Below are 55,306 nucleotides of genomic sequence, written 5' to 3'. Positions count from 1 at the left end.
ACCGTCCAGATAATCGGCAACCAGTGGCACTTCACGGCCCAGGGCCTTGCTCAGGTAGTCAGCAACGGGTTTGAGGCTATTCTCGGCAGAGAACTCGCCCTCGGTTGGACGACCCAGATGAGAGCAGACCATCACGGCCGCGCCCTTTTCCAGCGCCAGCTTGATGGTAGGTAGCGACGCCAGGATACGTGCATCACTGCTGACTTTGCCGTCCTTGATAGGGACGTTGAGGTCTTCGCGGATCAATACACGCTTACCTTGCAGGTCGAGCTCGGTCATCTTCAACACGGTCATGAGTGAATCCCTGTTTTTACTGTTGTGGGTCTGCGACGTGCAAAAAGTGCTCAGCAACGTCAAGCATTCGATTGGCAAAACCCCATTCGTTATCGAACCAGGCCAGCAAGTTCACGAGCCGCGGGCCGGAAACCCGGGTCTGACTCGCATCAACGATGGCCGAATGAGGGTCATGGTTGAAATCACAACTGGCGTGCGGCAACTCGGTGTAAGCCAGCAGCCCTTTCAGCGGGCCGCTGGTAGCAGCCTCGCGAAGCAAGCGGTTGATCTCTGCTGCGTCGGTATCCCGCGCTGTTTGCAAGGTGATATCGAGGCAGGACACGTTTACCGTTGGCACGCGAACAGCTTTGGCCTGAATTCGGCCCGCAAGTTCCGGAAGCAGCCGCTCAATACCGCGCGCCAGACCAGTGGACACCGGAATGATCGACTGGAAAGCCGAGCGCGTACGGCGCAGATCTTCATGATGATAGGCGTCTATGACAGGCTGATCATTCATCGCCGAATGGATCGTGGTGATGGTGATGTACTCCAGCCCTACGGCCTGATCCAGCAAGCGCAGCAACGGTACGCTGCAGTTGGTGGTGCAGGACGCAGCAGAGACCAGCAGCTCAGTGCCGGTCAGCTTTTGTTGGTTAACGCCGAACACGATGGTGGCGTCGACGTCGGCTTCGCTTGCCATCGGCTGGGAAAACAGTACCCGCGGTGCGCCAGCGTCAACGAAGCGCTGACCATCTTCACGGGTGTTGTAGACACCTGAACATTCGAGCACCAGATCAACTTCCAGCGCCGCCCAGTCAACGCCTTCCGGCGTCTCGCTGCGCAGCACTTTGATCTTGTGATCATTGATGTGCAGGTATTGCCCTTCGACCCGCACTTCGCCGGGGAACCGACCGTGTGTGGAGTCAAAGCGCGTGAGGTATTCGAGACTGGCCATGTCGGCCAGATCGTTGATAGCAACCACTTCGAAACCGGCCTTGGCCCCTCGCTCGCAAAGTGCGCGCACGACGCAACGACCGATACGGCCGTAGCCGTTGAGTGCAACTTTGAAAGGGCGGTGCTGAGGCATGGGGTTCTCGTTGGGCAAACTGCCAAGCGAACTCTGTGGGAGCAGGGCTTGCCCGCGATAAGGTCAACACGGTGCTTGAGACCGAGCTGACCTTATCGCGGGCAAGCCCTGCTCCCACAAGGGTCCGCTTCAGCAGATAAATCGCTATCAGTCTTCCAGCAGCTCTTCAGCCTGACCCAGGATGTTTTCCAGGGTGAAGCCGAACTCTTCGAACAAGGCTGGCGCAGGGGCCGACTCGCCGAAAGTAGTCATGCCGATAACGCGACCTTCCAGGCCGACGTACTTGTACCAGAAGTCCGCATGAGCAGCTTCGATGGCGATACGAGCGCTGACCTGCAGTGGCAGAACGGCTTGCTTGTAGCCCGGATCCTGAGCATCGAAGACGCTGGTGCATGGCATGGAAACCACACGCACGTTGCGGCCTTGAGCGCTGAGTTTGTCGAATGCCTGAACGGCCAGACCCACTTCCGAACCGGTAGCGATCAGAATCAATTCTGGTTCGCCAACGCAGTCACGCAGCACGTAACCACCGCGAGCGATGTCCGCCAGCTGGGCTTCGTCGCGAGCCTGGTGAGTCAGGTTCTGACGGGAGAAGATCAGCGCCGAAGGACCGTCGTTGCGCTCGATGGAGTACTTCCAGGCCACCGCCGATTCCACAGCATCCGCAGGACGCCAGGTGTCCAGATTCGGCGTAGTGCGCAGGCTGGTCAGTTGCTCGATCGGCTGGTGCGTCGGGCCGTCTTCGCCCAGACCGATGGAGTCGTGGGTGAACACATACAGCACGCGCTTCTTCATCAAGGAGGACATACGCACTGCGTTGCGGGCGTATTCCATGAAGATCAGGAAGGTCGCGCCGTAAGGCACGAAGCCGCCGTGCAGGGCGATACCGTTCATCATTGCGCCCATGCCGAACTCACGCACGCCGTAATGCAGGTAGTTACCGTTGGCGTCTTCGCCGGTAATGCTCTTGCAACCTTTCCAGATGGTCAGGTTGGAGCCGGCCAGGTCAGCCGAACCGCCGAGGAACTCAGGCAGCAACGGACCGAAAGCGCCCAGTGCATTCTGGCTGGCCTTACGGCTGGCGATGGTCTCGCCCTTGGCGTTGACTTCAGCGACGTAGGCAGCGGACTTTTCAGCAAAGTCAGCTGGCAGCTCACCGCTCATGCGACGGATCAGTTCGTTGGCCAGCTCCGGGAATTCGGCAGAGTAGGCAGCGAAACGCTGATCCCATTCGGCTTCGCTCGCCAGGCCTTTCTCTTTGCAGCTCCACTCGGCATAGATATCAGCCGGGATATCGAACGGACCGTGGGTCCATTTCAGGGCGGCACGGGTCAAGGCGATTTCTTCAGCACCCAGCGGCGCACCGTGGGACTCTTCCTTGCCTTGCTTGTTTGGCGAGCCGAAACCAATGGTGGTCTTGCAGCAGATCAGTGTCGGCTTGTCGCTCTTGCGAGCGGTGTCGATGGCAGTTTTGATCTCTTCCGAGTCGTGGCCGTCAACGTTGCGGATGACCAGCCAGCCGTAAGATTCAAAGCGCTTTGGCGTGTCATCGGTGAACCAGCCTTCAACTTCGCCATCGATGGAGATGCCGTTGTCGTCGTAGAAAGCGATCAGCTTGTTCAGACCCAGCGTGCCGGCCAACGAGCCCACTTCGTGGGAAATGCCTTCCATCATGCAGCCATCACCCATGAACACGTAAGTGTGGTGATCAACGATGTTGTGGCCTGGACGGTTGAATTGGGCAGCCAGAGTCTTTTCAGCGACTGCGAAACCTACCGCGTTGGCGAAACCCTGGCCCAGCGGACCTGTTGTGGTTTCAACGCCCGGCGTGTAGCCGAACTCAGGGTGGCCCGGCGTGCGGCTGTGCAACTGACGGAAATTCTTCAGGTCGTCGATGGACAGGTCATAACCGGTCAGGTGCAGCAACGAGTAGACCAGCATCGAGCCGTGACCATTGGACATGATGAAACGGTCACGGTCGGCGAAATTCGGGTTGCTCGGGTTGTGCTTCAGATAGTCGCGCCAAAGTACTTCGGCGATATCCGCCATGCCCATAGGGGCACCGGGATGGCCGCTGTTGGCTTTTTGCACGGCATCCATGCTGAGTGCACGAATGGCGTTGGCACGCTCACGACGGCTGGGCATCGCTGATCTCCTGGGAACTGGGAAAAGAATGGATCTGAAAAAGGCGAGCATTTTCCCTCAGGCACTGCCTGGGAGCAATGAAAGATAGCGGCTTGTGGTTGTTTTTCCTGCTCGCGCTTCGTTATTTATTCATCCATGTCGCTCTGCCACCTCATAAAAGCGGCTCCAGACGGCTCTGAATCCACCGCCCATCAAGCAATATCAAAACTTTTTGATATTGCCCTTGCGGGGAGACGGGTCGCTAACTAGACTGCCAGCCCTATGAACCTGCGCGTACCTGCAATTCGCCACGACGACTGCGACGACCTCTCTGCCTTGTGCAAGGCTGGCGGCGATCCGTTGCGGCTGAATGTATTGCGTGCGCTGGCCAATGATTCATTCGGCGTGCTGGAACTGGCGCAGATCTTTGCGATTGGTCAGTCCGGCATGAGCCACCACCTCAAAGTGCTGGCCCAGGCCGATCTGGTTGCAACGCGACGCGAAGGCAATGCTATTTTTTACCGACGCGCCCTGCCCCATACCGGACAACCGGGCGGCAGATTGCACGCGGCCATGCTTGATGAAGTCGACATGCTGGCTCTGCCTCACGATGTGCAGTCCCGTATCGGACTGGTACATCGCCAGCGGGCCAATGCCAGTCAGGATTTTTTCGCCCGTACGGCAGAGAAATTTCGCGCCCAGCAGGACTTGATCGCCGGGCTTGCCCAGTACCGGGACAGCCTGCTGTCGCTGCTCGACAAATTGAACTTCGGTTCGCAAGCAACAGCATTGGAAGTCGGGCCGGGAGATGGCGGTTTTCTGCCGGATCTGGCACGTCGCTTCCAGCACGTAACGGCCTTGGACAATAGCCCGGCGATGCTGGAAATAGCCCGTCAGCTTTGCGCTGCACAGGCATTGACTAATGTTGAGCTAAAGCTCGCCGATGTACTGGATGCCGTCGATGTCAGCGCCGATTGCGTTGTACTGAACATGGTGCTGCACCATTTCGCCGCACCGGCAGAGGCACTCAAACAACTGGCAAGTCTGTTGCAACCGGGCGGTAGCCTGTTAGTGACAGACTTGTGTAGCCACGATCAGAGCTGGGCCAAGGAGGCCTGTGGCGATCTCTGGTTAGGGTTTGAACAGGAAGATCTGGCCCGTTGGGCCATCGCTGCGGGGCTAGTTCCCGGGGAAAGCCTCTATGTAGGCTTACGTAATGGTTTCCAGATACAGGTCCGCCATTTTCAGCGACCGGCTGGCAACACTCACCATCGGTAAAATTCAGGAAACCCGTAGAGATGAGCGAATACTCCCTTTTCACCTCCGAGTCCGTGTCCGAAGGGCACCCAGACAAAATCGCCGACCAGATTTCCGATGCGGTTCTGGATGCAATCATTGCTCAGGACAAACACGCTCGCGTAGCCGTTGAAACCCTGGTCAAGACCGGTGTTGCCATTGTTGCTGGCGAAGTGACCACCAGCGCCTGGGTTGACCTCGAACAAATCGTTCGTGACGTGATCAGCGACATCGGCTACACAAGCTCCGACGTCGGCTTCGACGGTGCTACCTGTGGCGTGATGAACATCATCGGCAAGCAGTCCCCTGACATCAACCAGGGTGTTGACCGTGCCAAGCCTGAAGATCAGGGCGCTGGCGACCAGGGCCTGATGTTCGGCTACGCCAGCAACGAAACTGCTGAACTGATGCCTGCGCCAATCGCGTTCTCGCACCAGTTGGTGAAGCGTCAGGCCGAAGCCCGCAAATCCGGCCTGCTGCCTTGGCTGCGCCCGGATGCCAAGTCGCAAGTGACTTGCAGCTATGAAAACGGCAAGGTTGTGGGCATCGACGCTGTCGTTCTGTCGACCCAGCACAACCCTGAAGTTTCCTACAACGATCTGCGCGAAGGCGTGATGGAACTGATCGTCAAGCACGTGCTGCCAGCTGAGCTGCTGCACAAGGACACTCAGTTCCACATCAACCCGACTGGCCAGTTCATCATTGGCGGCCCGGTGGGTGACTGCGGTCTGACCGGTCGCAAGATCATCGTCGACAGCTACGGCGGCATGGCTCGTCACGGCGGTGGCGCGTTCTCCGGCAAGGATCCATCCAAGGTTGACCGTTCGGCTGCTTACGCTGGCCGTTATGTTGCCAAGAACATCGTTGCTGCTGGCCTGGCCGAGCGCTGCGAGATTCAGGTTTCCTACGCTATCGGCGTCGCACAACCGACTTCGATCTCGTTGAACACCTTCGGCACCGGCAAGATCAGCGATGACAAGATCATCAAACTGGTCCGCGACATTTTCGACCTGCGTCCATACGCAATCACCACCATGCTGGACCTGCTGCACCCGATGTATCAGGAAACCGCAGCCTACGGCCACTTCGGTCGCACGCCGCAAACCAAGACCGTCGGTAACGACACGTTCACCACGTTCACCTGGGAAAAAACTGACCGTGCCGACGCCCTGCGCGCCGCTGCCGGTCTGTAATACGCCTTAAGTTTCAGGCGTAACAAAAAGCCCTTGGCGACCGTGGTCGTCAGGGGCTTTTTGGTTTTCGCCAGGCAAATCCGAGACCTGTAGGAGCTGCCGAAGGCTGCGATGGCGGTGTGTCAGAAGGAATGCATTCGCAGCCTTCGGCAGCTCCTACAGGAAATCCCTTTCCAGTTTCTAAGCCCTTCTTGCCACCAACAACACCGAAGCCGCACTGGCCAGCAATCCCGCACACACCCGATTGAACAATCGTTTGCCACTGGGGCGTGCAAACAATCGGCGAGCGTGAAGGCCCATCCAGGCGTAGATCGCAATCGCAAGGCATTCCAGCGCCAGGAAAAAAACCCCGAGTACTGCGAACTGCTCCGTCACAGACCCAGCCTGATCTACGAACTGCGGCAGAAAAGCGGTAAACAACAGAATCGCCTTCGGATTACCGATGGCCACCAGAAACTCCTGCCGCGCCAGGCTGAACATGCCTTTACCTGAGCCGATCACTTCGCCCTCTTCCTCAGGGCTGGCACGCCACAATTGCATCGCGAGATAAAACAGATAAGCCGCGCCAACGATCTTGATCACATGAAACAACCACTCTGAGGTGTGCAGCACCGCAGTCAGCCCCACTGCCGCCAGCGCAATCATGATCGCGAAGGCCAGCAAACGTCCCAGCCCACCGATGCAGGCCCTGGCAAAGCCGTAGCGGGTCGCGTTACTGATCGAAAGCAGGTTGTTGGGGCCGGGCGCCATGTTCAGCGCAAAGCAGGCCGGCACGAAAACCGCCAGAGTCGAGATATCCATGAGTCACCCATCAGCACTTGGACAAGGGAGTCGCAATATTGCAGGCAACGTTGCCAGCCTTGAAAGGCACAGTCATGGAGCAAAAGACCGGCATCTGTACTGGCTGAATGATTCAGTAACCAGCACAACCAGACACCCGGCGCGCCGGTCGCTAGCCTCTGTGGCATCTCACCAAGCAAGGATGCTTCGATGCGCTTACTGGCCGTAATCATGCTCTCACTCATCAGCCTGACCGCACAGGCTAATCAATGCCCAGACTGGACGCCCGCCAAGGCAAAAAATTCGATCACGGCCCTACAAGCACAAATCTCTGCCTGGGATGACAGCTACCACCGGCAGGGCGTGTCACTGATTGCCGATGAGCTGTACGACCAGTCCCGGCAACGACTTCAATTCTGGCGCGCATGCTTCACCTCACCACCTGGTGAAACCGTCCACCCACTGAGAACGGCCAAAGGCCCGATGCGTCATCCTGTACCGCACACCGGCGTCAACAAACTGAGTGATGAAACAGCCGTAAAAAAATGGCTTAAAGGTCGCAAAGACCTATGGGTTCAACCCAAGGTTGATGGTATCGCCGTGACGCTGGTGTATCAGCAGGGCAATCTGGTTCAGGCCATCAGCCGTGGCGATGGCATCGAGGGGCAAGACTGGACCGGGCACGCCAAAACCATCGCAGCCATACCCGCGCACCTGCCTTGGCAGGAAACGCTGATACTGCAAGGTGAGCTGTATCTGCGCCTGGAAAATCATATACAAGCCCAGGCCGGGAGCGTAAATGCACGCGGCAAAGTCGCCGGGATGCTTGCCCGCAACGAACTGAACGTTGCTGACGCAGAGCGGATCGGTCTTTTCGTCTGGGACTGGCCTGACGGACCGACCTCAATGCGCGAACGTATGGCGGGGTTGAGCGCTCTGGGTTTCGACGACAGCGCTCACTACAGTCAACCTCTGGAAGGCTTTACCCAGGCTCAACGCTGGCGTGAGCATTGGTATCGCCACCCGCTGCCTTTTGCCACTGACGGCATCATCATTCGCCAGGGCGAGCGTCCACCGGCACAGCGCTGGCAGGCGAAAGCGCCCTACTGGATCGCGGCCTGGAAGTACCCCTTTGCCCAGGCGCTGGCAGAAGTACGCAAGATCAACTTCAACATTGGCCGTAGCGGCAAGATCACACCGGTTCTCGAGCTTGAGCCTGTGCGCCTGGATGACAGAACGATCAGTCGCATCAGCGTCGGCTCACTGCAGCGATGGCAGGCGCTGGATATCAGACCGGGAGATCAAGTGGCCGTAAGCCTCGCGGGCCTGACCATTCCCCGACTGGACGGCGTCGTTTCACGTAACGTCGAGCGTGACGAACTGCAGATTCCCCAGGCAGAAAACTTTCACGCCCTCAGTTGCTGGCAGCACGCCCCTGAATGCGAAAGTCAGTTTCGCGCGCGGCTCGTCTGGCTCAGCAGCAAGAAAGGTCTGGCGCTGGCCGGAGTGGGCCCTGGGACTTGGGATAACCTGATCAATGCCGGGAAAATCAATGGATTGCTCGACTGGATGACCCTGGATAAAGACCAGCTTGCTAACATTTCCGGGCTAGGCGAGCGCAGCGGCGCTAAACTGATCGACAGTTTGCACGAGGCCCGCTCCAGACCGTTTGCTGTGTGGCTAAAGGCTATCGGCCTGCCGCCTACCGGGGAAGCTCAACTGGGTAAACAGTGGAGCGAACTGGAAAAGCGTACGACGCAACAGTGGCAAACGGAACCCGGCATAGGTCCTGGCCGTGCCGAACAGTTGGTTGCCTTCTTCCAGCATCCAGAGGTTCAGGCCTTGAGCGAGCAATTACGAGCCAAGGGTATTTCAGGTTTTTAAAGTGCCGGGCGTTTTATCATCAAGCCCGGACGTTATAGTTTTCAAAAGGAGTTCATATGAAGGTTTTTTCACCGCTGATCCTGCTGACGTGCTGCGCAATGCTCGCCACCCCGCTCCTGGCTGCCGAGTCAGCCCCTGAAGAAGGCGGATGCCTGGCAAAAAGTCAGGAAATCAGCAGAAAAATCGAAGATGCGAAAGCCAATGGCAACAAGCCCCAGCAAGCAGGCCTTGAAAAGGCCCTGAGCGAAACCAACGCCAACTGCACCGAGGCATCGCTGCTTAAAGAACATGAGCAGAAGGTGCTGGAAGCCAAGCGCGAGGTCAAAAAGCGTGAGTCCGATCTGAGCAAAGCCATGACCAAGGGCGATCCGGACAAAATCAACAAGCGCAAAGACAAGCTGGCTGAGTCTCGCAAGGAACTGCAGGACGCCCAGACAGAATTGGAAGACCTGCAGCCGCAGGATTAAACAGCGGATTGATGCAGAACCTGTGGGAGCAGGGCTTGCCCGCGATGGCTTTATGCGATGGATCAGATATCCGCGGTGTCCTTATCGCGGGCAAGCCCGGCTCCCACAGGATGAACTGACGTGGGACCGGCTTTAGCCAGGAAGGCGGTATTCCTGACAATACAAATGTGTCTGCTGTACTGACCTCTTCCCGAATTAATTCGGTCCCACCGAGTGCGTGGACACCCTGCGGGAGCGGTGCTTGGTCTGGGCGGCATTCCGACGATTCAGGCGCCGCGGTGCATCAGATACACCGGGTGGTCCAGACCAATCCCCACATGAAGGCGCAAGCCTCGTATCACCTTAATGATTACGAAACTCTTTATGACACGCCTCACACTCCGCCTGAACCTTGTTCATGGCGGGTGTCAGGGAGCTGGATTTAAAGGGGCGCTCATTGCTGACGATCACCAATTCAGCCGTCGCCGATTCCAATGACCGTGCTAGCTCCTGAAAGCGCGCCTGCTTTTGCCAGACGGCATCCGTGGCGCTGGTGTGATCCGCCTCTTTGACTTGCGGGAAATGTTTCCAGGGCTGATGAGACAGGCTGTCGAGCTTGACCGCACCTTCGCTGAAGCGCTGACCATCGAAAGCGATACGACCGCGCAACATGCCGCCCAGGTCTTCGCTGGTCTTGAGCATGTCCTTGAAGATCGCCTTGCGTTGCGCCACCGGCGAATTGGGGTCCAGCCCGCCACAGGCGCTCAGGCTCAGGCAGGCCAACAGCACAGCGCACAGTTTTTTCAACGTTGTATCCAGCAGGGTCGGCAGAAACGGCGGCCAGTATCCTCGGCCGCCCGATAAAGACAAAGCGCTGGATCACTGCAGTCAGGCTGGCAAAGGCGTGGCGGACGCAATGAACAGCCCCACGATCAGCCCCAGCCCGACCATCCAGGCCAGCGAACGCAAGATAGCAAGATCAGCCAGATAGAAAATGATGTAGAGCAAGCGGCTGGTAATGAACAACACAGCAACCACGTCGATGGTCACCAACTGCGCGTTACCGGCGATGTGGGCAATGATCACGGCGGCGGCAAAGCCCGGCAGGATCTCGAAGCTGTTGAGCTGCGCCGCATTGGCACGGGCTGGAAGGCCTTCGAGGTTATTCAGAAAATTACGCGGGTTGTGGTTGTGCTTACCGTTGAACTTGCCACTGGAATACTTGGCGATGCCTGCACAAACGATCGGCAGAATAATCGCGACCAACACGCACCAGAATGCAACCGTCATAACAGAATCCTTATAGTTTGATTTTCATTACCAGCATGCCGAGCAAGACCAGGCCACAAGCTAAGAGCCGGGGCCGACCAAAAGGTTCTTTCAGATACCGCATACCAAACAGCACCACCAGAATCACACTGACCTCGCGCAAGGCTGCAGCCTCCGCCACCGACCCCAACTGCATCGCCCACAACACCAGAGCGTAGCTGAGCAGGACACATAGGCCGACGCTTAAAGCCAAGCGCCATTGCTCCCGCCAGAAGAGGCTGAACGGTGCACGCTTGTAAGTGAGAGCCAGCATCGGAAAAGGCCATGCGCTGATCAGCGTCAGCCAGATCAGATAGTCCAGAGGGTGCACACCCATCTGCAGCGCTTGCCCGTCGATCCAGGTGTAGCAGCCGATACACACGCCAATCAATGCGACCACCGGAAGCAGCGACCACGGCAGCCGATCTCCACCACCGCCCTGCCAGAGCAGGCAGATCATGCCGCAAGGGATCAGCAGAATACCGAGGATTTGCTGAGTGCTGAGTTCTTCGCCGACAAATATTAAAGTCAGGGCCAGCACCACCAACGGCGACAGCCCACGCATCAACGGATAGACCAGTCCGAGGTCGCCGACTCTGTAGGCTTGAATCAGCAAATACCGGTATAGCAACTCGAACAACGCCGAGGCGATCATCCATGGCCAGATGGCAGCAGGCGGCGGCTCGACAAAACTCACTGCGAGCACCGCGAACAGCAACGCCACAAAATCCATGCTGGCGATGACCAACAAACGCTCACCGCTGAATTTGATCAGGGTATTCCACGTCGCGTGCAGTACTGCCGCGATCAACACCAACGCCGTAGCCAGCAAAAACACTCTCCCTGTTTCAGATTCAGATTGCCGTTCCCGCAGGCCCCTGTAGGAGCTGCCGAAGGCTGCGATGGCGGTGCGTCAGGATAAATGCTTCGCAGCCTTCGGCAGCTCCTACAGGGACGCATTTCAATTCAGCGGGTTGCACTTGTTCAATAGAAGCCACTCCAAACTCAACAGCCCCTGTCACACCTTGTCCAACCTTCGCCAATGAGAATCCTTACGATTAACGTTTAACCCGATTCGTAAGGAAGTTCCATGCATTCTGTTTTTCGTTTGCGGCCCACTGTCGCCATGACGAAGCTCGCGCTGGCGTGCCTCATCGCCCAAAGCGCCTGCGCTCAGGCTCAAGAAACCACAGCCGCTCCGGTGACCATTCTGGAAGACGTAACCGTCACCGCTGCCGGTTATGAGCAGAGCGTAGAGGATGCACCGGCTTCCGTGACAATCATCACCGGTGACGAACTGCGCAAGCGTTCGTTCCGCGATTTGACGGACGCGCTGCGCGACGTTGAAGGCGTGACGGTCAATGGCGGCGCGAACGAAACCGATATTTCGATTCGCGGCATGCCTGCTGATTACACCTTGATTCTGGTCGATGGCAAACGTCAGAGTGCTCGAGAATCAAGGGTCAACGGCAACTCGGGCTATGAGCAGAGCTTCATCCCGCCCGCCGAAGCCATTGAGCGTATTGAAGTGGTACGTGGCCCGATGTCCTCGCTGTATGGCTCCGACGCCATTGGCGGCGTGATCAACGTCATCACCCGTAAGGTTTCCACCGAATGGGGTGGCTCGGTCACCTACGACTATTCGGCGCGCCAGCACAGCGATCAAGGCAATGCACGACAAACCCAGTTCTACCTCAATGGCCCGCTGATTCAAGACACGCTGGGGCTGCAAGTCTGGGGGCGCTATCTGGATCGCCAGGCTGATGACAACGTCGAAGAAACCAATGGTTTCAGCAAGGCTGACCATAAGGACCTGACCGCACGCCTGGCTTTCACCCCGACCATCGACCACGACATCCTGCTGGAAGCTGGCGCAACCCGCCTGAAAAACGGCGACGGCCTGAGTCCTAACTGGGCAACTCGCGAGCAGGAAAATAACCGTGATCACTGGTCGATCTCTCACCAGGGTCGCTGGGACTGGGCCACTTCCGACATCTCGTTCGCACAGGAGGAATCCAGTCGCGAAGGTAAGGCTGACGCAGCACAGGCTGACGTACTGGGCCGCAAGCCTACGGTGAAAAACTCGGTGTTTGACGCCAAGCTGGTTATCCCGACCGAACACAACATCACCACCACCGGCCTGCAATGGAACGAAACCACGGTCACTGACTGGAACCAGGGTTTGGGCGACAAGGTGGACTACGAGTTCTCGGTTGTGCAAAAAGCACTTTTCGCCGAGAACGAGTGGGCAATGACTGATAGCTTCTCGTTAACCACCGGTCTGCGCATGGACCATCACGAAGAATACGGCGTGCATTTCAGCCCTCGTGTTTACGGCGTGTGGCATGCCACCGACGACTGGACCATCAAAGGCGGCGTTGCTCGCGGCTTCAAGGCTCCGGAACTGCGTGCAGTGATCGAGGACTATGCCTACCTGCGTCGTAACCGCTTCGTGATGTTCGGCAACCCTGACCTCAAGCCCGAATCGAGCACCAACTACGAGCTGTCAGCCATGTGGTCCAACCGCAATGACCTCTCGGCTGGCGCAACCGTGTTCTACAACGACTTCAAGGACAAACTGTCTACGGTCACTACCACCGAAAGGTGGAACGGTTTCATCATCATGGATCGCGTCAACGTCGACCAGGCTGTGATCAAAGGCGTGGAGCTGAACGGTCGCTGGGATATCAACACCGACCTGGCCTTGAAAGCCAACTACACCTATACCGACTCAGAGCAAAAAACCGGGCCCAACGCCGGTGCTCCTCTGGCGCTGACTCCCAAGCAGAAAGCCAACATCCGTACTGACTGGAAGCTGTCCGACAAGACCCAGCTCTGGGCAGCGATCAATTACTACGGCGAAGAGTACGGCAACACCATCACTGACGAGTCGGCGCCGGGCTATACCACAACAGACTTCGGCGGCTCGTACGAGCTGACCAAGAACGTCTCGTTCAACGCCGCACTGTACAACCTGACCGACAGACGCCTGGACGACGAAACCTACGGCACCGTCAATTACGGCCGCACACTGTGGGCGTCGACGACTGTGAGGTTTTAAGAACGCACCTCACTGCATGAAGTGAATGAGACTTCTTGTGGGAGCTGGGCTTGCCCGCGATAAGGCTGGACGCGATCTAAGGCGAACCGATTCCAGCCTTATCGCGGGCAAGCCCAGCTCCCACAAGACCTCATTCCAAGGCAAGAGCGTTGATACTGTCCAGAGCGCTCACCCCGCAGCAGGCAATCGCACCACCGCACACAAACCCGCAGGCGGGCGGTTTTCCAGGATGAGCTCTCCGCCGTGAGCCTGAATACAGGCGCGGGCGATCGCCAATCCCAGACCTAGCCCGCCACCCTGACTGATATCCGCGCCTCCACGGCCCAACTGCACAAACGGCTCGAACACCTGCGTCAACCACGCAGGTTCAATACCCGAACCATGATCAAGTATTTCCAGCCGGATCATCCCGTCATCTTCACGCCCCAGACTGATCTGCGCGTCACCCGCATGCCTCAGGGCGTTATCAATCAAATTGGTCAGCGCACGCTTCAGCGCCAACGGGCGGCAATGGCAACTAATCGGCTCGCCGTCCTGCCACGTCACCGGCTGCTCCATGGTCCGGTAACGTCGCGCCAGATCGTCGAGCATTTCGTTCAACGAGACCCTGACCGTTGGCTCCTGAACGGCATCGCCGCGCACGAAATCCAGCGTCTCGCGCACCATCGCGCGTAGCTCATCAAGGCTTTCCAGCATGTCATCGCGCAGCGGACCGTCTTCGATCAATTCAACTTGCAGACGCAGTTCAGTGATCGGCGTGTTCAGGTCATGGCTCACGGCTGCCAGCATTCGGGTGCGACCTTCCACATGACGGGCGATCCGTTCCTGCATCACATTAAATGCGATGGTCAGATCCCGAGCCTCTTGCGGACCGCACAGTGGCAACGGCGCGATCCACTCACCTCGGCTGACTCGCTCGGTCGCTTCAGCCAGCGTCTTGACCGGCTGAACCACTCTGCGCATGAAAAAGATCACGATCAGCAGCACAGGAATCGTCGTGACCGGCAAGGTGTAAGCCAGCAAACGACTCCACTCATAAGCACCCGCTGGATGCTGCAAGGCATTGAGCGTCTGCCCATCGGGCAAAACGATGCTGGTACGCAATCGCAAAGGCGCCCAGCCAGCTCGAAAAAACACCGCTTCCCGGGCAGGTCCGCCGGTGACGCGTTCCAACTGAATGTTCACCGCATCCTGCGGCGTCAATTCCAGCCGTGCACGTAACTCTTGCGCCAGGCGCCGCTCTTCTTTGTGCATATCAAAGGGGGTGACATCAGGCTGTTGCGCGATCCAGAAACGCGCATCTTGCGTTTCCATGGTTGCCAGAACTCGCGAAGCATCAGCGGCCGACAGCTCGTGGGCCACGTGATAAGCCGTCGTCAATCGTTCCAGCGTCAGAGTGCGGGACAGCGGGTGAATCAGTGCCCCAGTACGCTGCAGAAACAACATGGCAATCGCATTGGACGCCAGCAGAGCAAGCAGTAACAACAGACCCAGTTGATGAGTCATGCGTCGGGGCCAGCATCGGCTCAACCACGTCACAGGGAGTGCACGCAGACATCGGCCGCCAGCATGTAACCGCCGCCCCAGACGGTGCGAAGTAATTGCGGTTGTAACGGATCATCCACCAGCTTGCGACGCAAGCGGCTGATCTGGCGGTCAATGGCGCGGTCATAAACATCGCTGCCGGGACGCGCCGTCAAATCCAGTAGACGCTGGCGATCCAGGGTCTGATTGGGATGCTTCAGGAATACGGTCAGCAGTCTGCTTTCTGCGGTGCTTAGCTGGATCTGTGACCCATCAGCGCGCAACAACAATTCCGTCGCCGTGATGAAGCTCAAACCGGCGAATTCGTAACGCTGTGCCGACGAAGTACTTGATACCTGATGGCTAGCCCCTTGGGCACCACGGCGACGTAACACGCTGTTGATCCGCGCGACTAACTCGCGGGGTTCGAAAGGTTTGGTCAGGTAATCATCCGCGCCCAGATCCAGGCCTTTCACGCGGTCAGCCGATGCATCGCGAGCGGTCAACAGAATGACCGGAATATTTTCCCGACGATGCAACATGCCACACAGCTCAAAGCCATCGCCGTCCGGCAGCATCACATCCAGCACCACCACGTCGAAAGCCTGTTGCTTGAGCAACTGCCACATCCCGGCCGCGTCTTCAGCCGTACGCACATCAAACGCATGGCGACGTAGATACACCGCCAGCGGATCGCGGATCTTGCGGTGATCGTCCACCACAAGGATGCGCGGCGGCGAAGGATTGGCGTTTGGATCAGAGCTCATTTCGTTCCTGATACTGCTGGGGCACCGGGCTCTTGTAGGAGCTGCCGAAGGCTGCGATAGGGATAAATCTGACATACCGCTATCGCAGCCTTCGGCAGCTCCTACAAAAGCAAAATACAGCGCCGCATTTGCGGATGATTCCCATTAACGAGCAGCGATGATAGCCGATGCGCCACTATCCGGCACACCTTTGCAACGCTGTCGGCCTGCTGTGGTCAATGCCACTTCCCATGGATATGGAAAAATATGTGTCCGCTTGCCCCGGCGGCCCATCAAACCCTTGCCCGCTTAAACGTGAATCGCCGTCGGGCACGCTTTGAATCGCAATAACAGGAAGACCGATGCTTGAACTCGTTGCTGCTTTTATCTGCCTCACCTCGCTGCTCACTTATGTGAACTTTCGTTTCATCGGCCTGCCGCCCACCATCGGCGTCATGGTCACCGCATTGATGTTTTCGCTGATCCTGCAAGGCCTGAGTTTCCTCGGCTTTCCCGGTCTCGAAGAGCGCGTCCAGCAATTGATCGGCCAGATCGATTTCGGCGATTTGCTGATGAACTGGATGCTGTCGTTCCTGCTGTTTGCAGGCGCGCTGCACGTCAACCTGTCTGACCTGAGAAGCTACCGCTGGCCCATCGGCTTGCTGGCGACCTTCGGTGTTCTGATCGCCACCACCGTGATCGGCGCGCTGGCCTACTGGATCTTTGGCTTGTTCGGCTGGCACGTCAGCTTCCTGTACTGCCTGTTGTTTGGTGCACTTATTTCCCCGACGGACCCTATCGCGGTGCTGGGTGTATTGCGTACCGCCAATGCGTCCAAGCCGCTGAAAACCACCATCGTGGGTGAGTCGTTGTTCAACGACGGCACGGCCGTTGTGGTGTTCACCGTGTTGCTGGGTATCGCGCAATTGGGTGAAACCCCGACCGTCGGCGAGACCGCCATGCTGTTCGTGCATGAAGCCGTCGGCGGCGTTCTGTTCGGCGGGCTGATCGGCTATGCCGTGTACCTCATGATCAAGAGCATCGAGCAGTACCAGATCGAAGTGATGTTGACCCTCGCGCTGGTCATCGGCGGTTCGGCAATGTCCACCGAGCTGCACGTATCAGGCCCGATTGCGATGGTTGTCGCGGGTCTGATCATCGGTAACCTGGGCCGCAATCTGGCGATGAACGACATGACCCGTCGCTACATGGACGGTTTCTGGGTTTTCCCAAAGGGGCCAGAAAAGCAACCATTCTTGTCACATCGAGAGGGAGTGTACAACGCCACTTAAAGCTGGGAAGCCCCCCTCTATCCCTGCCAAGCTGCTGACTAAGCTAATCGCCGCGCCTGCAGCCAACTTCGACTCCCAAAATACCTAGGTCAGGGTTACAGCCCAAGCCAAGACGCCTGACGCACTCCAACTGGCCTTCCATCGGATAGGTAATCCTTATTGAAGCTAGGTGCTGGCAAATGCCCTCGGTGTATGTATATTCATACAGTAGTGTTTCATCGCAAAGGCTATGGAAGGCGCTAGGCATAATGCTAGAAAGGTGCTTATATCGATGATTGATATCACGTCGCCACTAGCAAGGATGAGGGATTACCTTGGCCACTCTTACCGATAAAGAAATAGACGCCCTGAAAATCGTGAATTTTATATTTCACGTGGTACATCACCGGGCCGACGACCCCATACTTTTTGACGACACTCCCCTTGGGACATTCGAGCCGTTCTTTATTGAACGAATCAAAGAAACTCTTAAAGGTAATAAGTTTTCTTTCGCTGAAATATCCCAAGTAAAAGCAAAACTGAAAGGGTGGGAAAAAGGCGAGTCTGATTTTGTGGACGTGTCTAAGAGTCTAGCCCGCCAATTTCACCGACTTGGTGATAGACGGATGAAATCAGGGGTATTGATTGTCATTGGTTTGATTACAGGGAACAAGAAATTTTACTCACTCATTAAATACGACTCTGAAAAAGTAGTAACATTTGAAACACAGGGTGCTAAAGCTATACTTCAGGCTGTGACCAACAACTTTACTGAATCACCAAAAGCGCTTCAAAAATCTGCCCTGATAGATTTGGATTCACATGATTCAGAAGTAGTAATCATCGACAAGATGAGCCGATCTGGGATCAGTGATTTCTTTAAAGAGTTTCTAGGTGTGGAGCGCCTGCGAAACTCCAAGGAAATGACAGCAGACTTTGTCAAGGCTATAAAAAAGACTGTCAGAACGCATCTAGGCGATCTGCCGCCTACCATTACTTCCAAAGTTTCTGAAAAAGTTATTGAAATAGCGAAGAAGCGCAAGGAATTTGAAGTCGAGGAATTTTTCACCGACTTCTTTGGCATTAATGGGGGAGATGAAATTCGAGAAACCTTCAACAAAGATTTAGAAGCTCTCAACCTGACAGGCGAGGTCTTTGCTTATGACAACGATGAACTACCAACCAATGAAGCAAAAAAATACGTAACAAGCGAAGGTATAACGATCAATATGCCCGCACGCGCAAAAGGTAGTTTAACTATTGACAATGGGGCAGATGAAACCGTCATTACCATCCGAACAAGTCGCCTACGTGAATCATGAAAAATTTAGCCCTAGAGCTTCATAATTTCTTTGAACGGCTTTCGTTGTCAGGTGGGTCTGCTCAGGTTGAAACCGCAGGCACGTTCCGAATCGACGAAGTAAGTAATGTTTCTATTGACTTTGTCCGCGAGCTAAAAGACTTTGCCTCTCGCATTAAAACTGCGGGACTGGGGCTGATAGAGCTATTTGGGGAAGTTTCGGACAGCATTGAGGTTAGTACCTTCCAGTATGCGGACATAGAAAACGATAGATTGACGATTATTCTCGAAAAACCGGTAGAACGTCACTGGTGCTACTTTCTAACGCTAAAGGGCTTTGAAAACTGGCTACGAGCAGGCCTATCCTCACCGCAGCAACTGCAAAAAAAAATGTGCATTTGGGTAGCGGGCGAGGTCATCGATTTTTCCACCTATAGCTTTTCAGTAACAGAGATGGGTGGCCATAAGGATCTACCAACCACTACCCATTGCCCTGAAAAGCCTTGGAAAACAGTCCGAGATCTTACCCAAGCTTACGCGCCCTCATCGCTCGAACCCTGGTTGCTGCTAACGGAGCCAGTAGCGGAAAGCGAAACCTTCAAGACTTGGAAAAATGTCGCAGTAGAAAAGCTCGCATTTTGCTTGCCTACCGAAATCCGAAGGGAAGATGGCGGAACGCATGTTGTTTTCCGAGGGGGTCGCTCTCTACCGATAACCGTAGAGGAGCCCATCAACTGGACAGACGTCGATTTCATAACGATGCATGAGACCTGCCAGTGGATTTACTCTACGCCTCGGGAATCTGAAACAAAATTCCAGCTATTTAACAATCACATCGCCATTAACTGGAACAACGATGCGACATGGCCCTCAGGTTTGAAACCTCTTCTGAGAAACAGCCTGTCTGGTGCAAAGGAAGCATTTGCCTTTCACCTTCAAGATCAGAGCAAGGAGGCGGTAAAGAGTTTGGGGGATCTGCGCAAGGGCTTGCAAGAGGAGGTAAACAAGACCCAGACTGCTACAAGAGATCTAATATCTGCGCTCTGGAGAGACTTTGCTGTGGCTGGTATTGTATTAGCCCTCAGAACTCCGATGGTAAAAACAGGTGTCGAGACTACAGCCATGACAGTTCTCTATTTAGGCGTTTCCGCGCTTCTGATATTTAGTATCCTGATAAACACTCTATCAAATTTGAGGTTCAACAGCCTTGGGGATAGCAGCCGCGAAGGATGGCGTAAAAAACTCTATAGCTTCATGTCTGCTGATGACTGGCATCGATTGGTTGAGAAGCCTATATCCGCTGGACGCACCGTTTACTGGTTTGCTTGGACTGTGTGCTTTTTCCTGTACGCATCCATTGTTCATTACTTCCTTTCACTTGCAGCGCCTGATGTTGTGGACAAATATTTTAACTCTTACCTTGTCTCGATGTGGAATTGCATAAAAAACCTTCTATCTATAATTTATGGTAGCTTCTAAATAAAGCAACAATATCATAATGCTGCATCAAAACTGGATGGTAATAGTTCAGCCCAACAGTTGTAATTTGGGCGCTTAACCTTTCACCTGAATGCGGACTTCATCGCTTTCGGCCCCTTGCTTGCATTTCGGAATCGCAACAATACGACCATATCTCCCTTGAAGGCCGTGCCCACCTTTAGGCATTGCGACCACTCGTCCATCGATCTTGCAAACCGTGGCCGCTTGGTTTGATTCGAACCATTCGCCCATCTCGCATCTGAAGACCGTGCCCCCTTAGGAATGGCGACCATCCCGCCGTCTCGGCCCTGCAAGCGCTACGCAGTGATCCCGAATCGGCACATTGAGCGTGAAAAATAGGCTTAATGTGCCAGATCGGGATCATTACGTGCTCCTACCATCGGAGGCCGACACTCCCCACCGGGTAAAAAGCGAAAAGACCGAGGTTTCTCTGAAGGCATTCATCCCTCTATGTACGTCCAAGCTCATGGGTAGATCCGGGCATACAGGCTGGGTATTTCCGCCATAACTGCGCTGAGGGAGGGCAGTAGCCTATCGCCATTCTCCAGCTACGCTGAGGCGCTATGCCAGTGTGGCCAGAAGTTTCCAGGATGCACGCCTTGAGCAAAATAGTGATCGGCCTTTTTTGGGGCGTCGTCAAACTACAGTCACCACCCACTTATCGCTCAGTCCGCCCATTCAAGCCTGATAAAATCTTCGATGCTTTTTGCTCGAGCTAAAGCCATGTCTTCTGTCCAAGAACCAGCTTCATGAATCTGTTGGCCGACATGGATCGTGGCAATCAGGCCGCAGCTTCGATAGACGTCTATTTTCTCAACGGGAGGCCTAGCTTTTAGCGAAGAGTTTGTTCCAGGTGGCAGCATCGTCAGATTCCCGAGATGGTGCATCCAGTCGACGCCACTGCTCTGCGGTGCGATATGTTCTATTGAGCTAGCGGCATCCTGCTCCCAGATCTTTCCCCATTGGCTCTCATTTAGCTTCTGCCCTGCGAGCTTGGCCAAGTGTTCGTCATAACGGTTCAGAACATAGCGCAGCTGATTTTGCCAGCCATCGTAGCTGCTCAGCCACTCAATATTCTCCAAAACTTGGTCAATCGAATAACCCTTGGAGATTTTTTCCAACCCACTGAGGATTAGATCCTTGCTCAGGTTGTTCCGGTAGATTTCATAGCCAAGACGAATATACTCCCCAACTTTGTGCCGGCTGTCCCGGCTCGCCAGCTCGTAGATCCTGAAAGTAGCTCGCTCCCATTTACCGAGTAGTTCCTGCTCTGTCTTCTTGTCGAACTTCCGCAGCAGTATCGCTGCCGCAACAAATCGAGCGTGTACAATGCGCGTAACAGCGCGAAGGCGCGGATCCCGGAAAAGGCGCAGGTTTGCTTGCACGACCCCTTCGAGCTCATGACCAACCTCTGCAATCGTTTTTAACTGCGTGCCCGCGTTCAAGGTTAGTAATGCGGTCGAGTCTGCTTCACTGGGAATCCGATTCGGTCGTGCGTCACACGCCCATGCTCCTGCGAAGCGGAGAGCTTCGTCTCCTATTCGTGTGCTGTTTTCCAGCGAGCGATAAATGCCCCTCCAGACGTCTTGCATTTCAGACACTGCCTCGTCGCGAGTGCCACCCTCAACGTGCTCGAAAATGAGTGCCATTAGCTGGCTTTTAAGCTTGTCGATCCATTTCACATCCAGCCCACGGCTGTTAAGAACCTCGAAGACTCGGTATACCGTAGCCTCGTCAGAAATCTCATGGTAAATGATCGTTAGCTTGTTCCTGATGGTCACCAACAGCTCAAAGATCGTATCTCCACGAGCCAACCATTTGCTCACAAAGAGTTCGCAGTCACGGGCAGCTTCAACCAGGTTCTGATCTGCAGCAGTTTTGGCTGAGCCTTCCTCCACCACTCCCTTGCGGACGTAGTTGGTGAAAACCTGACTCGCGTCATGGTTTGTCTGAAGCAGAATCAGAGAATGGTCGTCTCCCTTTACAAGGAGCTCACCCAACTCCCGTCGCACCTTGGCTTGCGTAGCATCGTCGTTGTCTAGAGCCTTCTCAATCGCCTTCATAAGGATGATGAGAGTCGTTACACGTTGTTGGCCATCAACCAGCTCGACAGTCTTGAACTCGTCAACGCCGAGAAGGCGGGTTTCTTTCTCCTTGGCCAAGGCGACCAAAGTAGCCATGAAATGCTCCCGACCAGATCGAAATGCCTCCTCGATGTCGCCGAATAAGTCTTTACGCTGGCGAGATGTCCAAGAGTAGGCGCGCTGGTACTCTGGGATTCGAAAAAGCCTGCCTTCAAGCAAACCAGCGATCTTGAGGTGGAGTGGATTAAGCTTCATGCGCGTTCCTTGCTGTAGAAATGATGAGAGAATAGCCATTAGCCAGCAAAAATAGCTAGCGACCCCCTGCCAGTTCTCCCTGACAAAAGGAACACGACATGAGTCTGCGCACCAATGTGCTGGTTGCTGTAATCGACGGTCATCTTGGCAAAGGTCTGATTGTCACGAGGCAAGCTGTTATCCAGCTTTTCAGCGACGTAGCTGAAACCTACACAGGCGTCTTCCTATCCAATTCGGAGATGACCACTGGCGTTAGCAGCCCAACCTATGACCACTTCACGCAGCGGGTTGGTGTAGGCACTTACCGCATTCATCCTCAAGCGCTTCTGGATCGCATGGCTGAAAGAGAATTGGCGTAGGATCCCTTGGTTTTTGGCCGACAACAGCAGCCACCAATCCAATGCCCAAAGTGTTGGCACCTCAACAGTATCCGGCCCAAGGAATGCTCATGACCATCAGTACCCTGGCTAAGCAGTTGAGGGACACTCAGCACGTCGTGGTCTTTACCGGGGCAGGTGCATCGGCGGAGAGTGGCATCCCGACATTCCGAGACGCACTCACAGGGCTGTGGGAGCGGTTTGATCCTGCACAGCTCGCCACCAGCGAAGCATTCAGAGCCGATCCATCATTGTGTTGGGGATGGTACGAATGGCGTCGGCACAAGGTTCTCCAGGCGCAGCCAAACGGTGCTCATCTCGCTATCGCTGAGCTTGCCAAGCATGTCCCTAGTCTGACCGTGGTCACCCAGAACGTTGATGACCTTCATGAGCGCGCTGGCAGCCGAGATGTGATTCACCTGCATGGCAGCCTGCATGCGCCCCGCTGCATTGACTGTGGGCAAGCGCATACCTTGCCTCTCACGTCTGACGCACTGCCTGAGGATGGACGTCGGATTGAGCCGCCGCGATGCACCGCATGTAACGGGTATGTTCGGCCAGGCGTTGTGTGGTTTGGTGAAATGCTGCCTGGGGATGCATGGAGCGCAGGGCTCGCAGCTGCTGAGGAATGTGATGTCTTCCTCTCGATTGGTACTTCCGGGATTGTTTACCCAGCTGCTGAGCTTCCGCTACGTGCTTTGGGCCACGGGGCGACTGTTGTCCACATTAATCCTGTGCGCTTCGATGTCAGCAGCCAAGAGCACTTTCTTGAAGGCCCTGCTTCGGTGGTGATGCAGAGCCTGCTTCGCGAGACGTTCGGCAACCATCCTGCATCGTAGTTGGCGGTGATCCATATCACTTCTGCTTTGAGCTTGCCCCCTTCGGGGTACGGCTGTCGTAAACCGAACCCGGCTATGCCTGGTTTCGGCCCTACGGGCTTCCATCCTCAAGCCTTTGGCCCGTCGTGGGCCTGCGCGCTCCGCTTACGCTTTGACCACAACGTACATCTTTATCTCAACGACTACCTTCTTGCCGCTCCAGATAACGCCTTGCACATGTAGCAAGCCGAGCCAGGGCAAAGCCCCATGAACTGCTCCGTCTGAGAAATAAGAGGTGGCGCAGAGCCTCGTTGATTTACTGCATAGCCCTGCTGCTCAAAAAAGCCTGGCGCAGTTGTTGTCAGCAAATGAAGTCGAGCGATTCCCTGCTCGGCGGCTTTCGCTTCAATGACCCGAAGCACCGTGACACCGACCCCCTTCGATCTGTGTGTCGAGACTACGACCAGGGAACGCAGCAACCCGTCCGCACCATGCGTTTCGAATCCTCCCCATGCGACCGTCTCACTGTCCTGTCTGAACTCAAAAAAGGTTCGGCCTGGAAGATCAATATCATCTGCTGGAAGGTCAGCGGACTTCAGCGCGTCGCGAAAACGCTGCCGTTGTCCTTCGGCTATTTCCGTTGCCTGGATCACCATCTCCTTACCCATCCCTTCGTCTCCTTCTGTGCCGGTTGGTATGGCCTGTCACGGCTCAAGCCGAAGCAGCAATCATCATATTCGCTTTACCGAATATTCGACAAAGCATATATTCGATTTTTCGTATGCATTAGCTAGCGACGATCCCGGCGCATTTCACCACACGCTCCACGACATCCACGAGCGCATCAAGCTCTTCGTTTTGGTCAAGACCAAACACCTGGAGGATCTATGACAGAACCCATGAACCCCACCACCTTATTCAAGTGCCTGGCGGATGACACCCGAGCAAAAATTTCGCTGCTTGTCGTGAGTGAAGGTGAGCTGTGTGTATGCGAGCTGACGGCAGCACTTGACCTGAGTCAGCCGAAGATTTCTCGTCATTTGGCGCTGCTGCGCTCCGCCGGTTTGCTGTTGGATCGTCGCCAAGGCCAATGGGTGTATTACCGACTGAATCCTGACTTGCCCGCGTGGGTGACGGCAGTTTTGAAGGAAGTGGTAGACGCCAATCAGCAATGGCTGGAAACCGAGGCTAAGCGCCTCTGCGGCATGAACGACCGTCCGATCAACCAAGCCGTGTGTAGCTGATTCACGCCCAACCGGATTAATGAAATGCTGATTGCCGTATTGATCTTTATCGCCACCATCGTCCTTGTCATCTGGCAACCCAAGGGGCTTGGGGTTGGATGGAGTGCGATGTTCGGTGCCATCGTGGCGTTGCTGGCAGGTGTCGTTACCCTTGCCGACATACCAGAGGTTTGGCGCATTGTCTGGAATGCCACTGGGACTTTCATCGCGGTCATCATCATTAGTCTGCTGCTTGATGAGGCAGGCTTTTTCAAGTGGGCTGCGCTGCATGTGGCCCGATGGGGAGGCGGGAGCACCCGCAAGCTGTTCGCATTTATCGTCCTGCTGGGCGCAGCGGTGTCGGCACTGTTCGCCAATGACGGAGCAGCATTGATCCTCACACCCATTGTGATCGCTATGTTGCTGGCGTTGCGTTTTTCTCCTGCGGCTACTTTGGCATTCGTCATGGCAGCCGGTTTTATCGCCGATACGGCGAGCTTACCGCTGGTGGTTTCCAACCTTGTCAACATCGTTTCTGCCGACTACTTCGATATCGGCTTCAACGAATATGCATCGATCATGGTGCCGGTAAACATCGTCAGCGTGGCGGCGACGTTAGCCATGCTGCTGTGGTTTTTCCGCAAAGAATTACCAAAGACCTATGACCTCAACCAACTGGACAATCCGGACGAAGCAATCCACGACCGGGCCACTTTTGTAGCCGGCTGGAGGGTGTTGGCACTACTCCTGATCGGCTTCTTCGTCATTGAGCCACTGGGGGTGCCAATCAGCGCCATTGCAGCGGTCTGTGCATTCATTCTTTACGTCATCGCGGCTCGTGGTCACGCCATCAATACAAGCAAGGTGCTCAAAGAGGCGCCATGGCAGGTAGTGATCTTTTCTTTGGGGATGTACCTGGTTGTTTATGGCCTGAAGAACGCCGGCCTGACCGACCACATTGCGCAGATCCTGAACGTGTTCGCCGGTTATGGCGTTTGGGGCGCGTCCCTTGGTACAGGGCTGCTAACAGCGTTGCTGTCTTCGATCATGAACAACATGCCCACCGTTCTGGTAGGCGCCTTATCCATTCATGCCGCTGAAGTCGATGGTGTAGTCCAGCAAGCGATGGTTTACGCCAACATCATCGGCTGCGATTTGGGCCCGAAGATCACTCCAATTGGGAGCTTGGCCACTCTGTTGTGGCTGCACGTGCTAGCCCGGAAAAACATAACGATCAGCTGGGGTTACTACTTCAAGACCGGGATCGTGCTGACCGTGCCCATCCTCGTCGCCACATTGTCCGCCCTGGCACTGCGCCTCAGTTTCTGAATCAAGGAATCGTCTGATGAAAGTCTTGTTCATGTGCACCCACAACAGCTGCCGCAGCATTCTGTCCGAGGCGCTTTTCAACCACTTGGCGCCCAAGGGTGTAGAAGCCGTCAGCTCAGGAAGCTTTCCCAGTGGCCGGGTGAATCAACGGGCATTGCAAACGCTGGAGGCGGCGGGTATCTCCACTGCGGGCTTGCGCAGCAAGGCTTCGGATGCTTTCGAGGGCTCGCCTCCCGACATCGTGATTACCGTCTGTGATCGGGCTGCAGGAGAAGCATGTCCCATCTTCTTCGGCCCAGCCTTAAAGGCGCATTGGGGGCTGGCTGATCCGTCCGAAGCCACCGGGTCGGAAGCAGACATTAGCGCAGCGTTCGAAACCACACTGGCCAAAATTCACGAACGCGTGAGTGCGTTTCTTGCGCTGCCGCTCAAGACCATGAGCCCTGACCAGTTGAAAGCTGAACTGAACCGCATCGGTTCGCTTTAAAGATCAACCGAGGCGGTGGCCTAGCCGGCGCCGTGGTAGGAGTTTATATGCAAGACACATTGCCAAACGTACACACCGACTTGATCGACATTCCGTCGTTGGAGCAACTGGAGCCGCGTACACCGTCACTCCATAAGCCTCGAATTCTGCTTTTGTACGGATCGACGCGAGAGCGCTCTTTCAGCCGTATGGTGACTCAGGAAGCAGCCCGTTTGCTGGAGGAGTTTGGCGCCGAAACCAAAATCTTCGACCCCTCGGGTTTGCCGCTTCCGGATGACGCTCCCGATACACATCCCAAGGTCGCTGAGCTGCGCGAGCTGATGCAATGGTCTGAGGGACAGGTGTGGTGCTCCCCTGAGCGTCACGGCTCCATGAGCGCAGTATTCAAAGCCCAAATTGACTGGGTTCCGCTGGCGATAGGTGCTGTACGACCTACGCAAGGAAAGACCCTTGCAGTGATGCAGGTCTGCGGTGGCTCGCAATCTTTCAACGTGGTTAATCAGCTGCGCGTACTGGGTCGATGGATGCGGATGTTCACCATCCCAAACCAATCTTCGGTAGCAAAGGCGTTCACCGAGTTTGACGAGGCAGGTCGTATGAAACCGTCCTCGTACTACGACCGTCTCGTGGACGTGATGGAAGAGCTGATGAAGTTCACCCTGCTGTTGCGGGATCGCCAGGATTATTTGGTTGATCGGTACTCCGAGCGTAAAGAGTCCGCCGAAGAGCTTTCCAAACGCGTCAACCAGCGCTCCATTTGATACCACCGCGAGGAAACGGTATGAGTCAGATAACGATTTATCACAACCCGCAATGTGGAACCTCTCGCAATACCTTGGAGCTGATCCGCAACAGCGGAGACGAGCCGACGGTTATCGAGTACCTACAGACCCCACCTGACCGCACCACGCTTGTCAGGCTGATCAAAGATATGGGTATCGAGGTGCGGGCCCTGCTTCGTATCACAGGCACTCCCTACGAGGAGCAGGGACTCGGTGATACCTCACTTACTGATGATCAGCTCATCGATGCCATGATGGCTCACCCCATTCTGATCAATCGCCCCATCGTCGTGACGCCCTTGGGGACACGCTTGTGTCGTCCTTCAGAGGCAGTCCTCGACCTGTTACCGCAAGAGCAGCGTGGCAGCTTCATCAAAGAAGACGGACAAGTCGTCATTGATGAGCAAGGTCGCAGAGTCTGAAACGACACCGGCGAATTGTCGCCAATGAGTCTGGAGGATGCTGGTGAGTCAGAATCCGAAACTTGATGTTGTAGTCACTGGTGGTGGCCAGTCCGCGCTGACAGTCGCCTATTTTTTGAAGCGGTCAGGCTTGTCTTACGTGCTGCTCGATGCGGAGTCGGCACCAGGAGGAGCCTGGCGGCATGGCTGGGACTCGCTGCGACTCTTCTCTCCATCGGCATGGAGCTCGATTGCGGGCTGGCCGATGCCTGCCGTATCAGAAGAAACGCCTCACCGGGATGATGTTATCGACTATCTGACTCTGTACGAGCGTCGATATGACTTCTCCATCATCCGATCCACCAGGGTGACCCGTGTCGAAAAAATCGAAGAAGGATTACGGGTTGTCTCCGGGGATAGAAACTGGGATGCCAAGGCGGTTATCAGTGCAACAGGCACCTGGAGCCGCCCATTTACCCCGAGCTATGCCGGACAGGAGTTGTTCTCAGGGCGGCAGCTTCATTCCGCTCATTACGTTGGGCCCAATGAATTTGAGGGGAAAACCGTCCTTGTCGTGGGTGGTGGCAACTCGGGAGCCCAGATTTACTCCGAGGTTTCTAAAGTGGCTCAGGCAACCTGGGTAACTCAAGAGGCCCCAAAGTTTCTACCTGATGAGGTTGATGGGCGCGTCCTGTTCGAACGAGCTACTGCTCGATTGAAGGCGCAACAGGATGGCGTGGAACCTGAAAAGCCCGCTGGGGGGCTGGGCGACATCGTAATGGTGCCATCGGTGAAGGGCGCTCGTGAACGCGGTGTATTGAGCGCAGTACGGCCATTCACGCACTTCACTTCAACAGGCGTTGTTTGGTCATCAGGAGACGAAACAGCGGTGGATGTCGTCATCTGGTGCACTGGGTTTTCTCCAGCGCTCGACCACCTGAACAGCCTGGGCATTGTAGTCCAGGATGGCAAAGTAGCTGTGAACGAAAACCGGAGTGTTGTTTCACCCAATCTGTGGCTGGTGGGTTACGGCGATTGGACGGGGCTCGCCTCTGCGACATTGATCGGAGTAACCCGCACCGCTCGAGATGTAGTCAAGCAAGTGCAAAGCTATCTCGCAAGCGAAGCCTGATGGCTCGCGACGCAAATCGAATACGCCTACTGTGATACGACTTCAAGCTCGGGAAAGAGAATAGGCTCGAGTGGAGGAGTTACCTGGCACAGCCCAAGCCTCCAGTAACCGACGTCGTGCCATTTTCCAAGCTTGAAGCCCACCTCTGGATACGTCCCAACGAGTACGAATCCTAGCGACTCGTGCAGACCGACACTTCCTTCATTGGGCTGCGCAATTCCGGCGTAAGCTGCGCGAAACCTCTGCTGTTCGAGAATCGGAAGCAAGGTTTCATAGAGTTCACGGCCAACGCCCTGCCGGCGAGCCGACTCGGCTATATACACCGTCACGTCGACAGCCCATCGGTAGGCCGGACGAGCGCGATGCTGGCTTGCGTAGGCATAGCCCTTGATCTCCCCACCTTCTTCGGCCACCAAGTAGGGATATGTCTGAAGCGTTGTCGCTATTCGCTGAGCGATTCCCTCAGCACTTGGCGGAATCTCTTCGAACGAGATGGCCGTTGTTGAAACGATGGGGGCGTAAATGCGCTGGATGGTTACAGCATCTGCTACCTTCGCCGTACGGATTTTCAAAGCCATATCGGTCATCCATGATCCAAAGCGGTAACAGTACCTTTTTCGGAACAAATTTTCGATTTCCCCACGCTCCCTCTTAGCGGCATTGGGGGCACGCAATTATTTCTATAGGTAGTTATCCCAAAAAACGCCGTGTCGGGTTTTTCACCCTAGTGGCCAACCCACCATTCAATGGTTCGCCACTAGGGTGATGACACCTTTGGTCGAAGGGAAGCTCAGGCAGCCATTGATTCGCATGCTTGTGCGCAAGCTAAACACGCTTTTGAGCAGCTCTGGCAATGTTCTGCTTCATGAGTGCCGCACTCCTGACCGCATGCCCGACAAATTTTTGCACAAAGCATACAAAGCTCATTCGCGAAGGGGCTTCCCCGTGTCATTAGGGTCGCTGCCAGCCTACAGATATCGGCGCAATCCCTATCGAGCTTTATGCAGTTCGCCATCATCTTAACGTCCTGCTCTTCCAGACAGGCTGACGCGCAAGTTTCACAGGCCAATGCGCAGCGCAGGCATTCTGAAATGCAATCTTCATAGCTACTGTTCATAACTAATTCTCCGAGGTCGACGGTCGATTCAGTTGATGCACCTTTCTTGAAGGTACACTCCGTCCGACCCAGGCAGATTGGTTGGGTTTCGAGAAAAAAATTACAGTTTTGTAAGGTAGGCGAACCTTCGCTATTCAGCTTGCCTCATCAAGCCGGCACTCTCTGTCATAGGTCTGGAGATTCAGCTTTCCATGCAGGCGCGGGCATTGCGTGGAGCAGGTGGAAGGCTGGAGTAGATCGTCGGCGATCTAAGCCACCTTTGGCGCTCCCGTTATGTTGATCAGTCCCGGCTAACGCCGCTGTCAAATTTGTAATCGCAGACTAAGCCTGCTGACAGGTGCAAGCCCCCATCATCCTCACTGAGCCGATGCTCAATCTCTCTGGACTACCTGAGAGCTAATTCTGTTGAGGAGATGCGCCATGAAAGCAACCAAAGTTCTGATTCTTACATTCAGTTTGGCTATATCGTCGCTGGCGTTTGCTGAGGGCGGGGGCGACCGTGCAGCTGAGCGCATGGAGCGAGCCCGCGAGACGGCGATGTCCACGCTCACCCCGCGTTCGAGAACACAGCCGAAGGAGGACGTTGCGCAGGACAAACCTGTGGCTGAAAAGCCAAACCATCAATGCTGAGTCTCCCAGCTTACGGAAATGTAATTACCTCATTTGCTGGCTTGTGGCATCTTCGATGTAGGAAATCGCCCAAGCGATCAAGAGATTGAATCCTCGGAATGTGCGCATTAATGCGCGCCTCCGTCCGACTGATGGGACACGAATCGGTATGCACTCCAACACCTCTCGGCGCACCTTCGTAAAAGGCCTCACCGCAGGCGGAATTCTTGCGGGCTTAGGCCTCTGGCGCAACCCTGTATGGGCTGCGCCTGGCCTCGGGGAAGCGAACGTCCTGTCAGGAACGGAGTTCGACCTGTTTATTGGCGAAACACCGGTAAACATTACAGGCAATCGCCGTACAGCGCTGACGATCAATGGAGGGCTTCCGGGGCCCCTCCTGCGCTGGCGTGAGGGTGACACTGTTACTTTGCGCGTCAAAAACCGCCTGAAGGATATGACTTCCATTCACTGGCACGGGATCATTCTTCCCGCCAATATGGATGGTGTACCCGGCCTTAGCTTTCACGGAATTGAGCCCGACGGAACTTACGTCTATCAGTTCAAGGTCAAGCAGAACGGAACATACTGGTATCACAGTCATTCCGGCTTTCAAGAACAGGTCGGTGTATATGGCCCGTTAGTAATTGAAGCGAAAGATCCCGAGCCGTTTGTGTATGACCGTGACTACGTGGTGATGCTTACCGATTGGACGGATGAAGATCCGGCCTCGTTGATGAAAACGCTGAAGAAACAGGCTGACTACTACAACACCCACAAGCGAACGGTTAGCGACTTTATAAATGACGTGGCTGACAAAGGTTGGTCAGCCACCGTTGCTGATCGCAAGATGTGGGCTGAAATGAAGATGAACCCCACTGACATTGCAGACGTCAGTGGCGCGACCTATACCTATTTGATGAACGGCCACGCCCCGAATTCCAACTGGACAGGCACTTTTAAACCCGGCGAAAAGCTCAGGTTGAGATTCATCAATGGCTCGGCAATGAGCTACTTCGACGTTCGTATTCCTGGGCTGAAGATGACTGTGGTGGCCGCCGATGGCCAGTATGTAAAACCTGTGAGTGTGGATGAGTTCCGAATAGCCACAGCTGAGACGTTCGATGTAATAGTCGAGCCCACCCAAGAAGCCTACACGTTGTTCGCACAGTCAATGGATCGGTCGGGATATGCCCGAGGTACTTTGGCTGTTCGATCAGGCTTAGTCGCACCTGTACCCGAGCTCGATCCTCGTCCTCTCGTCACCATGGCCGACATGGGCATGGCGGGTATGGATCATGGCTCGATGGGCGGAATGGGCGATATGGCTGGAATGGATCACAGCAAAATGGCCAGCATGGGTGACAGTTCGATGGATGGCATGTCGGGGATGGACGGCGGCTCCATGACATCGATGAACCATGGCGCTAAGCAGGATATGTCCGGCATGGAAGGCATGGCCGATATGGATCACAGCAAAATGTCTATGGGAGGCATGGGTGGGATGGGCGAGATGCAGTCGCACCCCAAGACAGAAGCCAACAACCCTCTCGTAGACATGCAAGCGATGTCGACCTCACCGAAGCTTGACGACCCCGGTATGGGCCTTCGGGAGAACGGTCGCAAGGTGCTGACATATTCCGATCTCAGGAGCACGTTTGAAGATCCTGATGGCCGTGAGCCAAGCCGAACTATCGAACTGCATCTGACCGGGCATATGGAAAAGTTCTCTTGGTCATTCAACGGGGTGAAGTTTTCTGATGCCGAGCCAGTGAAACTGAAGTATGGCGAGCGAGTTCGGATCGTGCTTGTTAATGACACCATGATGACGCACCCCATCCATTTGCATGGGATGTGGAGCGACCTTGAAGACGAGAATGGCCAATTCCTTGTTCGTAAACACACCATCGACATGCCGCCAGGATCGAAGCGCAGCTACAGAGTCACCGCCGATGCACTCGGTCGCTGGGCCTATCATTGCCATCTTCTGTACCACATGGAAATGGGTATGTTCCGAGAAGTGCGAGTAGAGGAATAAGGGGTCGACTATGAGCAACTATTTTTGTGGCACTCGCATTCACTCGGTTGTAGCTACGGTCGCTCTCAGCCTTGGCTTTGTTCTGCCGGCAGCCGCTGACACCACTCAGCCTGCAGACGACGGGCAAATGCAGAGCATGGATCACAGCCAGATGACGGGCATGGATCATTCCCAGATGCAGGGTATGGATCACAGCCAGATGAAGAGCACGGATCATTCCCAAATGCAGGGCATGGATCACAGGCAGATGAAAGGCATGGATCATTCGCAAATGCAGGGCATGGATCACAGCCAGATGAAGGGCATGGATCATTCCCAAATGCAGGGCATGGATCATAGCCAGATGCAGGGTATGCAGCCCTCCAAGCAGCAGGCTCGTAGTGAAAGCCGAACCCCCATACCGCCAATTACAGATGCGGAGAGAGCCGCAGTTTACAACGCGCCTGGTGGTCACGAGGTTCATGACACCGCTCTTAACTCGTATTTCATTTTCGAAAAATTGGAATGGCAGGATGCTGATGAAGGGAGCGCGTTGAACTGGGAAGCTCAAGGTTGGATAGGCGGAGACGTTGACCGTCTATGGCTGCGTTCTGAGGGTGAGCGCACCAATGGCAAAACTGAGGAGGCCGAGGTGCAAGCGCTGTGGGGTCACTCTATTAGTCCCTGGTGGGATCTGGTCGGTGGGGTTCGCCAAGACTTCAAACCAGGTGATCCACAAACGTGGGCGGCTTTCGGCATCCAGGGCTTGGCGCTCTACAACTTCGAAGCCCAGGCTACTGCTTATCTGGGCGAAGGTGGCCAGACTGCGGCGCGGCTAGAAGGAGACTACGACATCCTTTTGACCAATAAGCTCATTTTGCAACCGACTGCAGAATTCAATTTTTACGGGAAAAACGATCCCCAGCGTGGCATTGGCTCCGGGTTATCAGAAAGTGAGATTGGTCTGCGGCTCCGGTACGAGATCCGTCCACAATTCGCTCCTTACGTGGGCGTAACCTGGAATCGTAGTTATGGAACAACGGCTGACTACGCCAGCGAGGAAGGCGAAGACAATAACGAAGCACGCCTGGTGCTAGGCGTTCGGGTCTGGTTCTAAACCAGAGTTAATGGCACCAAAAAAATAATTACTCAACCTCATTACAACAGCTATGCGCTGTGAGGAGCCTTGCATGTCGTTCTTGAAATCCTGCGTAGTGGCTGTCGCTCTTTCATCCGGTATTTTGCTGAGCTCGGTCGCTCAAGCTCACCCGAAGCTGTTGTCTTCGACTCCGTCAGAAGGCGAATCCGGTGCGGCCCCTTCCAAAATCGAACTGCATTTTTCCGAAAACCTGGTTACCCAGTTCTCCGGCGCCAAGCTGATCATGACTGATATGCCAGGCATGCCGAATTCACCTATGGGTGTCAAAGCCAGCGTAGCAGGCGGAAATGATCCGAAGACCATGGTAATCACGCCTTCATCCCCCCTGACAACGGGCACCTACAAAGTAGAATGGCGGGCAGTATCGTCCGACACTCATCCAATTACCGGTGCCGTAACTTTCAAAGTGAAATAAGCATGAGCGACCCTTTGAATGTGGCGCTGCGCCTCGCGCTTTATCTGGATTTGATGCTCCTGTTCGGGCTCGCAGTGTTCGGGCTGTACAGCTTTCGCGGGAAAGAGCGCGTATCGGGAACGGTGTTGCATTTCGGGTCGCTGCTGAGTGGGGCTGCCGTTATAGGCATTCTTCTGTCTATGGCCACGTTCTTGGTCATGACGAAAAACATGAGCGGTGCGTCCGATTGGGCGGAGCTGTTCCCTCACCTGGAAATGATGCTGTCTGAAACCGAGGTCGGTTACAGCTGGATGGCACGTATGGTCTCGCTTGCAGTGGTGATAATCGCTGTAAGCCAAAGCACTCGATTGCCATCTGCTAGTCTTTGGATTGCTACCCTAGCGGGCAGTATTGCCTTAGCTACGCTTCCATGGACAGGTCACGGGGCGATGGATGAAGGGGCTAGACGGTTCTGGCATTTCGCAGCGGATATTCTCCATTTACTGGCTGCTGGCGCTTGGATTGGAGCCTTGGCCGCCTTTGCTCTGATGCTGAGCATGAGGGGAGGTAATCCTGACCAACTCGTACGGGTTTTGACTCGGGCGCTCAAAGGATTCGAAACAGCGGGCGGGTTCATTGTGGCTACGATCATACTCACAGGAGTCGCTAATTATCTTTTCATTGTCGGGCCGACCATTACAGATGTAGTGACCAGTACCTATGGCATTCTCCTCCTAGCGAAAATCATATTGTTCGCTGGCATGCTCGGACTCGCGACCCTCAATCGTTTCTACCTCAGCCCCTCACTGGAACGCTCTGTGAGCGGGGGTAATTATTCTGACGCAGTCACTGCTTTGAAGAAGAGCGTGCTGCTTGAATCGACCTGTGCAGTTGTCATTGTTTGCTTGGTGGCTTGGCTAGGAACGCTAAGCCCTTCAATCGAGATGGCTCAAGGGTAATGCCCGCGCAGATCTGAGCAACGCTGGTCGCTCAGATCTGCGTGACGATCATTTCGGGTAGTCAGCGACCACCTCTTGCGCACCACCCTTGGTGAGGCCCAAGACTTGGTAAGGTTGATGTTTCTGACCATAGTCCATACCAGGCGAACCTGCTGGCATGCCTGGCACTGCAATCCCTGCAAGGTCGGAACGGTCATTCAACTTCTTAATTTCATCCGCCGGAACATGGCCTTCTACGAATTTTCCACCAATAACTCCCGTGTGACAGGAAGCTAATCCCTGCGGCACACCCAGCCCTTTCTTGATAGCGCTCATATCGCTTTCCACATGGTCAGTCACCTTGAATCCATTCGATTCCAAGTGCTTGACCCACTCCTTACAGCATCCGCAATTCGCGTCACGGTGGACATCGATACTGAGCTGCTCCGCAGCTTGTGCAACGCCCATGAGCATCAGCCCAGTAGCGAGGAATAACTTACGCTTCATCATTTTTATGCACCTCTCTAACATTTCGTAGCGCGGTTGCTATGTATTCCTTGTCCGGACTCATTACCTCGCATCCGCACCGTTCCAAGGTAGGTTAAGCGCAACAACTGATCATTGCCGATTACATTTTCGTAAGCTGCCGTCTAGCTGCTTACGCCCTTCCATGCCATGGTGCCTAGGCGCTTTCTGCCACCTGTCAGAGCGATTACATTTGCGTCAGCTTGCGCATCGTTGTCGGTTTCGTAGCACACTTGAGGTACGCCCAGCTGGAGTTCCACCATGAAAATCCTGGTAGCAGAAGACGAACCCAAAACTGGAATGTATCTCCAGCAAGGACTTTTGGAGGCGGGTTTTAATGTCGACCGGGTGGTGACAGGCACGGAGGCATTGCATCAGGCGCTGAACGAGAGCTACGACCTTCTGATTCTGGACGTGATGATGCCTGGGATTGACGGATGGGAGGTCATCCAAAGTGTTCGTGCAGCTGGAAGCTTGGTTCCCGTGTTATTCCTTACAGCCAGGGACGGAGTCGATGACCGCGTTAGAGGCTTAGAGCTTGGTGCAGATGATTATTTAGTTAAGCCGTTCGCGTTTTCTGAGCTACTCGCTCGCGTCAGAAGCCTTCTGCGTCGGGGGGCCGGTGCTCCCAATCTGACGTCTATCAAAATCGGCGATCTTGAAGTCGACTTGCTCAAACGTCGGGCCTCGCGCTCAGGTCAACGCATTGACCTGACAGCCAAGGAGTTTGCTTTGCTGGAACTGCTGATGCGCCGCAGAGGGGAGGTTCTCTCAAAGTCGCTCATCGCATCCCAGGTCTGGGATATGAATTTCGACAGCGATACCAACGTGATTGAGGTCGCCATTCGCAGGCTTAGGGCCAAGATTGATGATGATTTCGATACAAAGCTGATTCAGACCTCGCGAGGCATGGGCTACATGCTTGATGCCCCGGACGCAGAATGAAGCGCCCGTCTCTAACGCTTCGTCTAAGCCTGATGTTTGTGTGCGCTGTAGTCGCAGTGCTCGTGGTAGCAGGCTTTACCTTCGACGGTTTCAGCCGGCATCACTTCAAGGCACTCGACCGGCAAGCTATGACAGAAAAGCTCGAATCAATTCGTCAAATCATGGACGGTGAAGCTGGCTCAGCTGACCGTTCGGATGTATTGCTTCAGTTACAAGCGTTGTTGGGGGCGCACCAGGAACTCTCAGCCTCGATTGTCATGCAGGGGGGAAAAACGATCTTTGCAACCTCTAACGCAGCTCAGCATCCTTCTATTCCTCCTGATGCCCCTGATGATGATATGTGGGAGTGGACAGACGGAGGCCATCTGTACCGAGGGATGAAAGCCCAAGTTCATTTGGTGAATGAATCAGAGCCACTGACGGCCTGGCTGAGTATGGATATCACAAGCCACATGCATTTCGTGGAGACTTTACGTTGGTGGTTGGTGATAGGTTTGGCGATCAGTGCGTTGGTCAGCGCCGGCTTGGGTTGGTTGGTTGCGCGTAGCGGGTTAAAACCCGTCGCACGGGTGACGCAGGTTGCCGCTTCGATGTCAGCTGGATCGCTGAAAGAGCGAATTCCGATGGATTTTGTGCCCCGTGAGCTTGAGCTACTCGTCACTTCGTTCAATGCCATGCTTGCTCGGCTAGAAGAATCGTTTTCTCGATTATCTAATTTCTCAGCCGATATCGCCCATGAGCTACGTACGCCAATTAGTAATCTGCGAACACATACTGAAGTGATTCTCACAAAAAAGCGTGCGCCAGAAATATATGAGGAGAATCTTTACTCCAATCTGGAAGATCTCAACCGACTTTCAAGCATCATCGATGGCATGCTCTTTTTAGCAAAGTCTGATAACGGCCTGGTTCTACCCGCGAAAGAAAAAGTCGAAATTCGGTCAGTGGTGGAGAAGCTCTTGGAGTATTACCAACTGCTGGCAGATGACACCGGTTTGAAGCTACAGGTCATTGGACACGGTGAGGTGCGTGGTGACAGGACTATGCTGGACAGGATGGTTTCCAATTTGCTATCGAATGCGATCCGGTACACGCCCTCTGGTGGCACCATTTCTGTAAAAATCGAGTCGTACGGCAGCATGATCAGTTTATCAGTGCAAAATCCTGGCGAAGAAATCGCCGCTGAACATCTACCTCGGCTGTTTGACCGGTTTTATAGGGTTGACCCTGCGCGAAGGGAGAGCTCTACAAACAATGCAGGGCTGGGTTTGGCAATTGTAAAGTCGTTAGTAGATGCTCATGGCGGCACCGTTGGGTGTGTTTCCGCTGCAGGGCGAACGACTTTTACGATAAGCCTGCCTGCTTGGCCTGTTGCGCATGGGTGAAAGGCTGGGGACGCTCCGAAATCAGAGCTACCAGGTCGAAACTTCACTTTTAGCTGTCCAATTGTAAGTCCCATTTGCACCGACTACACTCCGCCTCTATGAAACGCTATTTGCGGCTTTGCATGCTTCTTCTGATCAGCTTGACGCTTCCCTTGTCCGGAATGGCGGGCGTTCAGGCACTCACAGAACCTTGCCCCATGAAGACCATGGGCATGGCGATGATGGACGACATGAAGATGGACTGCTGCAACGACATGAAAAGCCCTTCTGAGCACGGAAAGCCTTGTAAGCCGGGCCAAGAATGCAAAACAGGCGGTATGTTGGAAGTTTCGGTCTTTAAGCCCCCTGTCACACTGTTTGATCCTGTAGTCCTTTCCTTTTCTAGCGATTCATTGCCTGTACATACCCCGTCCGGAGTATGGCGACCCCCTCGCGTTTAATTCCTGTCCGACATTGAGCCTCATTCTGCATTAGCGGGATGGACTAGCTGCGCGCATGTCTTTTGACGCGTGCAGTGGATGATTACAGGAATCGTAAACATGAACTCCAAGTGCAATTGCACAGGCTGGTCTCTCGTGGCCGGCCTAGCGGCAAGCGTGCTGGCGTTGCCGAGTTTCGCTGCCGCATTGACGCTCGATGAAGCGTTGCGGCTGGCAGAAAACAATGCGCCGTCGCTGACCGCACAAGACGCGAAAATTCAGGCCGCCAGCAGTACGGCCATCCCTGCTGGTGAATTACCTGATCCCAAGCTCTTGGTGGGCGTGCAGAACTACCCCATCGGCGGCCCGGATCGTTGGAGTATCGACCAGGACTTCATGACCATGCAGATGGTCGGGGTCAGGCAGGAGATGCCCAATAGCGACAAGCGCAAAGCGCGTATCGAAGTCGCCGATGCAGCTATTGATCGTGCCTCTGCGGAGCGTCGAGTCGAACGTCTGAAGGTGCGCCAGTCCACGGCGTTGGCCTGGATCAGCAGCTACTCGGTTGAGCGCAAAGATGTGTTGTTCCAGGACTTCTACAAAGAAAACCGCCTGCTGAGCGATACCGTCCGGGCTCAAATTGCCGGTGGCCGTGCTCAACCAGCCGATGCGGTGACACCCAAGCAGGAAGCAGCTCAACTGGCGGAGCAGCAGGACGATCTGTTTCTCCAGAGAGCGCAGGCTCGTGCGGCACTCAAACGCTGGATTGGCTCCGCCGCCAACGACAAGCCTGTGGGCAGCTTGCCTGAATGGCCCGTCGACACCTCAAGTTACTCTCATAAGCTGCAACACCACCCCGAGTTGGCCGCGTTTGCGCCGATGACCCGCGAAGCGCAAGCCAAAGTTCGTGAAGCCGAAGCGGAAAAGCAGTCGGACTGGAGTTGGGAACTTGATTATCAGCATCGTGACCGTCAGTTCGGCGACATGGTTAGCGTTCAACTTTCCTGGGATTTACCGCTATTTCCCGACTCTCGCCAAAACCCCAGGATTGCGGCCAAGCAGGCTGAGCTTAACCAATTGGAGGCCGAGCGCGAAGCGCTGTCACGCGAGCATACACAGCAGCTGGAAAATGAACTGGCTGACTATGAGCGTCTGAATCGTGCCGTACGCAGAAATCAGGAAAGCCTGGTGCCGCTGGCCAAGGAAAAGGTCGAACTCAGCATGGCCAGTTACCGTGCAGGCAAGGGCGATTTAAACGCGGTGGTTGCCGCCCGACGTGAACTCATCGAAGCCCGCCTCAAACAGATCGACGTAGAAGAGCAGCGAGCGCTGATCAGTGCGCGTCTGTACTTCGCCTATGGGGAGCCCAGCCAATGATCCTAAAAAAATGGAACGGGGCATTGCTGGTAGGCGTCTCGCTGGCATTGGGTATTGCCGGTGGTTACTGGTTCGCACATCAACGCATGAGCGGAGTAATTGGTGCTAGCCCGGAGCAGAGTCCCAACTCATCGGAGGAACGCGAGGCTCTGTATTGGTACGACCCCATGTACCCGCAGCAAAAATTCGATAAGCCGGGTAAATCCCCTTTTATGGACATGCAACTGGTTCCTCAGTACGCCGGTGGCGCAGGAGATCGTGCGACCGTCAGTATCGATCCGAGTCTGACTCAAAATCTCGGTCTGCGTTTTGCGACAGTCACCCGTGGAATCTTTAACTCCAGTCTCGACGTCACAGGAGTATTGGGATTCAACGAGCGTGATGTCGCTGTGATTCAGCCCCGCACCACTGGCTTTGTGGAGCGGGTCTATGCAAATGCTCCCGGCGATGTACTCAAAGCCAACGCGGCGTTGGCGGATATCTTGGTTCCAGAGTGGGCGGCGGCTCAGACAGAGTTTCTTGCTCTCAAGCGCAGCGCAGATGCTGAGTTGCTAGCGGCGGCCCGTCAGCGGCTGCGACTCACAGGGATGCCGGCTGCATTGATATCCCAGGTAGAGCGCAGTGGGAAAGTCCAGCCGACCCTGAAGCTAACCACCCCCATCAGCGGCGTTCTGCAAGAGCTGAATGTGCGAGCGGGTATGACCGTGACGACTGGCGAGACCCTGGCTCGCGTTAATGGTTTGGACACGGTCTGGCTAGCTGTAGCCGTTCCAGAATCGGACGCCGGAGCTATTACCGTGGGGCAGGCAGTCGAAGCGCGTCTACCAGCCTTTCCTGGGGAAATGCTCAATGGCAAGGTCAGCGCGATTTTGCCTGAGACCAATCCGGACAGCCGCACACTTCGGATACGTGTTGAGTTACCCAATCCGGATGGGCGTCTCAGGCCGGGTTTGACGGCGCAAGTACGCCTGAATCGTTCGACCGAGCAGAGTGTATTGTGGGTGCCGAGTGAGGCGGTGATTCGCACTGGCCGACGAGCGCTGGTGATGCTCGCCGAAGACGCTGGCCGCTACCGTCCCGTGGAGGTGCTCCTTGGGCAGGAAAGCGATGGCAAAACGGCGATAGTGAAAGGTCTGGAAGCAGGCCAGAAGGTGGTTACATCTGGCCAGTTCCTGCTCGACTCGGAGGCCAGTCTTAAAGGCATTGCTGCTCGCACGGAGGAAGAGTCGCCACCCAGTGAAACAGCCTCCAGTTTTCATGAGGCTGATGGTCAAATCGTTGAGATCAACGACAAAGAAGTCACGCTCGCCCACGGCCCTTTCAAGACGCTGGGTATGCCTGGCATGACGATGACTTTCCCTCTCGCTAGTCCGGCGCTGATGCAGGGCCTCAAGGCTGGTGACAAGGTTCGGGTCGCGGTGAGCCAGACCGATGATGGCTTGCGTGTTGAACGCCTGAATAAATCGGGGGGCCAGCCATGATTGCTGCCCTGATTCGTTGGTCAGTAGCCAACCGATTCCTAGTGCTACTCGCGACACTGTTTGTCACCGCTTGGGGTATCTGGTCGGTGCAAAGCACGCCCATTGACGCGTTGCCAGACCTCTCCGATGTACAGGTGATTATCCGCACCCCTTATTCAGGACAAGCGCCGCAGATCGTCGAGAACCAGGTCACCTATCCGTTGGCCACCACCATGCTCTCGGTGCCGGGGGCCAAGACCGTGCGTGGTTATTCCTTCTTTGGCGATAGTTTTGTCTACGTGCTGTTCGAAGACGGCACTGACTTGTATTGGGCTCGCTCGCGGGTGTTGGAGTACCTGAGTCAGATACAAAGCCGCTTGCCGGCCAGCGCCAAACCGGCGTTGGGGCCGGATGCGACGGGGGTGGGTTGGATCTATCAGTACGCACTGGTGGATCGCAGTGGCGGGCACGATTTGGCACAACTTCGCGCTCTTCAGGACTGGTTCCTCAAGTTTGAACTCAAGACCCTACCGAACGTTGCGGAAGTGGCCACCGTGGGAGGCATGGTTAAGCAATACCAGGTGCAGCTTGATCCGCTCAAACTGGCCAGCCTCGGCATCACTCAGTCTGAGGTGACCGATGCTATCGGCAAGGCCAATCAGGAAACCGGTGGTGCGGTGCTGGAAATGGCAGAGACCGAGTTCATCGTGCGTGCTTCCGGCTACTTAAAGACACTCAATGACTTTCGGGCGATCCCACTGAAGCTGGGCTCGGGCGGTGTGCCGGTGACCCTTGGCGATGTCGCCACGATCCAGCTGGGGCCGGAAATGCGGCGTGGCATCACCGAACTCGACGGTGAGGGCGAGACCGTCGGCGGCGTGGTGATTTTGCGCAGCGGCAAGAATGCTCGCGAGACCATTGCTGCGGTCAAGACCAAACTCGACGAGCTGAAAAAGAGTTTGCCGTCTGGGGTGGAAATCGTCACCACCTACGACCGCAGTAAGCTGATCGACCGCGCTGTGGAAAATCTCAGCCACAAGCTCATCGAAGAATTCATCGTTGTCGCGTTGGTTTGTGGGATTTTCCTCTGGCACTTACGCTCGTCGCTGGTGGCGATCATCTCCCTGCCGGTGGGAGTTTTGATTGCCTTCATCGTCATGCGCTACCAAGGCATCAACGCCAACATCATGTCCTTGGGTGGGATTGCCATTGCCATCGGCGCCATGGTGGATGCTGCCGTGGTAATGATCGAGAACGCGCACAAGAAGGTTGAGGCGTGGAATGTGGCGAATCCAGGGGAAGAACTGAATGGGGAGCGTCATTGGCACGTGATGACCGAAGCGGCGGCAGAGGTCGGCCCGGCGCTGTTCTTCTGTTTGTTGATTATCACCCTGTCGTTCATTCCGGTGTTCACCCTAGAAGCTCAGGAAGGGCGTTTGTTCGGCCCACTGGCTTTCACCAAGACCTACGCCATGGCCGCAGCGGCGGGATTGTCAGTGACCTTGGTGCCAGTGCTGATGGGTTACTGGATTCGAGGGCGAATCCCCAGTGAACAACAGAACCCGTTGAACCGGTGGTTGATTCGGATCTATCAGCCAGCTCTGGACGCAGTCTTGCGTCGACCAAAGATCACGCTGCTGGTGGCGCTATTGGTTTTTGTCAGTGCGCTATGGCCAATGTCTCGCTTGGGTGGTGAGTTTCTCCCCCCGTTGGACGAGGGCGACCTGCTCTATATGCCTTCGGCTCTGCCGGGACTGTCGGCGCAAAAAGCGGCGCAACTGCTGCAACAGACCGACCGCCTGATCAAGACCGTTCCAGAGGTCGAACACGTCTTCGGTAAAGCGGGGCGTGCCGAAACTGCCACAGACCCGGCACCGCTCGAGATGTTCGAAACCACGATCCAATTCAAGCCGCACGAGCAATGGCGTCCGGGCATGACCCAGGAAAAACTGGTGGAAGAACTGGATCGAGTGGTACGCGTCCCTGGGCTGACCAATATCTGGATACCACCGATTCGCAACCGTATCGACATGCTGGCCACTGGGATCAAGAGTCCAATCGGAGTGAAAATTGCCGGCACCAACCTGACGGAGATCGATGCTGCGACTCAGGCCATCGAGCGAGTGGCCAAGGGCGTGCCCGGTGTGAGTTCGGCTCTGGCCGAACGACTGACCGGTGGCCGATATATCGATGTAGATATCGACCGCAAGGCCGCCGCCCGTTACGGACTGAATATCGCTGATGTGCAGTCCATTGTGGCTGGTGCCATCGGCGGTGAAAACGTCGGGGAGACCATTGAAGGGCTTGCACGCTTCCCGATAAACGTCCGTTACCCACGGGAGTGGCGGGATTCGCTCGGCGCTCTAGAGCAGTTGCCGATCTACACCCCGCTAGGGAGCCTGATCACCCTTGGCACAGTGGCGAAGATCAAGGTCAGCGACGGGCCGCCGATGCTCAAGAGCGAGAACGCACGGCCTTCAGGTTGGGTGTATATCGATGTGCGCGGACGAGACATTGCCTCGGTGGTCGCCGATCTACGCCGGATCGTCAATGAGCAGGTCAAGTTGCAGCCCGGTATGAGCCTGAGCTACTCAGGACAGTTCGAGTTTCTCGAAAGGGCCAACGCACGCCTCAAACTGGTAGTGCCTGCCACCCTGTTGATCATCTTCGTGCTGCTCTACCTGACTTTCGCCCGCTTCGATGAGGCCTTACTGATCATGGCCACTCTGCCGTTCGCACTAACGGGCGGAGCATGGTTCCTCTATCTGCTGGGATTTAATCTGTCGGTCGCCACCGGAGTCGGCTTTATCGCCTTGGCCGGGGTTTCTGCCGAGTTCGGTGTGATTATGCTGCTCTACCTGAAAAACGCCTGGGCCGAGCGTGAAGACCTCGGCGACAGCACTGAGCGCGGGCTGGTGGCGGCGATTCGTGAAGGCGCTGTGCAGCGCGTTCGACCCAAGGCCATGACCGTGGCCGTGATCATTGCCGGTCTGTTACCCATCCTGCTGGGCAGCGGCACCGGCAGCGAAGTCATGAGCCGCATTGCCGCACCCATGGTCGGCGGCATGGTCACGGCACCCTTGCTGTCCCTGTTAGTCATTCCGGCGGCGTATCGCCTGATGCGTCGCCGTCACCTCCAAGATGAACCCAACCTCCCTCAAGGAAAAGTCGTATGAAACTGACCCTGATTGCAGCTGCTAGCACCGTACTTACGCTGTCCTTTTCTGCCCTAGCAGAGGACATGCCGGGCATGAAAATGGAGGGTGTGGAAATGAAGCAAGAAACAAAGCAGGCTCCAGTAGCCACCTCCGACGGAACGATCAAGGCTATCGATCCTACGACGCATACCGTGACCATTGCCCATGGCGCTGTTCCATCAGTGCAATGGCCACCGATGACTATGGCGTTTTCCGCGACAGAGGATCAGTTGAAAGGGCTGGCAGCCGGAGACCGTGTCTCGTTTACCTTTCGTCTAGAGGGTGGCAAAGCCACAATTGTTTCTATAAGGAAATGAGCCTGCGGTGATAGAAAACCGGCACGGTTCGTCGTGCCGGTTGCAGTTCAAGTATCGCCAAGCGTTGCGATAGCCACATCTCCACTGGCCGCATCGACGCTTCGATCAACAATCAAATATCCCCCGATGCTGCTCAGCGATCATTAACAGATAGGCAATCCTCACAGCTGTGTCCTTTACATCGACTTAACGGATTCCACTTCCACGTATTTGTATTTCTTCCTAGCAGCCTTCACAGCTTCTTGCTCAGCAAGCAACGAACTCAGCGTGTCGGCCTCATGGATAAGCTCGTGCATCTTCCCCTCAAATTCGTTTCCAACTCGAAGCGTAACCCTGAGCTTAGGCGTGAACGGTTTCGCCGGTTTCTTCTTGGCTGCAGACTCAGCAATCGGCTTCGTGAAGACGACTTCTGTCACAGGTTCCGGTGCTGGAGATGCAAGAACCTCTTCAGGCTTAGCTGTACCGAATAAGGCGCGGCGCATTTCTTCTTCAGTTAAATCAGCTTTCATAAATCGTCTCTATAGAACAGCAATAACTCAACAAGTTGTTCGGGAAGGCTTACGCCAGGATGGCTGTGGAGCAGGAGGAGATTTCAAATGCCCAGGTCAATTTCAAGACAAAAACCCCTCCAGGCTCGGGAAAGTAGCCCCTTCGGCAGTCGCGTAATGAGCCCGTCCGCCAGGTCACTGGCGTGCCGGGAGTACAACATTACGGTGTCTGGAACCGGTGTCCGATCCGCAACGAACGCACCCACTCGCTCCTGGGCAATTGTCAGTATATTCAGGACTTCTAGGCTCACCTGTTTGGTGGACAGGTATTCCACGACTGGCTTGGGCGGAGGCGCAGCGTGACTCCACATTTCTATGACTACCTTGAGGAGCCCGTCTGAGCCAAAATGCTTGAGAGCCATTTCCCACAGCTGACCTTCCTGCACCATATCAAGGCGAGGCCTAGTCATAACGGAGTTCCGGCAACATGAGGCTCTTTCTTGATTGCGAGTTTACCAAGCTCTCGGCGGCTGCGAAGCTGATTTCACTCGCATTGGTGGCTGAGGATGGGCGCGAATTCTACGTGGAATTGCTCGAAGGTTGGCAAGAAGAAGACTGCAGTGATTTCGTGAAGGAAATCGTGCTTCCGCAGCTGTGGGGTGGGAGCTATGCGCTGCCCATTGTTGAAGCCAGGAAGTCGCTGCTCAGGTTTCTGACACCGTTCAAAAAGGAGATCGAGATCGTCACGGATGCTCCCCAGTTCGACTGGGAGCTTTTTTGCGATCTGGTCTATGACGGCGGACGATGGCCCAGAATCGTTCGTAATTTCCCCACTGACGCGACGACACTTACTCCGACTAGCGAGGGTGAAGAGCTGCCTCACCACGCCTTGCTCGACGCCAGGATCATTGCCGGCATGTTTGCATCCGTGAGCCGAGGAAAGCCCGGTGGAGCCTGGACGGGCTAGAAGGAATTTACCTCTTGCTGATTCGCTGGACTTTCTTGATCTCTGATCACACCAAATCTCCTACAAACCACAAAAAGTAAACTCAAATACTCGGTTTTTGTTGGCAAAACCGAGCCGGGGCCTACGGCCCCAAATTGACGAGCAGGTTACAAGGTGCGAAGGGGCAACCCTAAGGCACTTATAGATGATTGGGATGCAAGCCTGTCAGCCGGTAGTCTTCGAACCACCGCTGCCGTCATGACGCGAGCACAGTGTGCTTACCCATGCACCGCCGACCTGCTTTCCAGGCGCTCCGCAGTATGAGCAGGTTTTCGTCGAAAGTTGAATTGCTACGTCTACTGCGCCCCTGCAGTATGAGTCCCCACCTTCATAGAAAAAGTGTAATTCGCCGAATTTAGATTTGATCTGGGCGACGGTGACGGGGGTGATCTCAGGATTTCGATTCAGGTAGTTATGAAGTGTGTCGCAGAGGGCAATCAGGATATTCTTCCAGCCAGGATCGCAATAAATCTCGTCAACTGTCGGGTCGGAGAACAGATGAGGGTAGCGCCCCCGAAACTCCTCAATGTCGATCTCGGGCAGAGCTTCAGTGTTCTGATTCATAGTGTCCCAAGTTCGTCAGGGGCCAGAAAGCAAGGCATCAGGCTCGCTGCACAGACGGCAAGCGGAGCGCGCAGGTCATGGATGGCCGCAGGCTTGAGGATGGAAGCCCGCTAGGGCCAAGATCCGCCGTAGCGGAGCTTGGTTCACGACAGCCGCCCCCCGAAGCGGGGCAAGCCCGAACAACAGTGCCACGACTACTGGAGGTGACGAGGCGTTGGAAAGTACCGGTCGCCCGCTATGCGCATGAACTCACGCAAGCTGCGGCGCCCGACGTCACGCCTAAACGTCGCAATCACGTACTTGGAGTTGACCGTGTTGATAACCCAAAACCTGCCTTCCTTCGTTACGGACTGAATGTCGGATGTCCGAATCAGCCGACCATCTGCTAATCGTTGGTACGGCCCAGGGCAAATGTGACCGAACACCACACCAACAGCACTGCACGCATGAATATGGACATTCACCAGGTAGGCAGTGACCAGCCCGTTGTAGTCTTGATTCACTGCTTTGGCGATGCGAAGAAGGTCGAAGTCCGAGTAGCGTTTCACGTGCAAATCGACTGCGACCGTGTTGATCTCTTCCATGGTTACGAGCCTCTCGATACACAGGTTACGGTGCTCTCTGGAGCCGTCCTCCGGTATAGCTCCTTCAAGCCAGTCAGAGACTCAACATCAAAATCACGCTGATGAGTATTGACGTACACATCACCGCTCTCGACCTTCAAGACGCAGATTGGCACTTCAGCTTGATTGAGTCCCATGGCGAGCGAGGTCAGCTTCTCCATCCTCCAGCTAGACCCCTTGTTCATCCACCCTGGTGTGACGACTTGGACTTCCTGCACGAGCAAGTTCTCGTTCTGAGAGACCAGCAGCTCAACCAGACGGGGCTCGTCGCTCAACATCTCCTCGTAGGCTACGAGGCGACCTTCGTGTCGACGCTTCAGGCTCACGTGATACCAATGAGTGACTAGGGATCGCGACACCGCGTGAAAATGAGCGAGACCGTCCCCGAACATTCCCACCGGGCCGGCCTGGTCTTGCATGCTAATCCTGAACATCTTGTATCTCGTGTTGAGCAGGCCCGCGAAGTGCGCCTGCGATTAACATAAGCCAAATATTGTCTTCAGCGAGGCAGTCATCTCGCGTCCTTGTCCCAAAAGCACGTACACCGTGTTTCGCGTCTCGAACAGGCAAACACCGTCGAACGATTTACACAGGGTCGAGCGCACCCAGCCCCCTGGCGGAAACCGGCCATGACCGTCATGAATGACGCAATGGGCATACATGAACATCGGCTCCAGACCAGTAGCTCGTACTTTCGCGAGCGATTCTGGGGACTCGTCGACGTGAAAGATGACCCAGTCCTCGACGGTGCAAAAAGGCTTACGACCGAAGCGCCCCGCGACCAATACTTCCACTTCTGCATGAGACAGCGACGTGCCAGCAGAGGAGATTTCCCCTTCCGGTAGCAGCTCGTGCTCAGAAGAATTAGTCATAAATTGATGATCCTCTTGGCGACAAAGAAAATAGGGCTCTGCGCACGTACAGAATCGCAAAGGTGGCGCACCGGTAGTTCCATCGCAATGACTATATACATTTGTGTGGAACTCATCAAACGGGGCATACCGTCTCCTTTTGTGGAGAGGTGCGCTGGATGTCTTTGCGGAAGGCATACGCGGCAACACTACAGTGGCTGAGGGTTCGACGTGGCTTATCGCAAGCAGACCTCCAGCATCAGACTGACCAAGGTCACATAAGCCGGCTGGAGGCATCGACAACGTCAGTAAGCGTCGACCTCAGTGCCGACATCGCTAAAGCGCTAGGCTTAATGCCACTGTCCTTTCTCACGCTCGTGGCCGCTGCCGATGAGGGCAAGACCGCGCGCTCAGTTTTGGATGACACAATGAAAGAACTCATGCAGCTTGGAGTTCTAGATGAAAAGCTACCTGCCGAACCTCAAAAACTCACAACACCCCAAAGAACAGCTGCCGCAGAAAGACTCAAAGCGGTGCGCGATCTCAAGGCGGCAGGCCTTTCTCAAGCGGAGGTTTGCCGGCAATTAGAACTGCCCAAGAGCACAGTTAACCGGCTGTGGTACGTTGGCGGTTGAGGTTCAATTAGACACCAAACCCTGCCCAGCATGGATCAGAGCCATTTTTCGATGTCAGTATCCACCAAAAAGGACAATGTGACCTCAGCCTTGGATCACGCTTTCTCGCACAGTAGCCCAAGCCAGAAAACCACCTACTGGTTGCCGATAGTCCACCCAGATTCGTAAAGTTCTACACCATGAACTGGCCAACGTGAGGAGACGATATGGATGAGGAATCGCTACCGATGCTCGAACCGGAGCTTGAGGCCATCCAGTGGCCGGCAGACTTCTCCGGCCAGCAGCTGTTTATCCAGGGTGAGGATTGGCAGTACAACGCGATGCTGAACTGGTCTCACTTTCGTGCCGACCTCTATGCTTTTGCATACAAAGATGCCGCCGACGGTCTTGTGGAGGCGATGGCGAATCGTCAGGTACCATTGGACAGCGGCATTTATCCTTTGCTTTTTCTGTACCGCCATTCCTTGGAGCTGCAGTTCAAGCTGATGCTAAAGTGTGCTCGCGCTCTGACAGGCAAAGAGCCCAAGAACTACGACAAGCATCCGTTGATGCCTCTGTGGTCGGAGTTGCGTCATCTGCTCAAGGACTTGGGTCTAGAGCGCTCTGACGTCAACGCTACTGCTGTTCACGAGTTCATTCGCCAGTTGGACAGCGTCGACCCAGACTCGATGGCGTTTCGGTATGCGACGACCAACAGTGGTAAAGACCATCTCCCAGACGTTACGCATATCAACATCCGGCACTTGCGCGAGGTGCTCAACAGCGTCTTCGTTTGGCTAAACGGCACATACAGCTGGATTGGGGAGATGGAGCAGGGCCAGTCTTTCGACTGATCACGCTAGGAGTCATGCCCAGCGGTTCCCCTTCATACTGAGCATACTTTCTGGACAAGGTCTTACGCCAGACATCACCACCCATGGCTACGACCTAGTCCGTTTTAAATGGTTTGAAAAGTTTTTCGGGCGCTAGGTACAGCCTTCCGCGAGTCCGTGAGAAGGCAACATAGAGTTTGTTTTTTGTCTGTGGAGGGAGCGCGGCAAGCGAGGATGTCTGGTAGATCTTCCAGTGAGTAGTACCCAGCACTACGCACACATCGTTGTAGTGATCCAAACCCTTACTGGCGCCCCAGTTGTTAGACAGGCACCCGTACTTGTAATGCTCCTGATAGAACAGCTTCACCACGTTGCCATCGGCGTGTACGGCGTTAGCATCCACTTGATTGGCCAGAGGAATGATTTCGGTTTCGTAGGTATGCTGTGACTGCATATCAATCTGCAGATGTGTTCGAATAAAATCACATACGGTGACACCACACCTCCAGCTTCGGCTCAGTGTTTCCTTGTCGACAGTCACACCCGCCTTTTGAAAAAGCTTTTCGTATTTCCCAATGTCGGCGTGTAGCGAGCTGTTCACGTTTCCATCACGACTGGTGTCGAACGTATGCTGGTAGAAGTCACCTACAAATAGCATTTCAACCTTGGCTTTCGCTAATGCCATTAGCAGGTTGAAATCATGACCTGCTAGGTCTTGAACTTCGTCGACATAAAACTCATCGTAAAAGCGCTCCATTCGCGCCATCACGTCAGGAATTGCATTAACGGTCTCTAGGAGCTTTGCGAGGCGATTGTGGTAAACGCTGCCGCTTGTAGTGGCGTAATACGCCATATTGTCCCGTTTGAGCTTTAACGTACGGGCGTGCGGAGCTCGAAAGCTGATTCCCCGCGTCTGCATATGCACTTGCAGCAGAGGGCGATAGCAGAAGCTATAAAGGAACGTGAAATAACTCAGCAGGTTGATGTTTTTTGGGACATGGCCAAACCGTTTGATGATGCTATCGCGCAAATGGCGATAGTTGTTCTCCGTGTAGGTGATTATCAGTGCGCGCTTTTCTAGGCTCAGACGCTTCACTAGCAGGGTGGTCTTCCCTGACCCTGCCACGGCGAACATCACTCGTTTATCCATTGGATTGCCTCCGCGATGTAGGCAGGAACGGTGAGCTCGCCTGGCTTTCCCTTGAGCAGCTCAAACGCGGCTTCTGCCTTGTTTGCCAGCATATATTCCAAGGGGGAGAGGGTTTTTCGTCCTGGGCCGAAGACGGTCTTGCAGGTTTCCTCGTTGTCGTTGTGCAACCCTATTTCGAAGGTTGAACGGGCATTGTCTTTGTCGGCAAAGACTTTGGCATTATCCGAAGCGAAGTCGACGTAGTTTTCTACGCAGTTTTTCTGATAATCCTTGTCATTGTCTCGTATGGCTGCGACTCGAATTCCGAGCAGGTTAGCGAGCTCCATGTACCTTTTGAAGCTGGTGCCCCCAATAGAGATTATGTGAACGTCATCGACATGCGGTAGACGCCCATTTGTACATTGCTTATAGAACTCTTCTACCAGGATGAATTCAGCATCACCTTCAACCAATATCACCTTCTTCGAGAGCGCGAACTCCAGGACGTTGTTGTCCGGGGCCTTCATGAAGAATTCTGCGGTGTCAGGTGATAGGGCTTTAAGTGAGCCAGCAGCTGCATTCGGGCCGATCAAAAGGGCATGCCGAAGATCAAGCCTTGAGCAGATATGGCTGCTGTGGGTTGCAATGAAAAGCTGGGTGCTCTCGTTCTCCGCTAGCTTGGCGACAAGTGCTTTCATGGAGGAATGGCTGAGGTGGTTCTCAGGCTCCTCCAAGAGCATTACGTCCAAGCCGCCTTGCTTATGCTTGCTCAGCGCAAATTCGGTCTTGATGAAGCACTGCCTTCCTTTGCCATGGTTCTCAAGCGGAATATTATCTTCCGTGATGATTAGGTCAGTTTCCAGGTTCGACCGGACTCCACTCCGTACGTCAAACTGATACGCGGGTAGGTCAGCGTTGAGCGCTGCGAGGTGTTGTCCTGTAAACGCCTGCTTGCCCTGGCGATACAGGTTTTCAAGCTTGTACCGGTCTTCTGCGGGTGCGTTGAAAGCGTACACGGCTCGGGTGTATTCACGAGACGCGTGATCGCCATCAATACGTGAACCGTCTAGCATCATGTGCTTAATCGGGCGGTTGAATGCTGCATAGGGCCTGCCGGCGAACGTTTCAAACCGCACTGCGTAATATTCGAATGGGAAGTTCGGTTGATCATCAGCCAAGATGGCTTGCACCGCTTCGCCATACTCAGCCATCACCGCAAGTATCATGCGCACGCCGTCAGTCTGGCGCTGGTGGGCATTGTTGGTTCCGTAGAGTCTTTCGTCGTCACCTTCCTCTAGGAAAACGTCGACTATCAGCTCAGGTAGTTTCTCTAGGCTCTTCTCCCCAGCAAGGAAGGTGTTCACCGAATCCTTGTTGAGCAGTGCTTCTGCACCCAGAGCTTCAATGCGGTTGCGGCTCCCGCCGAGCGCGAGGTCTAGAGCGAGCAAAATGCTGCTTTTCCCTGCCTCATTGTTGCCAATCAACACATTCTTTCCTGCTTCGAAATCGAGCGTGAGAGATTTGAATTTTTTGAAATTCTGAATGACCACTTTCCTTATGGTGTGCATGTCTAGCCCTGAGCTGAAAAAGTCAAAAATGAGGGAAAACGACCTGAGTTATAGAGCCAGACTGGTTGCGGGTTCATAAGCCGCAACCTAACCATTTGCAACGAACCTATCAGTACCAGCCAGATGGCTTCACCTACCAGCTTCTTATACCTCAAATGCGCCGGACGCTGAGCAGGTCGTTGAGCTTCTATTTAGAGAGTCTACCCTGCCTTCGGTACAAGACCGGGGGGACAGCATCAGGCGTCAAAAGACCGACAGTCACCTGCCACCTAACCACCGGCTAAGGTATCTGACAGCCGCCTCCCCAGAATAGGAAAGTCTTGGGTGCAGGGCTTTCCCACATACCTGCCGAGCTTGTGACAAAGAAGACTCTGCATAGACCGACAATGCTGTCGAGCAATTTCCAAGGCTTTCTCAGACCTCCGGGAGCTCCCTTGGAATCCCATGAGTGGGTTGCTGGCTAACCTAACAGATTAGCTTCTAGCAAGCTGAGCAGCATTTTCCACTCGCATTCTCTTCCAAAAAATCAACAAAACAGTGTTTATTCGATTGCGTTGATATTAAAAATCATCACAGAGCCGTTGAAAGCCTACCAACTGGATGGTAGCTTTATTGAAGATCTTAAATCATGCAACCAACGCCATCCCTGTGAGAATCCCATGCAAGATTGGAAGCAAACCCGCAAAGACATCAATACTCGTTTGGTAGAGCTCAACGGCCTGTCGCCAGAAACGATGAAAGGCATGGCCGCTCTCGGCGCCGCCGGTGGGAAAACCAACCATCTGGACGCCAAGACTCGCGAGCTCATCTCCCTTGCAGTGGCCGTGACGACACGCTGCGATGGCTGCATTGCCTTCCATGCTGCTGAAGCCAAGAAGCTCGGCATAACCAGTGAAGAGGTAGCTGAAGCCTTGGGTGTGGCGATCAACATGAATGCTGGTGCTGCGATGGTTTACAGCACCCACGTACTCGACGCGTTCGACAAGTCCTAAATCAAACGCCGAATTTCTCCCTTCAACGACGTCGAGATAAATCATGAATAAGCTGTTCACTCCTTACGATCTGGCCGGTACTCCTTTGAAAAACCGCGTTGTCATGGCCCCCATGACTCGCACCCGAACCTTGAACAACATTCCGAATGAATCCAACGCGCTTTACTACGCGCAACGTGCTTCTGCCGGTTTGCTGATCACCGAAGGCCTGCCTATTTCCGATGAGGCTCGCGGCTATCTGTACACCCCTGGCATTTATGAGGATGTGCACTTACCAGGCTGGCGCAAAGTGACTGACGCGGTGCATGCCAAGGGTGGGAAAATTTTTGCTCAGCTCTGGCACGTTGGTCGCATGTCCCATGTATCGGTTCACGGCATAGTGCCGGTCTCCTCGGGCACAGTGCCTGCGGTGGACACTACGGTGTATGCCTGGATCGAACCTGGCAAAGCTGGCCCGGTACAGCCCAGCGCTCCACGTGCGCTGGAAACTGAAGAAGTGAAACGCGTCATCGCTGACTTCGTGAAGTCCGCGCGGATGGCCATGGACGCCGGCTTTGACGGTATCGAAATCATGGCAGCCAACGGCTTCCTATTCGACCAATTCCTGAGCAGCGCTCTGAACACTCGTACTGATCAGTACGGCGGCTCTATCGCGAACCGTCAGCGTTTCCTGCTGGAAACGATTGATGCGATTGCTGCTGAAATCGGTGGGTCGAAGATCGGTGTGCGCTTCTCTCCGTTTGGTCGCCTCTATGACTTCGGTGTGTACGAAGGCGAAGAAGAAACTTGGATGAGTATGGCGGCTGCCCTCAACGAGCGAGAGCTGGCATTTGTTCATCTGAACTACCAACCGACCATCCTTGCCGCACAAACACCACCTGGTTTCGGCGCAGCATTCCGTGAAGCGTACAAGGGCACCTTGATGGCTGCGGGCGGCTTCACCAAGGAGATCGCAGAGTCTGAGCTGGCCAAAGGCGAGCTAGATCTGATTGCCTTTGGCACCGCCTACATTGCCAACCCTGATCTGGTAGAGCGTATGCAGAACGATTGGCCATTGGCCGAAGGTGATCGCGCGACCTACTACGGTGTAAGCGATTCGATTGATAAGGGTTACACCGATTATCCGGAATACGCAGCGGCCAACGCTTGATATCCCATCCCAAACATTTAGGAGAACACCATGCCACTCGTGACTATCAAAGGTATTGAAGGCGTTTTTACCGACGAGCAAAAAGCCGAGGTCATCCGCAAAGTGACTGACGCCATGGTATCGGTAGAGGGAGAAAACATGCGTGCCCTCACCTGGGTCATCTTCGAAGAGGTTAAGAGCGGAGACTGGGGTATTGCTGGCAAACCTGTGACTGCGCAGGAAGTATTGAAGCTGCAAGCCGGCCAGTAAGGCTTCACCTTCAGGTCATTAGCTCCCTGTTCGTTGAGTGCGGTTATGCTCAACGAACAGGGAGCTTTTCCGTTCTTAAAGAACGCCAGGTTTGTGGGGACTACTCCGTGATTTTGATCATTTACGCCCATCCTTACCCTGATAAATCCAACGTCAACATGTTGATGCTCAAGCTGGCAGCCAACAATCCCGATGTCGCAATCCGTTCGCTGTACGACCTCTACCCCGATTTCAATATCGACGTTGAAGCTGAGCAGAGGGCGGTGGAACAGGCAGATCTTCTGGTTCTGCAACACCCTCTGTACTGGTATAGCTACCCACCTCTCTTGAAGCTGTGGATCGATAAGGTCTTCACTCAGGGCTGGGCCTACGGCGCGGGTGGCACTGCTTTGAAAAACAAAAAACTGCTGTGGGCCGTGACTACCGGTGGAGAGCATGATCATTTTGAAGGCGGCGACTACCCAGGTTTTGCCGTACTGTCTCAGCCCCTTCAGGCAACGGCGAGTTACTGCGGGATGCATTGGCTAAGCCCAGTTGCAGTCCATGGCGCTTACAGAGCAGATCAAACCGCACTGCTCAAGCAGATCCATATTTATGGCGAACGCCTGACGTCATGGAAGGAAGATTGAATGGACACTCACAGTCTGATTGAAATGCTGATCTACCTGGGCTCAGCTGCCTTGATAGTCCCAATCGCCGTTC

At 54.9% G+C, this 55,306-nt stretch carries 57 protein-coding genes and 2 pseudogenes (2 of these 59 only partly in view); 37 read left to right on the top strand and 22 right to left on the bottom strand.

The window, feature by feature from the left end; genetic code table 11:
* The 3 genes from AUC61_RS01265 to tkt form a co-directional block, all read right to left on the bottom strand.
* A protein-coding gene (locus AUC61_RS01265; RefSeq protein ID WP_243244112.1) for a phosphoglycerate kinase crosses the window boundary here: on the bottom strand, positions 1-294 show its beginning. 870 nt of this gene lie to the left of the window's left edge; only the first 294 of its 1,164 coding nucleotides appear in the window; its start codon is at positions 292-294; its stop codon lies off the left edge, out of view.
* A 16-nt stretch (positions 295-310) separates the two neighbouring features.
* Entirely contained in the window at positions 311-1,360 is a 1,050-nt protein-coding gene (gene epd, locus AUC61_RS01260; RefSeq protein ID WP_243244111.1) for an erythrose-4-phosphate dehydrogenase, read from the bottom strand.
* A 147-nt stretch (positions 1,361-1,507) separates the two neighbouring features.
* Positions 1,508-3,505 carry a transketolase gene (gene tkt, locus AUC61_RS01255; protein ID WP_243244110.1) on the bottom strand — a complete coding sequence of 666 codons (1,998 nt, stop codon included), beginning with the start codon at positions 3,503-3,505 and terminating at the stop codon, positions 1,508-1,510.
* Positions 3,506-3,766: 261 nt separating this feature from the next.
* Here tkt and AUC61_RS01250 point away from each other — a divergent pair, with 261 nt between their 5' ends.
* Together AUC61_RS01250 and metK are read left to right on the top strand one after the other, a co-directional pair.
* Positions 3,767-4,762, top strand: a complete 996-nt coding sequence (locus tag AUC61_RS01250; RefSeq protein ID WP_243244109.1) for an ArsR/SmtB family transcription factor — start codon at positions 3,767-3,769, stop codon at positions 4,760-4,762.
* A gap of 20 nt (positions 4,763-4,782) precedes the next feature.
* The gene (gene metK, locus AUC61_RS01245) at positions 4,783-5,973 is read left to right on the top strand and encodes a methionine adenosyltransferase (RefSeq protein WP_027901297.1); all 1,191 of its coding nucleotides are present in this window, start codon (positions 4,783-4,785) and stop codon (positions 5,971-5,973) included.
* 180 nt (positions 5,974-6,153) lie between these two features.
* Here metK and AUC61_RS01240 read toward each other — a convergent pair whose 3' ends face one another.
* Positions 6,154-6,774: a LysE family translocator gene (locus AUC61_RS01240; RefSeq protein ID WP_243244108.1), complete on the bottom strand. Its 621-nt coding sequence runs from the start codon at positions 6,772-6,774 to the stop codon at positions 6,154-6,156.
* Between the two features lie 189 nt (positions 6,775-6,963).
* Here AUC61_RS01240 and ligB point away from each other — a divergent pair, with 189 nt between their 5' ends.
* Positions 6,964-8,637 (top strand): NAD-dependent DNA ligase LigB, encoded by a 1,674-nt coding sequence (ligB, locus tag AUC61_RS01235; RefSeq protein ID WP_243244107.1) that lies wholly within the window; start codon positions 6,964-6,966, stop codon positions 8,635-8,637.
* Positions 8,638-8,693: 56 nt separating this feature from the next.
* Positions 8,694-9,104 (top strand): DUF1090 domain-containing protein, encoded by a 411-nt coding sequence (locus AUC61_RS01230; protein ID WP_243244106.1) that lies wholly within the window; start codon positions 8,694-8,696, stop codon positions 9,102-9,104.
* Between the two features lie 342 nt (positions 9,105-9,446).
* On the opposite strand, the gene AUC61_RS01225 is transcribed toward AUC61_RS01230, so the two are convergent.
* From AUC61_RS01225 to AUC61_RS01215, 3 genes are all read right to left on the bottom strand, one after another.
* Positions 9,447-9,902 carry a c-type cytochrome gene (locus AUC61_RS01225; protein WP_243244338.1) on the bottom strand — a complete coding sequence of 152 codons (456 nt, stop codon included), beginning with the start codon at positions 9,900-9,902 and terminating at the stop codon, positions 9,447-9,449.
* Between the two features lie 69 nt (positions 9,903-9,971).
* Positions 9,972-10,373, bottom strand: a complete 402-nt coding sequence (locus tag AUC61_RS01220; protein ID WP_122666934.1) for an MAPEG family protein — start codon at positions 10,371-10,373, stop codon at positions 9,972-9,974.
* Between the two features lie 10 nt (positions 10,374-10,383).
* A complete protein-coding gene (locus tag AUC61_RS01215) occupies positions 10,384-11,223 on the bottom strand; it encodes an EamA family transporter (RefSeq protein WP_243244105.1) in 840 nt (279 codons plus the stop codon).
* A 258-nt stretch (positions 11,224-11,481) separates the two neighbouring features.
* Here AUC61_RS01215 and AUC61_RS01210 point away from each other — a divergent pair, with 258 nt between their 5' ends.
* Positions 11,482-13,452 (top strand): TonB-dependent receptor domain-containing protein, encoded by a 1,971-nt coding sequence (locus AUC61_RS01210; protein WP_243244104.1) that lies wholly within the window; start codon positions 11,482-11,484, stop codon positions 13,450-13,452.
* A gap of 168 nt (positions 13,453-13,620) precedes the next feature.
* Here AUC61_RS01210 and AUC61_RS01205 read toward each other — a convergent pair whose 3' ends face one another.
* Together AUC61_RS01205 and AUC61_RS01200 are read right to left on the bottom strand one after the other, a co-directional pair.
* Complete coding sequence (locus AUC61_RS01205) at positions 13,621-14,958, bottom strand: ATP-binding protein (RefSeq protein WP_243244103.1); 1,338 nt, start codon at positions 14,956-14,958, stop codon at positions 13,621-13,623.
* 29 nt (positions 14,959-14,987) lie between these two features.
* Positions 14,988-15,743 (bottom strand): response regulator, encoded by a 756-nt coding sequence (locus AUC61_RS01200; RefSeq protein WP_243244102.1) that lies wholly within the window; start codon positions 15,741-15,743, stop codon positions 14,988-14,990.
* A gap of 341 nt (positions 15,744-16,084) precedes the next feature.
* Here AUC61_RS01200 and AUC61_RS01195 point away from each other — a divergent pair.
* The 3 genes and pseudogenes from AUC61_RS01195 to AUC61_RS01185 form a co-directional block, all read left to right on the top strand.
* Positions 16,085-16,945 (top strand): annotated as a pseudogene (locus tag AUC61_RS01195) (cation:proton antiporter); the annotation flags it as partial.
* Positions 16,946-17,328: 383 nt separating this feature from the next.
* Positions 17,329-18,315, top strand: a complete 987-nt coding sequence (locus AUC61_RS01190; protein WP_161959187.1) for a nucleoid-associated protein — start codon at positions 17,329-17,331, stop codon at positions 18,313-18,315.
* Positions 18,312-19,772 (top strand): hypothetical protein, encoded by a 1,461-nt coding sequence (locus AUC61_RS01185; RefSeq protein WP_109512870.1) that lies wholly within the window; start codon positions 18,312-18,314, stop codon positions 19,770-19,772. The genes AUC61_RS01190 and AUC61_RS01185 overlap by 4 nt, the downstream gene beginning before the upstream one ends.
* Before the next feature lie 686 nt (positions 19,773-20,458).
* On the opposite strand, the gene AUC61_RS01180 is transcribed toward AUC61_RS01185, so the two are convergent.
* Positions 20,459-22,132, bottom strand: a complete 1,674-nt coding sequence (locus AUC61_RS01180) for a DUF262 domain-containing protein (RefSeq protein WP_109512869.1) — start codon at positions 22,130-22,132, stop codon at positions 20,459-20,461.
* Positions 22,133-22,230: 98 nt separating this feature from the next.
* Between AUC61_RS01180 and AUC61_RS01175 the strand changes: the two genes are divergently transcribed.
* Together AUC61_RS01175 and AUC61_RS01170 are read left to right on the top strand one after the other, a co-directional pair.
* Positions 22,231-22,491, top strand: coding sequence for a hypothetical protein (locus AUC61_RS01175; protein ID WP_109512868.1), 261 nt, complete (start codon positions 22,231-22,233; stop codon positions 22,489-22,491).
* A gap of 89 nt (positions 22,492-22,580) precedes the next feature.
* Positions 22,581-23,348 (top strand): SIR2 family NAD-dependent protein deacylase, encoded by a 768-nt coding sequence (locus tag AUC61_RS01170; protein WP_109512867.1) that lies wholly within the window; start codon positions 22,581-22,583, stop codon positions 23,346-23,348.
* 182 nt (positions 23,349-23,530) lie between these two features.
* Here the strand turns inward: AUC61_RS01170 and arsN2 are convergent, their stop codons facing one another.
* Positions 23,531-23,995 carry an arsenic resistance N-acetyltransferase ArsN2 gene (gene arsN2, locus AUC61_RS01165; protein ID WP_109512866.1) on the bottom strand — a complete coding sequence of 155 codons (465 nt, stop codon included), beginning with the start codon at positions 23,993-23,995 and terminating at the stop codon, positions 23,531-23,533.
* 124 nt (positions 23,996-24,119) lie between these two features.
* Here arsN2 and AUC61_RS01160 point away from each other — a divergent pair.
* The 7 genes and pseudogenes from AUC61_RS01160 to AUC61_RS01130 form a co-directional block, all read left to right on the top strand.
* A pseudogene (locus tag AUC61_RS01160) lies at positions 24,120-24,218 on the top strand (arsenate reductase ArsC); the annotation flags it as partial.
* Entirely contained in the window at positions 24,215-24,571 is a 357-nt protein-coding gene (locus AUC61_RS01155) for a metalloregulator ArsR/SmtB family transcription factor (protein WP_060708143.1), read from the top strand. The pseudogene AUC61_RS01160 and the gene AUC61_RS01155, both read left to right, overlap by 4 nt.
* Before the next feature lie 24 nt (positions 24,572-24,595).
* Positions 24,596-25,879 (top strand): arsenic transporter, encoded by a 1,284-nt coding sequence (locus tag AUC61_RS01150; RefSeq protein ID WP_109512865.1) that lies wholly within the window; start codon positions 24,596-24,598, stop codon positions 25,877-25,879.
* Positions 25,880-25,895: 16 nt separating this feature from the next.
* Positions 25,896-26,366 carry an arsenate reductase ArsC gene (locus tag AUC61_RS01145; protein ID WP_109512864.1) on the top strand — a complete coding sequence of 157 codons (471 nt, stop codon included), beginning with the start codon at positions 25,896-25,898 and terminating at the stop codon, positions 26,364-26,366.
* A gap of 47 nt (positions 26,367-26,413) precedes the next feature.
* A complete protein-coding gene (gene arsH / locus AUC61_RS01140; RefSeq protein ID WP_109512863.1) occupies positions 26,414-27,127 on the top strand; it encodes an arsenical resistance protein ArsH in 714 nt (237 codons plus the stop codon).
* A 20-nt stretch (positions 27,128-27,147) separates the two neighbouring features.
* Positions 27,148-27,570: an arsenate reductase (glutaredoxin) gene (gene arsC / locus AUC61_RS01135; RefSeq protein ID WP_109512862.1), complete on the top strand. Its 423-nt coding sequence runs from the start codon at positions 27,148-27,150 to the stop codon at positions 27,568-27,570.
* A 37-nt stretch (positions 27,571-27,607) separates the two neighbouring features.
* On the top strand, positions 27,608-28,681 hold the full coding sequence (locus AUC61_RS01130; RefSeq protein WP_109512861.1) for an ArsO family NAD(P)H-dependent flavin-containing monooxygenase: 1,074 nt from the start codon (positions 27,608-27,610) through the stop codon (positions 28,679-28,681).
* A gap of 26 nt (positions 28,682-28,707) precedes the next feature.
* Here the strand turns inward: AUC61_RS01130 and AUC61_RS01125 are convergent, their stop codons facing one another.
* Together AUC61_RS01125 and AUC61_RS01120 are read right to left on the bottom strand one after the other, a co-directional pair.
* Entirely contained in the window at positions 28,708-29,259 is a 552-nt protein-coding gene (locus AUC61_RS01125) for an arsinothricin resistance N-acetyltransferase ArsN1 family B (RefSeq protein ID WP_109512860.1), read from the bottom strand.
* A gap of 212 nt (positions 29,260-29,471) precedes the next feature.
* The gene (locus AUC61_RS01120; protein WP_109512859.1) at positions 29,472-29,798 is read right to left on the bottom strand and encodes a four-helix bundle copper-binding protein; all 327 of its coding nucleotides are present in this window, start codon (positions 29,796-29,798) and stop codon (positions 29,472-29,474) included.
* A gap of 420 nt (positions 29,799-30,218) precedes the next feature.
* Between AUC61_RS01120 and AUC61_RS01115 the strand changes: the two genes are divergently transcribed.
* From AUC61_RS01115 to copD, 5 genes are all read left to right on the top strand, one after another.
* Entirely contained in the window at positions 30,219-30,428 is a 210-nt protein-coding gene (locus tag AUC61_RS01115; RefSeq protein ID WP_109512858.1) for a co-regulatory protein PtrA N-terminal domain-containing protein, read from the top strand.
* A 148-nt stretch (positions 30,429-30,576) separates the two neighbouring features.
* Entirely contained in the window at positions 30,577-32,442 is a 1,866-nt protein-coding gene (locus tag AUC61_RS01110; protein ID WP_054092734.1) for a copper resistance system multicopper oxidase, read from the top strand.
* A gap of 10 nt (positions 32,443-32,452) precedes the next feature.
* The gene (locus tag AUC61_RS01105; protein WP_109512857.1) at positions 32,453-33,538 is read left to right on the top strand and encodes a copper resistance protein B; all 1,086 of its coding nucleotides are present in this window, start codon (positions 32,453-32,455) and stop codon (positions 33,536-33,538) included.
* Positions 33,539-33,611: 73 nt separating this feature from the next.
* A complete protein-coding gene (copC, locus tag AUC61_RS01100) occupies positions 33,612-33,995 on the top strand; it encodes a copper homeostasis periplasmic binding protein CopC (RefSeq protein WP_007247295.1) in 384 nt (127 codons plus the stop codon).
* Positions 33,996-33,997: 2 nt separating this feature from the next.
* Positions 33,998-34,933 carry a copper homeostasis membrane protein CopD gene (gene copD, locus AUC61_RS01095; RefSeq protein WP_109512856.1) on the top strand — a complete coding sequence of 312 codons (936 nt, stop codon included), beginning with the start codon at positions 33,998-34,000 and terminating at the stop codon, positions 34,931-34,933.
* 48 nt (positions 34,934-34,981) lie between these two features.
* Here copD and AUC61_RS01090 read toward each other — a convergent pair whose 3' ends face one another.
* A complete protein-coding gene (locus tag AUC61_RS01090; RefSeq protein ID WP_192062355.1) occupies positions 34,982-35,419 on the bottom strand; it encodes a DUF411 domain-containing protein in 438 nt (145 codons plus the stop codon).
* Between the two features lie 279 nt (positions 35,420-35,698).
* On the opposite strand from AUC61_RS01090, the gene AUC61_RS01085 reads away from it, so the two are divergent.
* The 7 genes from AUC61_RS01085 to AUC61_RS01055 all read left to right on the top strand — a co-directional run bounded on the left by AUC61_RS01085 (position 35,699) and on the right by AUC61_RS01055 (position 44,537).
* Entirely contained in the window at positions 35,699-36,382 is a 684-nt protein-coding gene (locus AUC61_RS01085; RefSeq protein WP_109512855.1) for a heavy metal response regulator transcription factor, read from the top strand.
* Entirely contained in the window at positions 36,379-37,767 is a 1,389-nt protein-coding gene (locus tag AUC61_RS01080) for a heavy metal sensor histidine kinase (protein WP_109512854.1), read from the top strand. Before AUC61_RS01085 ends, AUC61_RS01080 begins: the two co-directional genes overlap by 4 nt.
* Positions 37,768-37,865: 98 nt before the next feature.
* Positions 37,866-38,207: a hypothetical protein gene (locus AUC61_RS01075; protein WP_109512853.1), complete on the top strand. Its 342-nt coding sequence runs from the start codon at positions 37,866-37,868 to the stop codon at positions 38,205-38,207.
* A gap of 99 nt (positions 38,208-38,306) precedes the next feature.
* Positions 38,307-39,563 (top strand): TolC family protein, encoded by a 1,257-nt coding sequence (locus AUC61_RS01070; RefSeq protein WP_192062243.1) that lies wholly within the window; start codon positions 38,307-38,309, stop codon positions 39,561-39,563.
* Positions 39,560-41,044 (top strand): efflux RND transporter periplasmic adaptor subunit, encoded by a 1,485-nt coding sequence (locus AUC61_RS01065; RefSeq protein WP_109512851.1) that lies wholly within the window; start codon positions 39,560-39,562, stop codon positions 41,042-41,044. Before AUC61_RS01070 ends, AUC61_RS01065 begins: the two co-directional genes overlap by 4 nt.
* A complete protein-coding gene (locus AUC61_RS01060) occupies positions 41,041-44,199 on the top strand; it encodes an efflux RND transporter permease subunit (RefSeq protein ID WP_109512850.1) in 3,159 nt (1,052 codons plus the stop codon). The genes AUC61_RS01065 and AUC61_RS01060 overlap by 4 nt, the downstream gene beginning before the upstream one ends.
* Positions 44,196-44,537: a copper-binding protein gene (locus AUC61_RS01055; protein WP_109512849.1), complete on the top strand. Its 342-nt coding sequence runs from the start codon at positions 44,196-44,198 to the stop codon at positions 44,535-44,537. Before AUC61_RS01060 ends, AUC61_RS01055 begins: the two co-directional genes overlap by 4 nt.
* 176 nt (positions 44,538-44,713) lie before the next feature.
* On the opposite strand, the gene AUC61_RS01050 is transcribed toward AUC61_RS01055, so the two are convergent.
* Together AUC61_RS01050 and AUC61_RS01045 are read right to left on the bottom strand one after the other, a co-directional pair.
* Complete coding sequence (locus tag AUC61_RS01050; protein ID WP_109512848.1) at positions 44,714-45,046, bottom strand: hypothetical protein; 333 nt, start codon at positions 45,044-45,046, stop codon at positions 44,714-44,716.
* A gap of 83 nt (positions 45,047-45,129) precedes the next feature.
* Positions 45,130-45,495 carry a hypothetical protein gene (locus tag AUC61_RS01045; protein WP_109512847.1) on the bottom strand — a complete coding sequence of 122 codons (366 nt, stop codon included), beginning with the start codon at positions 45,493-45,495 and terminating at the stop codon, positions 45,130-45,132.
* Between the two features lie 17 nt (positions 45,496-45,512).
* Here AUC61_RS01045 and AUC61_RS01040 point away from each other — a divergent pair, with 17 nt between their 5' ends.
* The gene (locus tag AUC61_RS01040) at positions 45,513-45,992 is read left to right on the top strand and encodes a 3'-5' exonuclease family protein (RefSeq protein WP_109512846.1); all 480 of its coding nucleotides are present in this window, start codon (positions 45,513-45,515) and stop codon (positions 45,990-45,992) included.
* Between the two features lie 204 nt (positions 45,993-46,196).
* Here AUC61_RS01040 and AUC61_RS01035 read toward each other — a convergent pair whose 3' ends face one another.
* From AUC61_RS01035 to AUC61_RS01020, 4 genes are all read right to left on the bottom strand, one after another.
* Positions 46,197-46,595: a hypothetical protein gene (locus AUC61_RS01035; protein ID WP_152035032.1), complete on the bottom strand. Its 399-nt coding sequence runs from the start codon at positions 46,593-46,595 to the stop codon at positions 46,197-46,199.
* A gap of 194 nt (positions 46,596-46,789) precedes the next feature.
* Positions 46,790-47,179 (bottom strand): hypothetical protein, encoded by a 390-nt coding sequence (locus AUC61_RS01030; protein WP_109512844.1) that lies wholly within the window; start codon positions 47,177-47,179, stop codon positions 46,790-46,792.
* Between the two features lie 2 nt (positions 47,180-47,181).
* Positions 47,182-47,652 carry a hypothetical protein gene (locus tag AUC61_RS01025; protein ID WP_109512843.1) on the bottom strand — a complete coding sequence of 157 codons (471 nt, stop codon included), beginning with the start codon at positions 47,650-47,652 and terminating at the stop codon, positions 47,182-47,184.
* A gap of 42 nt (positions 47,653-47,694) precedes the next feature.
* Positions 47,695-48,090, bottom strand: a complete 396-nt coding sequence (locus tag AUC61_RS01020; RefSeq protein ID WP_109512842.1) for a DUF6957 family protein — start codon at positions 48,088-48,090, stop codon at positions 47,695-47,697.
* Positions 48,091-48,248: 158 nt separating this feature from the next.
* Between AUC61_RS01020 and AUC61_RS26470 the strand changes: the two genes are divergently transcribed.
* Together AUC61_RS26470 and AUC61_RS01005 are read left to right on the top strand one after the other, a co-directional pair.
* Complete coding sequence (locus tag AUC61_RS26470; protein WP_109512841.1) at positions 48,249-48,704, top strand: helix-turn-helix domain-containing protein; 456 nt, start codon at positions 48,249-48,251, stop codon at positions 48,702-48,704.
* A gap of 206 nt (positions 48,705-48,910) precedes the next feature.
* On the top strand, positions 48,911-49,537 hold the full coding sequence (locus AUC61_RS01005; RefSeq protein WP_236077126.1) for a hypothetical protein: 627 nt from the start codon (positions 48,911-48,913) through the stop codon (positions 49,535-49,537).
* Between the two features lie 94 nt (positions 49,538-49,631).
* Here the strand turns inward: AUC61_RS01005 and AUC61_RS01000 are convergent, their stop codons facing one another.
* Complete coding sequence (locus AUC61_RS01000; protein WP_070994344.1) at positions 49,632-50,666, bottom strand: DEAD/DEAH box helicase family protein; 1,035 nt, start codon at positions 50,664-50,666, stop codon at positions 49,632-49,634.
* Positions 50,651-52,213, bottom strand: a complete 1,563-nt coding sequence (locus tag AUC61_RS00995; RefSeq protein WP_109512840.1) for an ATP-dependent nuclease — start codon at positions 52,211-52,213, stop codon at positions 50,651-50,653. The genes AUC61_RS01000 and AUC61_RS00995 overlap by 16 nt, the downstream gene beginning before the upstream one ends.
* A gap of 659 nt (positions 52,214-52,872) precedes the next feature.
* Between AUC61_RS00995 and AUC61_RS00990 the strand changes: the two genes are divergently transcribed.
* From AUC61_RS00990 to kefC, 5 genes are all read left to right on the top strand, one after another.
* The gene (locus AUC61_RS00990) at positions 52,873-53,205 is read left to right on the top strand and encodes a carboxymuconolactone decarboxylase family protein (RefSeq protein WP_053481123.1); all 333 of its coding nucleotides are present in this window, start codon (positions 52,873-52,875) and stop codon (positions 53,203-53,205) included.
* A gap of 43 nt (positions 53,206-53,248) precedes the next feature.
* Positions 53,249-54,355 carry an alkene reductase gene (locus AUC61_RS00985; RefSeq protein WP_054090584.1) on the top strand — a complete coding sequence of 369 codons (1,107 nt, stop codon included), beginning with the start codon at positions 53,249-53,251 and terminating at the stop codon, positions 54,353-54,355.
* A gap of 30 nt (positions 54,356-54,385) precedes the next feature.
* On the top strand, positions 54,386-54,604 hold the full coding sequence (locus tag AUC61_RS00980) for a tautomerase family protein (RefSeq protein ID WP_054090583.1): 219 nt from the start codon (positions 54,386-54,388) through the stop codon (positions 54,602-54,604).
* Between the two features lie 107 nt (positions 54,605-54,711).
* The gene (kefF, locus tag AUC61_RS00975; protein WP_054090582.1) at positions 54,712-55,233 is read left to right on the top strand and encodes a glutathione-regulated potassium-efflux system oxidoreductase KefF; all 522 of its coding nucleotides are present in this window, start codon (positions 54,712-54,714) and stop codon (positions 55,231-55,233) included.
* Positions 55,234-55,306: the 5' end (the start) of a glutathione-regulated potassium-efflux system protein KefC gene (gene kefC, locus AUC61_RS00970; protein WP_243244101.1), read on the top strand. The gene runs 1,754 nt beyond the window's last position; 73 of the gene's 1,827 nt are visible here — the first part of the coding sequence; its start codon is at positions 55,234-55,236; the stop codon falls past the right edge of the window.

It is taken from the genome of Pseudomonas maioricensis, from assembly GCF_022790535.1.
Lineage (GTDB): Bacteria > Pseudomonadota > Gammaproteobacteria > Pseudomonadales > Pseudomonadaceae > Aquipseudomonas > Aquipseudomonas maioricensis.
This window is presented reverse-complemented; position numbering and strand designations above follow the sequence as displayed.

Excerpts from the sequence above, each read along its gene's own strand:
- epd (WP_243244111.1), bottom strand. The coding sequence starts at position 1,360 with ATGCCTCAGCACCGCCCTTTCAAAGTTGCACTCAACGGCTACGGCCGT.
- tkt (WP_243244110.1), bottom strand. The coding sequence starts at position 3,505 with ATGCCCAGCCGTCGTGAGCGTGCCAACGCCATTCGTGCACTCAGCATG.
- AUC61_RS01250 (WP_243244109.1), top strand. The coding sequence starts at position 3,767 with ATGAACCTGCGCGTACCTGCAATTCGCCACGACGACTGCGACGACCTC.
- metK (WP_027901297.1), top strand. The coding sequence starts at position 4,783 with ATGAGCGAATACTCCCTTTTCACCTCCGAGTCCGTGTCCGAAGGGCAC.
- AUC61_RS01240 (WP_243244108.1), bottom strand. The coding sequence starts at position 6,774 with ATGGATATCTCGACTCTGGCGGTTTTCGTGCCGGCCTGCTTTGCGCTG.
- ligB (WP_243244107.1), top strand. The coding sequence starts at position 6,964 with ATGCGCTTACTGGCCGTAATCATGCTCTCACTCATCAGCCTGACCGCA.
- AUC61_RS01230 (WP_243244106.1), top strand. The coding sequence starts at position 8,694 with ATGAAGGTTTTTTCACCGCTGATCCTGCTGACGTGCTGCGCAATGCTC.
- AUC61_RS01220 (WP_122666934.1), bottom strand. The coding sequence starts at position 10,373 with ATGACGGTTGCATTCTGGTGCGTGTTGGTCGCGATTATTCTGCCGATC.
- AUC61_RS01210 (WP_243244104.1), top strand. The coding sequence starts at position 11,482 with ATGCATTCTGTTTTTCGTTTGCGGCCCACTGTCGCCATGACGAAGCTC.
- AUC61_RS01205 (WP_243244103.1), bottom strand. The coding sequence starts at position 14,958 with ATGACTCATCAACTGGGTCTGTTGTTACTGCTTGCTCTGCTGGCGTCC.
- AUC61_RS01200 (WP_243244102.1), bottom strand. The coding sequence starts at position 15,743 with ATGAGCTCTGATCCAAACGCCAATCCTTCGCCGCCGCGCATCCTTGTG.
- AUC61_RS01185 (WP_109512870.1), top strand. The coding sequence starts at position 18,312 with ATGAAAAATTTAGCCCTAGAGCTTCATAATTTCTTTGAACGGCTTTCG.
- AUC61_RS01180 (WP_109512869.1), bottom strand. The coding sequence starts at position 22,132 with ATGAAGCTTAATCCACTCCACCTCAAGATCGCTGGTTTGCTTGAAGGC.
- AUC61_RS01175 (WP_109512868.1), top strand. The coding sequence starts at position 22,231 with ATGAGTCTGCGCACCAATGTGCTGGTTGCTGTAATCGACGGTCATCTT.
- AUC61_RS01170 (WP_109512867.1), top strand. The coding sequence starts at position 22,581 with ATGACCATCAGTACCCTGGCTAAGCAGTTGAGGGACACTCAGCACGTC.
- arsN2 (WP_109512866.1), bottom strand. The coding sequence starts at position 23,995 with ATGGGTAAGGAGATGGTGATCCAGGCAACGGAAATAGCCGAAGGACAA.
- AUC61_RS01155 (WP_060708143.1), top strand. The coding sequence starts at position 24,215 with ATGACAGAACCCATGAACCCCACCACCTTATTCAAGTGCCTGGCGGAT.
- AUC61_RS01150 (WP_109512865.1), top strand. The coding sequence starts at position 24,596 with ATGCTGATTGCCGTATTGATCTTTATCGCCACCATCGTCCTTGTCATC.
- AUC61_RS01145 (WP_109512864.1), top strand. The coding sequence starts at position 25,896 with ATGAAAGTCTTGTTCATGTGCACCCACAACAGCTGCCGCAGCATTCTG.
- arsH (WP_109512863.1), top strand. The coding sequence starts at position 26,414 with ATGCAAGACACATTGCCAAACGTACACACCGACTTGATCGACATTCCG.
- arsC (WP_109512862.1), top strand. The coding sequence starts at position 27,148 with ATGAGTCAGATAACGATTTATCACAACCCGCAATGTGGAACCTCTCGC.
- AUC61_RS01130 (WP_109512861.1), top strand. The coding sequence starts at position 27,608 with ATGCTGGTGAGTCAGAATCCGAAACTTGATGTTGTAGTCACTGGTGGT.
- AUC61_RS01125 (WP_109512860.1), bottom strand. The coding sequence starts at position 29,259 with ATGGCTTTGAAAATCCGTACGGCGAAGGTAGCAGATGCTGTAACCATC.
- AUC61_RS01120 (WP_109512859.1), bottom strand. The coding sequence starts at position 29,798 with ATGAACAGTAGCTATGAAGATTGCATTTCAGAATGCCTGCGCTGCGCA.
- AUC61_RS01115 (WP_109512858.1), top strand. The coding sequence starts at position 30,219 with ATGAAAGCAACCAAAGTTCTGATTCTTACATTCAGTTTGGCTATATCG.
- AUC61_RS01110 (WP_054092734.1), top strand. The coding sequence starts at position 30,577 with ATGCACTCCAACACCTCTCGGCGCACCTTCGTAAAAGGCCTCACCGCA.
- AUC61_RS01105 (WP_109512857.1), top strand. The coding sequence starts at position 32,453 with ATGAGCAACTATTTTTGTGGCACTCGCATTCACTCGGTTGTAGCTACG.
- copC (WP_007247295.1), top strand. The coding sequence starts at position 33,612 with ATGTCGTTCTTGAAATCCTGCGTAGTGGCTGTCGCTCTTTCATCCGGT.
- copD (WP_109512856.1), top strand. The coding sequence starts at position 33,998 with ATGAGCGACCCTTTGAATGTGGCGCTGCGCCTCGCGCTTTATCTGGAT.
- AUC61_RS01090 (WP_192062355.1), bottom strand. The coding sequence starts at position 35,419 with ATGAAGCGTAAGTTATTCCTCGCTACTGGGCTGATGCTCATGGGCGTT.
- AUC61_RS01085 (WP_109512855.1), top strand. The coding sequence starts at position 35,699 with ATGAAAATCCTGGTAGCAGAAGACGAACCCAAAACTGGAATGTATCTC.
- AUC61_RS01080 (WP_109512854.1), top strand. The coding sequence starts at position 36,379 with ATGAAGCGCCCGTCTCTAACGCTTCGTCTAAGCCTGATGTTTGTGTGC.
- AUC61_RS01075 (WP_109512853.1), top strand. The coding sequence starts at position 37,866 with ATGAAACGCTATTTGCGGCTTTGCATGCTTCTTCTGATCAGCTTGACG.
- AUC61_RS01070 (WP_192062243.1), top strand. The coding sequence starts at position 38,307 with ATGAACTCCAAGTGCAATTGCACAGGCTGGTCTCTCGTGGCCGGCCTA.
- AUC61_RS01065 (WP_109512851.1), top strand. The coding sequence starts at position 39,560 with ATGATCCTAAAAAAATGGAACGGGGCATTGCTGGTAGGCGTCTCGCTG.
- AUC61_RS01060 (WP_109512850.1), top strand. The coding sequence starts at position 41,041 with ATGATTGCTGCCCTGATTCGTTGGTCAGTAGCCAACCGATTCCTAGTG.
- AUC61_RS01055 (WP_109512849.1), top strand. The coding sequence starts at position 44,196 with ATGAAACTGACCCTGATTGCAGCTGCTAGCACCGTACTTACGCTGTCC.
- AUC61_RS01050 (WP_109512848.1), bottom strand. The coding sequence starts at position 45,046 with ATGAAAGCTGATTTAACTGAAGAAGAAATGCGCCGCGCCTTATTCGGT.
- AUC61_RS01045 (WP_109512847.1), bottom strand. The coding sequence starts at position 45,495 with ATGACTAGGCCTCGCCTTGATATGGTGCAGGAAGGTCAGCTGTGGGAA.
- AUC61_RS01040 (WP_109512846.1), top strand. The coding sequence starts at position 45,513 with ATGAGGCTCTTTCTTGATTGCGAGTTTACCAAGCTCTCGGCGGCTGCG.
- AUC61_RS01035 (WP_152035032.1), bottom strand. The coding sequence starts at position 46,595 with ATGAATCAGAACACTGAAGCTCTGCCCGAGATCGACATTGAGGAGTTT.
- AUC61_RS01030 (WP_109512844.1), bottom strand. The coding sequence starts at position 47,179 with ATGGAAGAGATCAACACGGTCGCAGTCGATTTGCACGTGAAACGCTAC.
- AUC61_RS01025 (WP_109512843.1), bottom strand. The coding sequence starts at position 47,652 with ATGTTCAGGATTAGCATGCAAGACCAGGCCGGCCCGGTGGGAATGTTC.
- AUC61_RS01020 (WP_109512842.1), bottom strand. The coding sequence starts at position 48,090 with ATGACTAATTCTTCTGAGCACGAGCTGCTACCGGAAGGGGAAATCTCC.
- AUC61_RS26470 (WP_109512841.1), top strand. The coding sequence starts at position 48,249 with ATGTCTTTGCGGAAGGCATACGCGGCAACACTACAGTGGCTGAGGGTT.
- AUC61_RS01005 (WP_236077126.1), top strand. The coding sequence starts at position 48,911 with ATGGATGAGGAATCGCTACCGATGCTCGAACCGGAGCTTGAGGCCATC.
- AUC61_RS01000 (WP_070994344.1), bottom strand. The coding sequence starts at position 50,666 with ATGGATAAACGAGTGATGTTCGCCGTGGCAGGGTCAGGGAAGACCACC.
- AUC61_RS00995 (WP_109512840.1), bottom strand. The coding sequence starts at position 52,213 with ATGCACACCATAAGGAAAGTGGTCATTCAGAATTTCAAAAAATTCAAA.
- AUC61_RS00990 (WP_053481123.1), top strand. The coding sequence starts at position 52,873 with ATGCAAGATTGGAAGCAAACCCGCAAAGACATCAATACTCGTTTGGTA.
- AUC61_RS00985 (WP_054090584.1), top strand. The coding sequence starts at position 53,249 with ATGAATAAGCTGTTCACTCCTTACGATCTGGCCGGTACTCCTTTGAAA.
- AUC61_RS00980 (WP_054090583.1), top strand. The coding sequence starts at position 54,386 with ATGCCACTCGTGACTATCAAAGGTATTGAAGGCGTTTTTACCGACGAG.